Origin of the sequence: Prosthecobacter sp. (assembly GCF_049294395.1) — a bacterium.
In the GTDB taxonomy this organism is placed as follows: Bacteria; Verrucomicrobiota; Verrucomicrobiia; order Verrucomicrobiales; family Verrucomicrobiaceae; genus Prosthecobacter.
The window spans coordinates 56,102-112,691 of sequence record NZ_JBAQCR010000392.1; the positions used below are offsets into that span (position 1 = coordinate 56,102).

The 56,590-nt window shown below is 59.1% G+C and carries 52 protein-coding genes (2 of these 52 cut by a window edge); 32 read left to right on the plus strand and 20 right to left on the minus strand.

What is annotated here, in order from left to right:
- Nucleotides 1-79: the 3' end of a S1C family serine protease gene (locus WAW39_RS26485; RefSeq protein ID WP_422322168.1), read on the plus strand. It extends 1,130 nt beyond the left edge of the window; 79 of the gene's 1,209 nt are visible here — the last part of the coding sequence; its start codon lies beyond the left edge, outside the window; its stop codon occupies nucleotides 77-79.
- Between the two features lie 22 nt (nucleotides 80-101).
- Here WAW39_RS26485 and WAW39_RS26490 read toward each other — a convergent pair whose 3' ends face one another.
- The 6 genes from WAW39_RS26490 to WAW39_RS26515 all read right to left on the minus strand — a co-directional run bounded on the left by WAW39_RS26490 (nucleotide 102) and on the right by WAW39_RS26515 (nucleotide 10,902).
- The gene (locus WAW39_RS26490; protein ID WP_422322169.1) at nucleotides 102-2,450 is read right to left on the minus strand and encodes a ComEC/Rec2 family competence protein; all 2,349 of its coding nucleotides are present in this window, start codon (nucleotides 2,448-2,450) and stop codon (nucleotides 102-104) included.
- Nucleotides 2,451-2,471: 21 nt separating this feature from the next.
- Complete coding sequence (locus WAW39_RS26495) at nucleotides 2,472-3,122, minus strand: tetratricopeptide repeat protein (protein ID WP_422322170.1); 651 nt, start codon at nucleotides 3,120-3,122, stop codon at nucleotides 2,472-2,474.
- 70 nt (nucleotides 3,123-3,192) lie between these two features.
- Nucleotides 3,193-4,611: an efflux transporter outer membrane subunit gene (locus tag WAW39_RS26500; protein ID WP_422322171.1), complete on the minus strand. Its 1,419-nt coding sequence runs from the start codon at nucleotides 4,609-4,611 to the stop codon at nucleotides 3,193-3,195.
- Entirely contained in the window at nucleotides 4,604-7,741 is a 3,138-nt protein-coding gene (locus WAW39_RS26505) for an efflux RND transporter permease subunit (RefSeq protein ID WP_422322172.1), read from the minus strand. Before WAW39_RS26505 ends, WAW39_RS26500 begins: the two co-directional genes overlap by 8 nt.
- Before the next feature lie 111 nt (nucleotides 7,742-7,852).
- Entirely contained in the window at nucleotides 7,853-8,995 is a 1,143-nt protein-coding gene (locus WAW39_RS26510) for an efflux RND transporter periplasmic adaptor subunit (RefSeq protein WP_422322173.1), read from the minus strand.
- A gap of 425 nt (nucleotides 8,996-9,420) precedes the next feature.
- The gene (locus WAW39_RS26515) at nucleotides 9,421-10,902 is read right to left on the minus strand and encodes a PQQ-binding-like beta-propeller repeat protein (RefSeq protein WP_422322174.1); all 1,482 of its coding nucleotides are present in this window, start codon (nucleotides 10,900-10,902) and stop codon (nucleotides 9,421-9,423) included.
- Nucleotides 10,903-10,943: 41 nt separating this feature from the next.
- Between WAW39_RS26515 and WAW39_RS26520 the strand changes: the two genes are divergently transcribed.
- The 7 genes from WAW39_RS26520 (at nucleotide 10,944) to WAW39_RS26550 (ending at nucleotide 15,744) form a co-directional block, all read left to right on the plus strand.
- Nucleotides 10,944-11,414 (plus strand): hypothetical protein, encoded by a 471-nt coding sequence (locus WAW39_RS26520; RefSeq protein ID WP_422322175.1) that lies wholly within the window; start codon nucleotides 10,944-10,946, stop codon nucleotides 11,412-11,414.
- Between the two features lie 98 nt (nucleotides 11,415-11,512).
- On the plus strand, nucleotides 11,513-12,370 hold the full coding sequence (locus WAW39_RS26525) for a chlorite dismutase family protein (RefSeq protein ID WP_422322176.1): 858 nt from the start codon (nucleotides 11,513-11,515) through the stop codon (nucleotides 12,368-12,370).
- A gap of 30 nt (nucleotides 12,371-12,400) precedes the next feature.
- Nucleotides 12,401-12,649, plus strand: coding sequence for a hypothetical protein (locus tag WAW39_RS26530; protein ID WP_422322177.1), 249 nt, complete (start codon nucleotides 12,401-12,403; stop codon nucleotides 12,647-12,649).
- 109 nt (nucleotides 12,650-12,758) lie between these two features.
- A complete protein-coding gene (locus WAW39_RS26535) occupies nucleotides 12,759-13,541 on the plus strand; it encodes a thiazole synthase (RefSeq protein ID WP_422322178.1) in 783 nt (260 codons plus the stop codon).
- A gap of 196 nt (nucleotides 13,542-13,737) precedes the next feature.
- Complete coding sequence (gene rpsN / locus WAW39_RS26540) at nucleotides 13,738-14,007, plus strand: 30S ribosomal protein S14 (protein WP_395730845.1); 270 nt, start codon at nucleotides 13,738-13,740, stop codon at nucleotides 14,005-14,007.
- Nucleotides 14,008-14,074: 67 nt separating this feature from the next.
- Nucleotides 14,075-14,326 carry a zinc ribbon domain-containing protein gene (locus tag WAW39_RS26545; protein WP_422322179.1) on the plus strand — a complete coding sequence of 84 codons (252 nt, stop codon included), beginning with the start codon at nucleotides 14,075-14,077 and terminating at the stop codon, nucleotides 14,324-14,326.
- A gap of 20 nt (nucleotides 14,327-14,346) precedes the next feature.
- Nucleotides 14,347-15,744, plus strand: coding sequence for a hemolysin family protein (locus WAW39_RS26550; protein ID WP_422322180.1), 1,398 nt, complete (start codon nucleotides 14,347-14,349; stop codon nucleotides 15,742-15,744).
- A 6-nt stretch (nucleotides 15,745-15,750) separates the two neighbouring features.
- Here WAW39_RS26550 and WAW39_RS26555 read toward each other — a convergent pair whose 3' ends face one another.
- Genes WAW39_RS26555 through WAW39_RS26570 form a run of 4 tightly spaced genes read right to left on the minus strand, consistent with a single transcriptional unit; the run spans nucleotide 15,751 to nucleotide 18,920 of the window.
- Nucleotides 15,751-16,812: a threonine aldolase family protein gene (locus WAW39_RS26555; protein ID WP_422322181.1), complete on the minus strand. Its 1,062-nt coding sequence runs from the start codon at nucleotides 16,810-16,812 to the stop codon at nucleotides 15,751-15,753.
- A complete protein-coding gene (locus WAW39_RS26560; protein WP_422322182.1) occupies nucleotides 16,782-17,192 on the minus strand; it encodes a MauE/DoxX family redox-associated membrane protein in 411 nt (136 codons plus the stop codon). Before WAW39_RS26560 ends, WAW39_RS26555 begins: the two co-directional genes overlap by 31 nt.
- 13 nt (nucleotides 17,193-17,205) lie before the next feature.
- Nucleotides 17,206-18,234, minus strand: a complete 1,029-nt coding sequence (locus tag WAW39_RS26565; protein WP_422322183.1) for an alginate O-acetyltransferase AlgX-related protein — start codon at nucleotides 18,232-18,234, stop codon at nucleotides 17,206-17,208.
- Entirely contained in the window at nucleotides 18,231-18,920 is a 690-nt protein-coding gene (locus WAW39_RS26570) for a hypothetical protein (protein WP_422322184.1), read from the minus strand. The genes WAW39_RS26565 and WAW39_RS26570 overlap by 4 nt, the downstream gene beginning before the upstream one ends.
- 125 nt (nucleotides 18,921-19,045) lie before the next feature.
- Here WAW39_RS26570 and WAW39_RS26575 point away from each other — a divergent pair, with 125 nt between their 5' ends.
- From WAW39_RS26575 to WAW39_RS26590, 4 genes are all read left to right on the plus strand, one after another.
- Nucleotides 19,046-20,500: a DUF1501 domain-containing protein gene (locus WAW39_RS26575; RefSeq protein WP_422322185.1), complete on the plus strand. Its 1,455-nt coding sequence runs from the start codon at nucleotides 19,046-19,048 to the stop codon at nucleotides 20,498-20,500.
- Nucleotides 20,501-20,546: 46 nt separating this feature from the next.
- Nucleotides 20,547-21,494, plus strand: a complete 948-nt coding sequence (locus tag WAW39_RS26580; protein ID WP_422322186.1) for a TlpA family protein disulfide reductase — start codon at nucleotides 20,547-20,549, stop codon at nucleotides 21,492-21,494.
- A gap of 195 nt (nucleotides 21,495-21,689) precedes the next feature.
- Nucleotides 21,690-22,649, plus strand: coding sequence for a TlpA family protein disulfide reductase (locus WAW39_RS26585; protein WP_422322187.1), 960 nt, complete (start codon nucleotides 21,690-21,692; stop codon nucleotides 22,647-22,649).
- 4 nt (nucleotides 22,650-22,653) lie between these two features.
- A complete protein-coding gene (locus tag WAW39_RS26590; protein WP_422322188.1) occupies nucleotides 22,654-24,495 on the plus strand; it encodes a CocE/NonD family hydrolase in 1,842 nt (613 codons plus the stop codon).
- A 122-nt stretch (nucleotides 24,496-24,617) separates the two neighbouring features.
- Here the strand turns inward: WAW39_RS26590 and WAW39_RS26595 are convergent, their stop codons facing one another.
- Entirely contained in the window at nucleotides 24,618-25,571 is a 954-nt protein-coding gene (locus tag WAW39_RS26595; protein WP_422322287.1) for a threonine dehydratase, read from the minus strand.
- Between the two features lie 71 nt (nucleotides 25,572-25,642).
- Here WAW39_RS26595 and WAW39_RS26600 point away from each other — a divergent pair, with 71 nt between their 5' ends.
- The gene (locus tag WAW39_RS26600) at nucleotides 25,643-27,094 is read left to right on the plus strand and encodes a Gfo/Idh/MocA family protein (protein WP_422322189.1); all 1,452 of its coding nucleotides are present in this window, start codon (nucleotides 25,643-25,645) and stop codon (nucleotides 27,092-27,094) included.
- A gap of 3 nt (nucleotides 27,095-27,097) precedes the next feature.
- Here the strand turns inward: WAW39_RS26600 and WAW39_RS26605 are convergent, their stop codons facing one another.
- Entirely contained in the window at nucleotides 27,098-28,015 is a 918-nt protein-coding gene (locus WAW39_RS26605) for a helix-turn-helix domain-containing protein (protein ID WP_422322190.1), read from the minus strand.
- Between the two features lie 91 nt (nucleotides 28,016-28,106).
- Here WAW39_RS26605 and WAW39_RS26610 point away from each other — a divergent pair, with 91 nt between their 5' ends.
- The 5 genes from WAW39_RS26610 (at nucleotide 28,107) to WAW39_RS26630 (ending at nucleotide 34,440) form a co-directional block, all read left to right on the plus strand.
- The gene (locus WAW39_RS26610) at nucleotides 28,107-30,119 is read left to right on the plus strand and encodes a DUF1553 domain-containing protein (protein WP_422322191.1); all 2,013 of its coding nucleotides are present in this window, start codon (nucleotides 28,107-28,109) and stop codon (nucleotides 30,117-30,119) included.
- 9 nt (nucleotides 30,120-30,128) lie between these two features.
- Nucleotides 30,129-31,523, plus strand: a complete 1,395-nt coding sequence (locus WAW39_RS26615) for a DUF1501 domain-containing protein (RefSeq protein WP_422322192.1) — start codon at nucleotides 30,129-30,131, stop codon at nucleotides 31,521-31,523.
- Nucleotides 31,524-31,655: 132 nt separating this feature from the next.
- Nucleotides 31,656-32,606 (plus strand): alpha/beta hydrolase fold domain-containing protein, encoded by a 951-nt coding sequence (locus WAW39_RS26620; protein ID WP_422322193.1) that lies wholly within the window; start codon nucleotides 31,656-31,658, stop codon nucleotides 32,604-32,606.
- Between the two features lie 97 nt (nucleotides 32,607-32,703).
- Nucleotides 32,704-33,678 (plus strand): carboxylesterase family protein, encoded by a 975-nt coding sequence (locus WAW39_RS26625; RefSeq protein ID WP_422322194.1) that lies wholly within the window; start codon nucleotides 32,704-32,706, stop codon nucleotides 33,676-33,678.
- Between the two features lie 27 nt (nucleotides 33,679-33,705).
- Entirely contained in the window at nucleotides 33,706-34,440 is a 735-nt protein-coding gene (locus tag WAW39_RS26630; protein ID WP_422322195.1) for a 3-keto-disaccharide hydrolase, read from the plus strand.
- A 67-nt stretch (nucleotides 34,441-34,507) separates the two neighbouring features.
- Here the strand turns inward: WAW39_RS26630 and WAW39_RS26635 are convergent, their stop codons facing one another.
- Nucleotides 34,508-35,152 (minus strand): hypothetical protein, encoded by a 645-nt coding sequence (locus WAW39_RS26635; RefSeq protein WP_422322196.1) that lies wholly within the window; start codon nucleotides 35,150-35,152, stop codon nucleotides 34,508-34,510.
- A 127-nt stretch (nucleotides 35,153-35,279) separates the two neighbouring features.
- Here WAW39_RS26635 and glpK point away from each other — a divergent pair, with 127 nt between their 5' ends.
- The 6 genes from glpK to WAW39_RS26665 all read left to right on the plus strand — a co-directional run bounded on the left by glpK (nucleotide 35,280) and on the right by WAW39_RS26665 (nucleotide 42,558).
- On the plus strand, nucleotides 35,280-36,773 hold the full coding sequence (gene glpK / locus WAW39_RS26640; RefSeq protein ID WP_422322197.1) for a glycerol kinase GlpK: 1,494 nt from the start codon (nucleotides 35,280-35,282) through the stop codon (nucleotides 36,771-36,773).
- Nucleotides 36,774-36,798: 25 nt separating this feature from the next.
- Nucleotides 36,799-37,341: a Uma2 family endonuclease gene (locus WAW39_RS26645; protein WP_422322198.1), complete on the plus strand. Its 543-nt coding sequence runs from the start codon at nucleotides 36,799-36,801 to the stop codon at nucleotides 37,339-37,341.
- A 2-nt stretch (nucleotides 37,342-37,343) separates the two neighbouring features.
- Nucleotides 37,344-38,417, plus strand: coding sequence for a GNAT family N-acetyltransferase (locus tag WAW39_RS26650; protein ID WP_422322199.1), 1,074 nt, complete (start codon nucleotides 37,344-37,346; stop codon nucleotides 38,415-38,417).
- 48 nt (nucleotides 38,418-38,465) lie between these two features.
- Nucleotides 38,466-40,553: an ATP-dependent DNA helicase RecG gene (recG, locus tag WAW39_RS26655; RefSeq protein ID WP_422322200.1), complete on the plus strand. Its 2,088-nt coding sequence runs from the start codon at nucleotides 38,466-38,468 to the stop codon at nucleotides 40,551-40,553.
- A 124-nt stretch (nucleotides 40,554-40,677) separates the two neighbouring features.
- Complete coding sequence (locus WAW39_RS26660; protein WP_422322201.1) at nucleotides 40,678-41,472, plus strand: hypothetical protein; 795 nt, start codon at nucleotides 40,678-40,680, stop codon at nucleotides 41,470-41,472.
- A 63-nt stretch (nucleotides 41,473-41,535) separates the two neighbouring features.
- Nucleotides 41,536-42,558 (plus strand): PIN/TRAM domain-containing protein, encoded by a 1,023-nt coding sequence (locus WAW39_RS26665; protein ID WP_422322202.1) that lies wholly within the window; start codon nucleotides 41,536-41,538, stop codon nucleotides 42,556-42,558.
- Here the strand turns inward: WAW39_RS26665 and WAW39_RS26670 are convergent.
- A complete protein-coding gene (locus WAW39_RS26670; RefSeq protein WP_422322203.1) occupies nucleotides 42,542-43,447 on the minus strand; it encodes a hypothetical protein in 906 nt (301 codons plus the stop codon). The two genes, WAW39_RS26665 and WAW39_RS26670, sit on opposite strands and share 17 nt — an antisense overlap.
- A gap of 274 nt (nucleotides 43,448-43,721) precedes the next feature.
- Here WAW39_RS26670 and WAW39_RS26675 point away from each other — a divergent pair, with 274 nt between their 5' ends.
- On the plus strand, nucleotides 43,722-45,074 hold the full coding sequence (locus WAW39_RS26675) for a L,D-transpeptidase family protein (protein ID WP_422322204.1): 1,353 nt from the start codon (nucleotides 43,722-43,724) through the stop codon (nucleotides 45,072-45,074).
- 72 nt (nucleotides 45,075-45,146) lie between these two features.
- Here the strand turns inward: WAW39_RS26675 and mpl are convergent, their stop codons facing one another.
- Entirely contained in the window at nucleotides 45,147-46,529 is a 1,383-nt protein-coding gene (gene mpl, locus WAW39_RS26680; protein ID WP_422322205.1) for a UDP-N-acetylmuramate:L-alanyl-gamma-D-glutamyl-meso-diaminopimelate ligase, read from the minus strand.
- 186 nt (nucleotides 46,530-46,715) lie between these two features.
- Here mpl and WAW39_RS26685 point away from each other — a divergent pair, with 186 nt between their 5' ends.
- The 6 genes from WAW39_RS26685 to WAW39_RS26710 all read left to right on the plus strand — a co-directional run bounded on the left by WAW39_RS26685 (nucleotide 46,716) and on the right by WAW39_RS26710 (nucleotide 50,590).
- Nucleotides 46,716-46,973: a hypothetical protein gene (locus tag WAW39_RS26685; RefSeq protein ID WP_422322206.1), complete on the plus strand. Its 258-nt coding sequence runs from the start codon at nucleotides 46,716-46,718 to the stop codon at nucleotides 46,971-46,973.
- Nucleotides 46,974-47,056: 83 nt separating this feature from the next.
- The gene (locus tag WAW39_RS26690) at nucleotides 47,057-47,899 is read left to right on the plus strand and encodes a DUF692 domain-containing protein (RefSeq protein ID WP_422322207.1); all 843 of its coding nucleotides are present in this window, start codon (nucleotides 47,057-47,059) and stop codon (nucleotides 47,897-47,899) included.
- Nucleotides 47,886-48,752 (plus strand): putative DNA-binding domain-containing protein, encoded by an 867-nt coding sequence (locus tag WAW39_RS26695; RefSeq protein WP_422322208.1) that lies wholly within the window; start codon nucleotides 47,886-47,888, stop codon nucleotides 48,750-48,752. Before WAW39_RS26690 ends, WAW39_RS26695 begins: the two co-directional genes overlap by 14 nt.
- Nucleotides 48,749-49,207, plus strand: coding sequence for a DoxX family protein (locus WAW39_RS26700; RefSeq protein ID WP_422322209.1), 459 nt, complete (start codon nucleotides 48,749-48,751; stop codon nucleotides 49,205-49,207). The genes WAW39_RS26695 and WAW39_RS26700 overlap by 4 nt, the downstream gene beginning before the upstream one ends.
- A 58-nt stretch (nucleotides 49,208-49,265) precedes the next feature.
- Complete coding sequence (locus WAW39_RS26705; protein ID WP_422322210.1) at nucleotides 49,266-49,865, plus strand: RNA polymerase sigma factor; 600 nt, start codon at nucleotides 49,266-49,268, stop codon at nucleotides 49,863-49,865.
- Nucleotides 49,862-50,590 carry a hypothetical protein gene (locus WAW39_RS26710; RefSeq protein WP_422322211.1) on the plus strand — a complete coding sequence of 243 codons (729 nt, stop codon included), beginning with the start codon at nucleotides 49,862-49,864 and terminating at the stop codon, nucleotides 50,588-50,590. The genes WAW39_RS26705 and WAW39_RS26710 overlap by 4 nt, the downstream gene beginning before the upstream one ends.
- A gap of 87 nt (nucleotides 50,591-50,677) precedes the next feature.
- Here WAW39_RS26710 and WAW39_RS26715 read toward each other — a convergent pair whose 3' ends face one another.
- The 3 genes from WAW39_RS26715 to pgsA form a co-directional block, all read right to left on the minus strand.
- Nucleotides 50,678-51,676 (minus strand): cobalamin-independent methionine synthase II family protein, encoded by a 999-nt coding sequence (locus WAW39_RS26715; protein ID WP_422322212.1) that lies wholly within the window; start codon nucleotides 51,674-51,676, stop codon nucleotides 50,678-50,680.
- Between the two features lie 78 nt (nucleotides 51,677-51,754).
- Nucleotides 51,755-53,131 (minus strand): ribosome biogenesis GTPase Der, encoded by a 1,377-nt coding sequence (gene der, locus WAW39_RS26720; protein ID WP_422322213.1) that lies wholly within the window; start codon nucleotides 53,129-53,131, stop codon nucleotides 51,755-51,757.
- Between the two features lie 29 nt (nucleotides 53,132-53,160).
- Nucleotides 53,161-53,754 carry a CDP-diacylglycerol--glycerol-3-phosphate 3-phosphatidyltransferase gene (pgsA, locus tag WAW39_RS26725; protein ID WP_422322214.1) on the minus strand — a complete coding sequence of 198 codons (594 nt, stop codon included), beginning with the start codon at nucleotides 53,752-53,754 and terminating at the stop codon, nucleotides 53,161-53,163.
- 52 nt (nucleotides 53,755-53,806) lie between these two features.
- Between pgsA and aat the strand changes: the two genes are divergently transcribed.
- Nucleotides 53,807-54,382, plus strand: a complete 576-nt coding sequence (gene aat / locus WAW39_RS26730) for a leucyl/phenylalanyl-tRNA--protein transferase (protein ID WP_422322215.1) — start codon at nucleotides 53,807-53,809, stop codon at nucleotides 54,380-54,382.
- A 6-nt stretch (nucleotides 54,383-54,388) separates the two neighbouring features.
- Here the strand turns inward: aat and speA are convergent, their stop codons facing one another.
- A complete protein-coding gene (gene speA, locus WAW39_RS26735; protein WP_422322216.1) occupies nucleotides 54,389-56,326 on the minus strand; it encodes a biosynthetic arginine decarboxylase in 1,938 nt (645 codons plus the stop codon).
- Nucleotides 56,327-56,446: 120 nt separating this feature from the next.
- A protein-coding gene (locus tag WAW39_RS26740) for a TIGR02206 family membrane protein (RefSeq protein WP_422322217.1) crosses the window boundary here: on the minus strand, nucleotides 56,447-56,590 show its 3' end. Its footprint extends 534 nt past the window's final position; 144 of the gene's 678 nt are visible here — the last part of the coding sequence; the start codon falls outside the window, past its right edge — the gene reads right to left on this strand; the stop codon is at nucleotides 56,447-56,449.

Genomic DNA, 56,590 nt, shown 5'->3' on the forward strand with positions numbered 1-56,590 from the left:
GAAGCTGGAAGTCATCCGCAACAACAAGATGGGCGATATCATTGCGCGTCTTGGGGCCAGGCCGGATGCAGAACCGTAGCCTCGGACGGCGCGCTTTCATCTCAGCGCGGTTTCAATACAAACCGCTGTTTGCTGCGATTGGTGAGGATGCGAAGGTCATCTTGATGAAACTGCAGGTCGATGCTGCCAGTGCTCCAGGTGTCGAGCAGCGGGATGTTCTGTGCTTTGGCTCGTTGAACCAGTGATTCGGGCAGGGCTGTTTCGACTGCGCGCGCATCACTTCCGCAGAGAATGATCTGCGGGCTCGCCTTGAGCAGGAATTCAGAGCTCGTGGAGAGATCCACCTCATGCTGACTGCGGATTAACACATCGCAGCGCAAATCCTCGGAGCTGGAGCAGAGAGCTTTTTCGGCGTGCCAGCCGGTGTCGCTCAGCCATAGCACGCGCCAGGGACCGAGCTGAACCATCAGCACCATGGCACGATCATCTGCCCGGTCGTTTTGCACCTGCTGCGTCGGGTACAACACCGTGGCTTCAATCTGGAAATCCTTGGCATCGGAGAGAGTGACACGTTCATCGACATGCAGTTTGCGCAGCGATGGCGGGTGGGGTTCATCGAGCAGGCGCCGCAGTGCGGAGCGTGTGGAGTCACGCCGCCCCGGCTCCTGGGTGCTGCAAAAGAGCATGGGCGCGTCAAACGTCGTGATGACCTGCCCTGCGGCACCGATGTGGTCGACATCGTTATGACTCAGGAACACGCCCGCGAGAGCATCCACGCCGTTGGAATGCAGATAGGGACGCAGCACGCGGCGGAAGCTGGCTTCGCTGCCCGTGTCAAACAGCCAGTGGGTCTTGCCGATGCGCAGATGATTCGCCGCGCCGCCATGGGGAAGCTCCAGCACATGCCAGACGGCGGGGGCAGGGGTGAGAGACATGCCGGGTTGAAAATGAAAATTCGCGCCAGGCAGGCCGGCGAACCACATCGCGCTGGCGATCATCGCCTTTGCCAGCGCCCAATTGACGTTGTTGAAAATGATTTGAGCGCCCGTCAAATGCAGCGCGGCTGCGCCGAGGCTCAGGCAGGTGGCACCCAGACACAGGGACGACAGCGGAACGAGCACGCAGTTGGCGATCACCGCCACCGGAGTGATTGATTGAAAATGACCGAGGATGAACGGTAGACTGCCAATCCATGCGGCAAACGACACGCTCAAAGTGGTCGCGAACCACAGCCGGCATTGGCTCCAGGTGCGCTGCCGCCAACTGGCGAGTTGGGGTGGCAAAAAGGGATCGAGCCGGGTGAATGGCAGCAGTCGTTTCAGCAACGGGGCGGAGCCGATGGTGCTCAGCCACAGCACGCCGAAGGACAGTTGAAACCCCGGCATGAACAGCTGATGCGAGTCCGTGGCCAGCAGCAGCAGGGCTGCGGCGCCGAGGCTGTTTTGCAGGGACGATTCACGATCCATCAGCGTGGCACTCAAGTAAATGGCCACCATGAACGCCGCCCGTGCCGCCGAAGGCCGCCAGCCGGTGACGAACGCATAGGCAAACACGACGAAAATAACCATCCAAAGCGAGATGCCGCGTGGTGTTCCGATCTGCCGCAACAGCGCCAGCACGATGACTCCGAGGAGGCCCACATGCAGGCCGCTGACTGCAAACACATGCAGCGTGCCGCTGTTGCGAAAAGCATCTTCGATTTCATCATCCGCCTCGGCAGAGACTCCCAGCGCCATGGCCCGGAGCACGGCGACCGTTTGTGGATCTTCTTCGAGGTCCTGAATGAGCTGCCTGCTGATCCAGCGCCTGCAATCTTCCGCACGTTCCAAAAAGGCGCACCACCATTCCTCACCACTGCCGCCGATGCGCTGCATGTGGTCGATGTCAAAACGGGCCACGCGCCCCATGCGCAGGGAGTATACCTGCGCATCGAAGGTGCCTGGATTGGATGCAGTGCGGGGCAGGTAGATGCTGCCGCGGAGTTCAAAAACACCCGCACCTGGAAAGCGCACGCCTTTGGGCAGCCGCACCAGCAGCGTGGCGGTTTGTTCGATCACGATCCCTGCGGCTGGAATTTCGATCTTCTGTGTGGTGCACAGCGCATGGGTGCGCTTATCCGGCGAGGTGTCGAATTCCGGCAGCAGGCTGCCGCGAATCGTTGCTGGCACCGGCTTGTCCTGCTGCTGGAGTGCCAGGCGCAGCGGGTGGCGGAATGTTTCGTCTGTGCGTGTTGCATGGATGAAGGCAAAGACCAGCGCAGCACCAGGGATCAGCAGCCATGCGCGACCGCTGAAGAGCGCCACGCCTAGCAGCGCCGTGGTGACCGGCAGAAACCACCCGCCATGCGCGGGCAGCCATCCCATCTCTGCGGCGAGGATACCGCTGACGGCCGCAAGCGCCAGTGTCAGCAGCGGATTGGCCCGGGTCCAAAGCGGGAGCTTCTCGAGCATCGGCAGCTGGTGTTGAAACGATCAGGCCTTCTCTGCGCCGGCGGTTCCCGCCTTGGAGCGCTGCTCCATCAGCAGCTTGAACTGCATCTGTTCGAGTTCGCTGATGCGGTGGTGCGCATTGGCGCTGTGGCGGGTGTTTGGGAAGTTGCCGATGATCTGCTCCAGCATGTCGCGCGCTGCTTCAAAATCGTGCCGGTGTGTCAGATGTACGTCGGCGATGCGAAACATGATGAAGGCGGCATCATCCACCGGCCAGTCTTTGCTCTGCAGATGCTCTTCCAGCACTTTCAAAGCCGTCTGAGGATCACGCAGACGCTCAGCATGGATCTTGGCGATTTCGGCCACAGGGAAGGGATCGTCCGGCTTCTCTTCGAGCATTTTTTCATAGTGCTCGATGGCTCCCGAGTAGTCTCCCTGGGCGATGCGGGCTGCAGCTTTGGTCATGTGATCCTGCTCCACCTTCTCGCCGGAGGAGAACACCGCCTCTCCCATCAGATCGCCCAGCCAGGGGATTAAATACTTCACGGCCAGAAGCCCGCCGGACAGCCCCAGCAAAATCACAAAGACGAGCTTCATGCCGTCTCCGGCTTCTCTCACGAAACTCCAGATCAAAGCGATGACCAGAAGGACGAGCGTGATGACACAGATGCGGATGACAATGGCAGTGTTCATTTTCGGGATGTAAGACGAGGCTATCAAAACGCCTGTCTGCCGCCAAGCACGAAATTGGCGGCCATCCCGGTCAGCCTCCTCCCAAGGCGCGATACAGATTGGCCTGCACCTGAAACTGCCGCTTGGTCACACCGATCAGCTGCAGCCGGGCCTTCAGAGCGTTCTGCTGCGCGTTGAGCACCTCGATGTAGGTGGCCCGACGCGTGCGGAACAGGTCTGCTGCGGTGCCGACGGACTCAATCAGCAGGTGCACCTCCTTGGTCTTCAGCACCTGAAGATCCTTTAAAATGCGGATGAAGGCGAGCTGGTTGTGCACCTCGACGTAGCCGTTCACGATGGACTGCTGATAGGTGTTGAGTGCTTCCAATTGGGAGGCGTTGGCGTGATCAAACTCGGCTTGGATCGCCTTGCGGTTGATCAACGGAGCCACCAGTCCGCCCAGCGCCGAATAGGTGGCGGAATGAACGTTGAGCAGGAGGTTGCTCTGGAAAGCCTGAAGTCCCAGCACGCCATTGATGGAGACTGAGGGCAGAAATGCAGCCTTGGCCGCCTTCACGTCCGCTTTTGAAGCCGCCAGTTCAAATTCAGCCCGGCGGATGTCAGGGCGATTTTTGAGCATGTCGGCCGGCACACTGGATGACAGCTGCGGCAGCTGGGCATGCATCAGGGCCGTCCTGTTGCGGGCGATGGGACGCTGAGGATCGCCCAGCAGGGTGCAGATGATGCCTTCCTGCTCCACGATCCGCTGCTGCGTATCCAGTCGCATGCCCTGAAGGTTGAACAACAGCGCCTCAAACTGTTGTACAGCCAGTTCATTGGCGGCACCGGCCTGCTTCTGGGTCTGCACCGTCTCCAGCGCATCACGCTGGATTTTGATCGTCTCATCGATGTTGATGATCTCAGCATCCAGCGCCAGCAGCTCGTAGTAGGCTGTGGCCAGGTCGGCAATCAAATGCGTCTGCACCAGATTCCTTCCCTCCACACTGGCGAGCAGGCGCGCGGAGGCGGAGGCTTTTTTGCTCCGCAGTTTTCCCCAGAGATCAATTTCCCAGCTCGTCTGCAAACCGACTGTGTAGTCCTGGACATCCCGCGGGACAATGCGCCCGTCATAGATGGGCGTGGTGCTGTTGCCGGCACCGTCCATGGTGTAGAGGCCAAAGCGTTGGATGCCCGCGCCTGCCACGCCCGAGACCTTGGGGGACAGCATGCTGCGTGCGGCGGTGATTTGAGCCTTCGCCATCTCGATGCGCTGAAGCGCGATTTTCAGATCGCGGTTGTTGTTTAGCGCCTGCTCAGTGAGGGACTGCAACCGGGGATCGGTGAAGTGTTTCCGCCATTGGCTGACTCCGGTGAATGAGGCGGTTTTGTCCGGCGCCTGCTCCGTTTTTTTGCCATGGCGGCGAAGATCTTCGCAGCTGGTGAACATCAGCGTCATGAACGAAACGCAGGCGCTCAGGAATGGCCAGTTCAGATGCAGGGTCTCACGCATGTTCCGGTTCCTTGGATGGTTTTGGGCTTGAAGTGAATGAGGCAAAAATGACGTAGAGGCCCGGAATGATCAGCATGCCAAACACGGTGCCGAAGATCATGCCGCCCACCGCCGAGGCGCCGATGGTCCTGTTGCCAGCCGCGCCGACGCCCGATGCCATCATCAAGGGGCTCAAACCGGCGACGAAGGCAAGTGACGTCATCAGGATGGGGCGCAGGCGCGAGGTCGCGCTTTCCACCGCCGCCTGCAGCGGGGTGAGGCCCTCACGCTGCCGTTGGATGGCAAACTCGACCACGAGGATCGCGTTCTTTCCAAGCAGGCCGATGAGCATGATCATGGACACCTGGGCATAGATGTTGTTTTCAAGACCCATCCACAGCAGAAACACAAATGCGCCAAGCAGGCCTGTGGGCAGTGACAGGATGACCGGCATTGGCAGCAGAAAGCTTTCGTATTGGGCGGATAGCAGGAGATAAACAAATGCGAGGCAGATCAGGAAGATGAACACCGCCTGATTTCCTGCCAGAATCTGATCCCGGGTGATGCCGGCCCAGTCGATGCCAAAGCCTTTCGGCAGTTTTTCCCTGGCCGTTTCCTGAATGGCCTGGATGGCCGCGCCGCTGCTGAACCCGGCTGCAGGCTCCCCGTTGATCTCAGCCGAGGTGAACATGTTGTGGCGTGTGACCTGATCCACCCCGTACACTTTTTCCAGCTCCACAAACGTGCTGATCTGGACCATCTCCCCAAGGTCATTTTTGACGTGAAGTTTCAGGATGTCCTCCGGACGTGCGCGGTATTCCGGCAGCACCTGGACCATGACCTTGTAGAGCTGGCCAAAGCGGATGAAGTTGGTGGCGTATTTGCCACCCAGCATGGTCTGCAGAGTGCTCATCACATTGTTGGTCGTCACCCCTTTTTGCGCCGCGATGTCGCTGTCCACATGCAGCAGGTATTGCGGAAAGCTGGCGTCGAAACTGGTGAAGGAATTGGCGATCTCCGGCCGTGCCTCCAGATCGTCGATGAACTTTGCGGCCACGCTTTCCATGTTTTTGAAATCGCCGCTTCCAGTCCGGTCCAGAAGGCGGAGTTCGAAGCCGCTTGCGTTGCCGTATCCCGGCACGGCGGGTGGTGAGAACAGCTCAATCTCGGCATCTTTGATGTGATGGGTCCTGCGGAGAAGTTCGTCCATCACAGCCCTGACCGACTCGGTTCGCTCATGCCAGCCGGTGAGATTGATCAGACAGGAGCCATAAGTTGCGCCGCTGGCATCGGTGATGATGTTCACGCCTGCCAGAGTGGAGACTGATGAGATAGAGGTGATGCCTTTACAGCAGTTCTGGATCTCATCCACCACGGCCTTGGTTCGCTCCAGGGTGGAGCCGGCCGGAGTGGTGACACCCACGTAAAACGCGCCCTGATCCTCATTGGGAATGAATCCGGATGGCAGTCTGCCGCCCATGAAGACCATGACCACACAGAAGCCCAGGAGGATGCCCCAGCTCAGCGTGCGCCTGCCTGCCAGCGCCGAGATCCACCGCGTGTAAGTGGCCGAAATTTTGTCATAGCTGCGGTTGAAGTGGCCAAAGAAGCGGTTCAGCAGGCTGCTGCTCCTGGGCGCATGATGCATGTTTTTCAACATCAGGGCGCACAGCGCCGGGGTGAGCGTGAGCGCGACGCAGCCTGACAGCACGATCGCTATCGCCATCGTGAGGGAGAACTGCTGGTAGAAAATGCCCGAGGGGCCGGACATGAAGGACGCGGGAACAAAGACGGCGGCCATCACGAGCGTGATGGCGATGATGGCACCGCCGATTTCTCCCATGGCCTCCTCGGTGGCCTGGCGCGGGCCTGCGCCGGTGCTTTCCATCTTCGCATGGACCGCCTCCACCACCACGATGGCTCCGTCCACCACGATGCCGATTGCGAGCACCAGTGCCAGCAGCGTGATCAGGTTCAGCGAGAAGCCCAGCAGCTGCATGAAAAAGAAGGTGCCGACCAATGACACCGGGACCGCAATGACCGGGATCAGCGTGGAGCGCCAGTCCTGCAGGAAGACAAACGTCACCAAGGAAACCAGCAGGAAGGCCTCTGCGAGCGTGCGCACCACCTCATGCAGCGAGGCATCAAGGAAACGGGAGACATCGTAGCTGATGTCATAGTCCATGCCCTGGAGAAAAGTGTCCTCCTTGATTTCCGCCATGCGCTGTTTGATGCTGGCGATGACTTCGTTGGCATTGGAGCCGGGGAGCTGCTTGAGAAGAATGGCGGCCGTGGGCCTGCCATTGAACCGGGTCTCCACATCGAAGTAAAGGGTGCTGAATTCGACCTCGGCGACATCCTTGATGCGCAGCACCTGGCCCTCGTCATTGGAGCGGATGGGGATCTTTTCATAATCTTCCTGGTTCTGGTATTTGCCTGCATAACGCACCACGTACTGCAGGTGCGGCTCGGTCTTGTCCGAGCTTTCCCCCACCTTCCCTGGAGCGGCCTCCACATTCTGCTCTTTCAAGGCGAGCAGCACGTCCTCCGTCGAAATGTTGTAGGTCAGCATTTTGTCCGGTTTGAGCCAGATCCGCATGGAGTATTCCTTGACGCCGATGATCTTCGCAAAACCGACGCCCTCAATTCGCTTGAGCTCGGTGAGGATGTTGATGTCGGCAAAGTTGTACAAAAACATCTCATCGAGTTCAGGATTCGTGCTGGTGACGTCGAGGTACATCAGCATGGCCTTCTCCTCCTTGGCGATCTGGACCCCGGCCTTGATGACTTCCTCGGGCAGCTCGCCCATCATTTTGTTCACGCGGTTTTGCACATTCACCGCCGCCACATCAGGGTCAGTGCCTGCTTCAAAGACGATTGAAATGACGCCGACGCCGTCATTGGCCGCCCGCGAGGACATGTACTTCATGCCAGGTACGCCGTTGATCGACCGCTCCAGCGGGACGATGGCGGCCTTCGTCAGCGTCTCCGCATTGGCACCGATGTACTCCACCGTCACATTGACCTCCGGCGGAGCGATGCTGGGAAACTGGGTGATGGGCAGTTGATACAAAGCCAGCAGACCCAGGAAGGTGATGATGATGGAAATGACCATCGACAGCACGGGTCTGCGGATGAACTCGTTAATCATTCAGCGTTTGATTCATCGGTTGGGTGCATGGGGATAGAGGCCTGAGACCGTCAGGTCTGACGGCGGCATCCCCCACCAGTTTATTGTTGGCTGTCCGGTAGTCTGGCAGCATCAGAACGGGGCGACGTCTGCCAGGGCTTTGAAGTCAGGAGCTATCACATCGCCTTCTTTCACCACCTGGATGCCTTCAAAGATGATGCGGTCGGTCGGCAGGAGGCCGGAGTCGATCACATAGTGGTTTGGCAGGCGCAGCTTCGTGTCGATGCTTCTCAGCTGAATGCTGTTGTCTGCGTTGAGCATGTACACGCAGGTTTTATGCTGAACTTCAAAGGTGCATTTCTGCGGTATTACGAGGGCGTTCTTCAGCTCCGACTGCACAATCACCTTGCCGCTGGAACCATGCTTGAGGAGATGGTTGGGATTTGGGAAGCTGGCCCGGAAGGCGATGTTTCCGGTGCTTTTGGAAATCACGCTTTCCCAGGTTTCAATCCGGCCTTTGAAAGGATGGATTTCTCCGTTGGCCAGCTCCAGCGCCACACTGCCCTGCACACCGAGGTCCTTGCGCCTGGCCAGCTCCAGATACTCACGCTCGGACACATTGAAATAGGCGTAAACATCTCCGTCATTGGAAATGGATGTGAGCAGATCCCCTTCTGCCACGAGGCTGCCGGTTTTGTTGCGGATCCGGTTGATGATGCCGTCAAACGGCGCGCGCACTTCGGCATAAGAGAGTCTGCGCTCGGCATCGGCGACCGTGGTTTTCGCCTCGTCCACTTTGGCCATGGCCGAATCCAGCCTTGCCTGGGCCATTTCCAACTCTGAAGTGGCGATGATTTTCTTCTGCAGCAGCAGTTGATTGTTCTGCAGATCTATCTCCGCCATCTTGGCCTCCGCCTGGGCGCTTTTGAGCCGGGCATTGGCCCGCTTCACCTCCTCTTGATAGGAATGACTGCTGATGGTGAATAGCAGCTGTCCTGCAGTGACCCGCTGGCCTTCGTCGACAGAGATTTTTTCGAGGCGGCCGCTTACCCGTGCTTCCAGTTCAATGAAGTTGGAGTTCTGAATGCTTGCGACGTACTCCTGGCCATTCGGCACATCCATCACCACGGCGGAAGTGACAGGAAAGGTTCTTTTAACCTCATGACCGGTTGCGGTGGCACTTTCGTTGCAGGAATTCAATAACAGAAGTAGCGAAAGGCAGATGACTGCTTTCGATCCGGCACATCTTGCGATGATGTATGCATATGAGCTCATGGGGATTTCATTAGGTTTCATCGGACTTTTGTCATCAGCATTTGATGACTTTGGAATCTGATGTGATGTTTGTAACAGGTATCCAAGAGCACTAGCATTTGACGTGCCATTTCTCAATATGCGCTGGCTAGGGCACAACCGGTCTCCGCAGCAACAGATGTCTCCATCATTGATGGGGTGCTGTTTTTAGAGTGCCCGATCATCACCTGACGCGCTTTGACATGCGCGTTTCAAGTTGCTCATTTGCAGGAATTTAAAGATGATGAAAAACATCGGGTGCATGGCACTCAAATGTTTTCAACAAGGCCGGCTGAAACCGGAGTAGTGTCAGCCTCTACTTATTTTGTTAGAGTTCGCTACAGAAGCCCGGCTTTCCTCAGTAAGCGGTGCCTTGCCTCTGACTCATGTCCATGTATGGACACGGTTTACTTACCTCTCAAATCCAGGGCCATTACCCGTTGGCCTGACTTATGCAGCAGATCCTGCGACTGTTGGCGTATATAGAGCAGGCCGTGACTCAGCGCGGGCAGGCTCCAGGTGTTGAGCGCATAAAACGGCTGGGTTTGAGCCAGCACTTTGGCCCCGGCCGGACTCAGATCGAGCCAGTGCAGCGAACCAGTTTCGCCGAGGCAAAGGAAGGCACCATCGGCTTTCAGCAAACTCGCACGCAGGATGCTGAGGCGGGTGGGATTGGCACGTCCGGTCAGCTTGCTAAACTCAGCATCTTCCCACTCGATGTGCTGTTCCCATACTTCCGCACCGGTATCCGCATTTACGCAGACAAGGCGCGACTTGGGCTCTGTCTCGCCGTCAATCGCATAGAGATGACCGTCGTGATACACCGGGTTCATCCAGTGGACGCCGAGCTTTTTCGACTGCCAGACCTCCTTCACTTGGAACTCCGCGTCATACTCCACCATCGCACCGCCGAGCGGCCGGCCCTTCGGGTACGCGGTGGTGATGAAGGCGCGGTTTTTCTCCGGAATGACGACGGGGGAAGTCCCAATGGCCTGGATGTAGTCCTCACTGCGCCATGGAAATTTCGAATGCAGTTTGCCGCTTGCGGGATCAATGCACATGAGGCCGCCCGTGGCCGGGTCGCTCTCGCCACCGGCATAGATGAGCACCTTCGTCTGTCCATGCAGCTTGACGGGAACGGGAGACGCATAGCTCGCGCCCCAGGAGTCCTCGACAATCCACACGACCTTGCCGCTCTGCAAATCGAAGGCCGCCACACTCACGCCTGCTTCCGCGAGCTTCGTTTTACGGTCGCGCATTCCTTCGTTGTCTTCGATCAGGGCTTTTTTGCCGCCGACATTCACGATCACGCGCCCGTCGAGAATCAGCGGCGTGCCGCCCGCTCCGAAGAAATCCTGAGGCACGTTGTATTCTTTGCGCAGATCATGCTGCCACAATGCCTTGCCGGTTTTTAAATCGAACGCGCGCAACTCGGCAGTCACGCCGAAAGTCACGACGATGCCATTGGCAATCACCGGGCTGCCACGCGGTCCATTGCCGAAGCCATAGCGATCCTGGTACGAGATCGGGTAATCCTGCGACCAGAACCGCTTCCCTGTTTCACGATGCAGGCACTCGATGGTTTCCTTGCCTTCCAGGGCATGGAAGATCACACAGAAGTCGCCGCTGATGGCGGGTGAGTTGTAGGCCTCACCCATCTGAACTTCCCACACTGGCTTCGGGTCGTTCTGGCCCCAGGTCTTGAGCAGATGGGTTTCAGGAGAGTGGGCATCATTCGTGGGGCCGAGCACGCGCGGCCAGTCGCTCGTCTTCGCTTCTGCCGCCAGCGGCTTCGGCGCCGCATGAAAGGTCAGCCGGTCAAACGCCTCCTGCGCAGAGCAGACGTTCAGGGCAAAAAGTAGCAGAAACAGTCTCGACGAATTTTTCATGTCATGCCAAGCTAGCCACAGCTGTGAAGAACGCCACTCTCATGAATCCCATGCGTGAACTTGCCTGGCATGAGCGCCAATTTGTGGCGCTCGTGGTGGGAGGTATTCCCGCCTGCCTCATTGGGTTTCTTCTTGGACTCTGGGGAAATGGGATGGGAGGACGGGAGCTCGATCTCGCCACGGTTTTACTGAGGGGCGGCTACTGCTCTGTGTTTCCGGTCATTTTAGCCTGCCTCATGCCGCGTTCCTGGATTCCTCCGGTATTGACCTATTTAGTTGGATTCGGCATGGGATTCGGCAGCTCGGATGGGTTTGCGATGTTTTCAAAAATCATCGTGGCACCTGTTCATTGGTTTGAGGGCAGGCACACGATTATTCAACCACCTCCTTCACATCCTGATCTGCCTTGGATTCTCGGGCTGGCGCTCTGGCTGGCTGGACTGGCGTCCATCCTGCGCGGAAGCCCCCGGTTCGCGGCCATGCTCCGGAGGCTGGAGATCCATCCTGATTGAAGCTGTGGAAGAACCGATAAAGCACAGCAAAAGCCAATGATCGTCCGTTGAGCCGCCCGAATTCCGGCGTATGTGACTGACAACCTCCAATCAACCCCATGCTCATTCCGACCTCTTTCCCCACGTCCAACGGCCCTGCTGAATCCAAACCGCTGATTTCCGAGGAGGGCTGGGTCGTGCAGCACCTGTTTTTTACCATTGATCACGGCTACTGGGCGGCGCTGATGCCGGAAGAGCGCCAGGAGCGGCGTGAGAACTTCACACGCACGATTGAGGCCATTCGCAAGCATCCCGGCACGCAGTTGCTCGCGTTTGCCATGGTGTCGCCCAAGTCGGAGCTGGGCTTCATGCTGATCACGCCGGATTTGCACGACTCACAGCGCTTTGAAAAGCAGATCACTCTGGCTCTGGGCCCTGATGTGCTGACGCCTGCCTACAGCTATCTTTCCATGACGGAGTGGACCGAGTACTCACAGAGCGAAGAAGAGTTCAAGGCGCAGATCGAGAAGGCGGAAAACCTGACTCCCGGCACGGAGGCCTTCGACAAGCGTGTGGCGGAATGGAAGGGCCACATGACGAAGTACTTCAACGACCGCCTCTACCCGAACATGCCCGACTGGCAGGTCTTCTGTTTCTACCCGATGAGCAAGCGCCGCAGCGTGGGCGCAAACTGGTATGCCAACGATTTTGCCAAGCGTCGTGAACTCATGGGCGGCCACGCCAAGACGGGCCGCAAATACGCCGGCAAGGTGCGCCAGCTCATCTCCGGCTCCACCGGCCTCGACAGCCACGAGTGGGGTGTGACGCTCTTCGCGCACGACATGTTCCAGATCAAAAGCATCGTCTATGAAATGCGCTTTGATGAAGTCACCACCCAATACGGCGAATTTGGCGACTTCTACATCGGCATCCAGACACCGACTGGTGAGCTGCTGCAGCGGGTGATGCTGAGTTGATTTTAGCGATTCAGAAACTATCCTCCCTGCATGACAGCCACGCTTCCAGCCCCGGTCGCCGAGATCAAAGGCCGCATCGACGAGCTCTCGAGGGAGGATCGCTTGCTGCTGGACGAGGTTCTTCGTGTAGAAGGCGAAAGCGGCCAATGGGAGGCCATCCCTTGGCCGTGGGAGCTGCTTGAAAAACGCAAAGCAGCTCTGGAACGAGGCGAAAGCAGCGCCATACCCTTGGAGGAAGTCGCAAGCCGACTCCGGGCCCGCAGAGCCGCCCGGCCATGAGAGTCACGGTTGATCTCGCAAATAAGACTGAAATTGAACCTGCGACAGGTGAGCTGCTGCAGCGGGTGATGCTTGCGTGAGGCGAGATTGGGTGCATCTCTCACTTCCTGTGCCAAATCTGCCCCTCACCATCGCCAATCGTCAGTTCAACTCCCGCCTCATGATGGGGACGGGCAAATTCGCCAGCGGTGAGCTGATGCGGGATGCCATCGTGGCCTCGGAGACGGAAATCGTCACCGTGGCGCTGCGCCGGGCGGATTTGACCGGCAAGGGGGATCCCTTTGCCAACATCCTCGATTTCATCCCCAAGAACGTCCTGCTGTTGCCAAACACCAGCGGGGCGATGAATGCGGAGGAGGCTGTGCGCCTGGCCCGCCTGGCCGTGGCCGCGGGGCTGCCCAACTGGGTGAAGCTGGAGATCCATCCGGACCCACGCTACCTGCTGCCAGATCCGATCGAAACGCTCAAGGCGGCTGAAATTCTCGTGAAGGAAGGGTTCATTGTCCTCCCCTACATCAATGCCGACCCCGTTTTGGCCCGCCGCTTGCAGGATGTGGGCACGGCCACGGTCATGCCACTGGGTTCGCCCATCGGTTCGCATCAGGGCATCGTGACGCGTCGTATGATCGAAATCATCATCACCCAGGCCACGGTGCCGGTGGTGGTGGATGCCGGAATTGGGGCTCCCAGCCACGCCGCCGAGGCCTTTGAAATGGGGGCGGATGCCGTTCTGGTGAACACTGCCATTGCCGTGGCTGCTGACCCCGTTCGGATGGCACAAGCCTTCAAAATGGCTGTGGAAGCCGGGCGCAGCGCCTTTGAAATCGGCCTGAGCGAAGGCGCGGGAGAGGCTTCAGCCACCAGTCCGCTGACGACTTTTCTCTACCAGTAACAGGCTTCGAAAAGGGCTGGTTTCAGCCCTTCACCAGGTAGGTGAAAGCGATAACGCCGCAGAAAAGCAGACCGGCTGCAAGACACATTCCAGTAAAGATGACCATAGTGATTGGGCATTTAGCGTGAAATAGAGCGTTCGCTAGTAGAAATTTTTTCTTGCGAATGGAGCGCTTTGGGGCAGACTCCGCGCCCCTATGGCAAAAACATGCTGGCTCGAGCGCGACAAGCGCAAACGTAAAACCGTCGAAAAGTACGCTAAACTCCGTGCAGAACTCAAGGAGAAAGGCGACTTCGTCGGCCTCTCCATGCTTCCACGTGATGCAAGCCCGACACGTCTCATCAACCGCTGCCGCGTTTCCGGTCGTCGTCGCGCGTTCATTCGCCGCTTCCAGATGTCCCGTATGACCTTCCGCGAACTCGCTTCCCAAGGGATGATCCCCGGGGTGACGAAGTCCAGCTGGTAGAATTCCGTCCGAACTTGCAGCCGGAAATTTTTCTGGCTGCATGGGGGAGGCGGTGCGTTCTTCTCTGATGCCTACCTACTCCTACATCGCTGACGACCCTGAAAAGGGATGCCCTGCTTGCCGCAGAGGCTTTGACCTGCGCCGTCCGCTCAGCAGGCCTGCGCTGGACGCGTGCCCTCTTTGCAGGCAGCCGGTCAAAAAACTCATTTCCGGTTTTAACACGCCGAAGATCACCAAAACCCTCTCCGTTTCCGACGCCAAGGCCGCCGGCTTCACCATCCTCGAAAAACGATGCGATGGAAATTACGAGAAGCTGTGAACGCCTGATCGCGCCGCTCCATGACTCCTTTGCTCGCCAATGCTTCTGCCGAACTCGTTCGCGAGTGGAGTTTCACTGCGGGTGAAGTCTTCTGGCAGGCTGTGATTGTGCTGATCATCGTACTGCTCAACGCTTTCTTTGTCGCGGCTGAGTTTGCCATCGTCAAAGTCAGGGACAGCCAGCTCACGGCCGCCATCGAAGACGGCATGCGCGGTGCCAAATTCGCGCAGACCGTGACGCGCAACCTGGACGCCTACCTCTCCGCCGGGCAGCTGGGCATCACACTGACCAGCATCGCGCTGGGGATTTTTGGCGAGCCGTTTGTCGCTGTCGTCGTGCAGCCGATGCTGTTTAAAATGGGCATCGTCAACGAGACGGTGATCCGCTGGACGTCCATCGGCATCGCCTATGCCATCGTCACCTTCCTGCACGTCGTGCTTGGCGAGCAGACGCCGAAGGTGGTCGCCATCCGCAAATCAATGCAAACCGCGCTGCTGATCGCGCGCCCGCTGCACCTGTTTTACATCCTGCTGAAGCCGGCCATCTGGATTCTCAGCGCCAGCACCAACCTCGTCCTCCGCTTCCTGGGCATCACGGCCGTTTCCGAGCACGAGATCGCCCACTCTGAAGAAGAGCTGCGCCACATTGTGGCCGAAAGCCAGAAATCCAAGGAAGTGACCGAAACCGAGAAGGACATCCTTCTCAATGCCCTCGCCCTCAATGACCGCTGCGTGCGTGATGTGATGACGCCGCGCAATCAGGTCGTCTCGCTCGATGCGGATGAAACCTTTGAGGCCAATCTCAAGATCGCCATCGATTCCAAGCACACGCGCTATCCGCTTGTGGAAGGGCATCTCGACCACGCCATCGGCACCATTCATATCAAAGATCTGCTCAGTCTTATCGGCAAACCGCAGCCGGATCTGCGCAAGATCAAACGCGAGCTGCAGATGGTGCCGGAGATGATGCCCATCGACAAGCTGCTGCGCTTCTTCCTCGACAAACACGTTCACGTGGCCCTTGCCGTGGATGAATTCGGCGGTGCCGTCGGCATTGTGACGCTGGACAACGTGCTGGAGGAAATCGTGGGCGATATTCAGGACGAATTCGACCATGAAGTCAGCGAGTTTCGCCGCATCAACGACAACGAATTCACCGTCGAAGGCACCTACAACCTCTACGAATTGGCCGATCAGACCGGCATTGATCTCGACAGCGACGAAGTCACCACCATCGGCGGATACGTCACGCACCTCCTCGGCCATCTCCCCAAGGTGGGCGAAAAAGTGGTCATTGAAGAGTATGAGGTGACCACCACCAAGGCGGACCTCAGGCGTGTTTTGCAGCTGCACTTCAAGCGCCTTTCCACCGTGGCGGAAGAAGCTGCGGCGGCTGATGCTGCACCAGAAGGCGTGTAAGACGGCTCACACGAAAGCCGCCGCATCCGCGACGAAGGCATCCACATCCGCCTCCGTGGTACGCCATGAGCACATCAGGCGTGATCCTCCACCGATGAAGCTGTAGAAAACCCAGCCCCGCTCCTTGAGGCCCTCCTTCATCCGGTCCGGCAGCTTGGCAAACACGGCATTGGCATCCACCGGGTAGAGAATCTGTACACCCGGCAGATGGCCGAGTGCATCTGAGAGGCGTCTGGCCAGGGTGTTGCCGTTTTGCGCATGCCTGCGCCAGGTTTCATCACTCAAAATGCGCAGCCACTGCGCCGAGATGAAGCGCATCTTGGAGCAAAGCTGCCCCGCCTGCTTGCAGCGGTAGGCAAACTCCTGGGACAGCTCCTTGTTGAAAAACACCACGGCTTCCGTCACCGCCATGCCAAGCTTCGTGCCGCCGCAGCACAGCACGTCCACCCCGGCTCGCCAGGTGATGTCAGCGGGCGCGCAATTCAATCCGGTCAGCGCATTGAAAAACCGCGCACCATCCATGTGAATCGACAGGCCATGCTGTTTCGCGACTGCGCCCAGGCCCTTGACCTCACCGGGACGGTACACCGTGCCCAGTTCCGTGCTCTGGCTGATGCTCAGGGCCCGTGGCTTCGGAAAATGCACGTCGCTGCGGCTTGTCGCCAGACGAACGACATCAGCGGGGTCGAGCTTACCCAAAGGGCTGCGGGCCAGCAGGATCTTCGAGCCGTGGCTGAAAAACTCCGGGGCACCGCATTCGTCCGTCTCCACATGAGCCTCCTGCGCGGTGATGATGCTGTGGTAGCTCTGGCACAGCGTGGCGAGCGAGAGCGAGTTCGCCGCCGTGCCGTTGAAGACAAAGTACACATCGCAGTCCGTTTCGAAAAAGCGCCGGAACATTTCGCAGGCCTCCGCAGTGGTCGAGTCGGCCCCATAACTGGGTTGATAGCCTGCGTTGGCCTCTTCCAGCCCCTGCCAGGCTTCGGGGCAAATGCCGGACGTGTTGTCCGAGGCGAAGTGGTATTTCAATTCAGCGCTCATGCTTTTGCTTTCGGCTTCCCATGCCATGCGAGTACGATCCCTGCGAGCAGCAGCAGCACATCGCGCAGGATGAGGTCGCGGTAATTGGAGGTGGCGTCCGCGTGGCCGAAGCAGCCGCAGCGGATGTCGATGCCGCGCCACCATGAGATGCTGATGGCCGCCAGAAAAATCACCAGTGATTCATTCAAGATCAGCAGCCCGCCGGAACGCAGCAGTCCGCTCATGACCGCCAGTCCCGCAAAGATTTCCAGCCACGGCAGCCCCATGGCCAGCCATGCGGCCCAGGGATCTCCCAGCAGATCGAAGCTGCGGATGTCATCGAGAAAGGACATCGGATCCGCCACCTTCAGAATCCCCGCATAAACAAAGACGCCGCCGAAAAAGAAATGAAGGAGAAGTCGCAGCATGGGTTCGCCAAACTTACGGCACCAGTTCCGCCATCGGCAACAAAATGATGACCAGCTTCTTGTCTTCGTAGCTTTCTCCCGGCACCAGCATACCCCGGACGTCCAGTGGGCGCCCCAGCAAAGTGGCAAGCTGAGTGGCAAAACCAGCCTCCGGCGCCTGACCGCCCCCGCCAAAGCTGAGCTGCGCATCATCGTACACACGCATCAATTCACCGCCGTGCAGCACGATGGGGGATTTGTCGCTCGGTGGGAAGCCTTGGATGGAAACCAGGTTCGCCTCTTCTTCACCCAGCAGCTTGGCGGCATGCAGCGGATCGAGTCGGCGCGCCAGATCACCGGGGTCGGTGCGATCAAGAATTTTGGCATTGATCACGGGCGTCTCCGGGCTGCTCAGACGTGGCAGCTTTTCATGCACATGCTTGTACACCGCCAGGGCCACCGCCTTCATGGCCTCCGGGGTCCAGTGACTGTCATGCGAAAAGAACACCGGCTGCCTGTCACGAAATTCCCAAAGAGGCTCGGTCATGTCCAGCACATTGACGCCCGCCGCTTTCAAATCAGCCAGTCGGCCCGCCTCACCTTTCAACCGTACCACGTCCAGATAACGACCTGGCCGGATTTGTTCCGGGTACATCGTGGCACGGTCTGGAATCGTGATCACCAGCAGTGTCGTATCCTGAGCCTTCAGCTGTGACGCCAGCTTGATCAAACCGGACTGCAGGTCGTTGGCAGGGCGTCTGGCATGTGCCAGGCGGTCGAGTTCACTCTGGTCAAAGAGCCAGCCTTCGCGTCCGAGATACACGTTTTTGTTACCTTCATTCAGACCATGCATCAGCAGCCATTGCAATCCGCTGCGCACCGTGGCCGCCGCCAGATTGGTTTTGGAAGACGTGAACCATGACGCAGCTTCAAACAGCAGCGGCACCGCCAGCAGCAAGGCAAACACACGGATGATGTTTCGCGCCGCCTTGGGGCTCAGTTCCGGCTCGGGCGGCACCACGGTCCGCTTCGCAGGGTCAATTCGGGGAAGCGTCGGTTTCATGACATGGGGGCGGCATGCGTCCAAAGCATCGCCACGGCAAAGGTGAAAATGAGAAGACAGATCGTCGCCTTCCATGGCGCCGGCTCACGCAGAAAATCGCGTGAATGCGGCAGGCCGATGAGGCAGACCAGCGCCGCAAAAATCGTGAGCACATGAAAATCCGTCCGCACACGCGCCTGCTGAATCAATGTGGGGATCGTCCGCGTCGGAGGTGCGAACAGAGCCTTCAGGTGCAGCCAGGTGTCGCCTAACGAAGCCGTTTGCACCAGCGCCCCGATCACGGTGATGACCAGCAGGAGCACAATCAGCCGCAGCCAGTTTCCCTGCGTGAATCGTCGCAGCGTCAGCACCTCCTGCACCGGCTCCGCCACCTTGAATCCAAACATGCCGCCCAGTCCCGCTATCACATCACCAGCGGCGGTGCAGGCAAAATGCAGGCTGAGCAGCAGCCCCAGAAATCCCATCCACGCCACGCTGGTGCCCAGGCTTTCCGGTCCGCCCCGGAATGTCATCGTCGCGAGATGCCACAGCGGATCGACCAGCAGCACCCACTTGCCGATTCCCAGGCAGAAGCGCGCGATTCCATTCGCCACGTCATGCGCGGCCGGTCGTGGTTTGACGTACAGGCGCACCGCCATAGCGACGGGCAGAAGCACAAACAGCAGATGGTGGAGACTGATCAGCACAAGTATGGAGATGGCGATAGCTAGACGCCCGTCAATCATGGAATCTTGGGGGCATTGTTCCGAGATGGCAGAGGAGGCAGAAAATTACGTCAGCGAAGCGCTTGTCGCAGCGTTTGAGTACTGTCATGCACGACATTGATCCCACCCTCCCCGAGCACCTCATACGCCGCGATTTCCTCAAGAAACTCGCGGCTGCCAGCACCGCGGCATGGATGACCGGCGCACCGAAGGCCATCTGGGCAAAAACCGGCGAGAAGGTGACTCACCCTCCGGCAAAGGCCGACGCCTGCATCCTCCTCTGGATGGCCGGCGGCATGGCAGCTCCAGACACGTTCGATCCGAAAGGCTACCTGCCCTTTGAGAAGGGCCTGGAGGTCAAGCGTATGCTCAGCACCTTCCCCGCGATCAACACCAACGTGGATGGCATCAAAATTTGCCAGGGGCTGGAAAACATCGCGCAGGTGATGGACCGCGCCACGCTGATTCGCAGTGCGGTGCAGCCCGACCTCGGCAGCATTTTGCACTCGCGGCACCAGTATCACTGGCACACCGGCTATGTGCCGCCGCAGACAGTGGCATGCCCGCACATCGGCTCCTGGATGGCCAAGGTGCTCGGCCCGCGCAATGCCGTGATGCCCGCGTTCATCAACATCGGCCAGCGGCTCGAGGGCGTGGGCGAAAGCGAAGAGCTGAAGGCCTTCACCACCGCCGGATTTTTCGGCAGCGAGTTTGGCCCCATGAACCTGCCCTTTCCTGAAGAGGCCGCGCAGTCCGTGAAGCCACCGAAGGGCATGGACGCGAATCGTTTTGCCAATCGCGACCGCCTTTTCCGCAAACTGGTCGATCAAAGCCCGCAGCGTGAGTTCATGAGCGACTATCAGCAGGAGTCCATGCTGCGCAGCATGGACAATGCCTACCGCCTGCTCAGCGCCAAGGAGCGCGAAGCCTTCGATATCACCCTGGAGCCCAAGGAGAGCTACGCCAAGTATGACACCGGTCGCTTTGGCCGTGGCTGCCTGCTCGCTCGCCGATTGGTCGAGGCGGGCACACGCTTCGTCGAGGTGACCACCGAGTACGTGCCCTTCTTCCAATGGGACACGCATAAAGACGGTCACACCACAGTGGAGGCCATGCACAAGGAAATCGACCTGCCCATCTCGCAGCTTGTGCGTGATCTGGAGGCGAAGGGCCTGCTGGATCGCACGCTTATCGTCATCGCCAGCGAGTTCAGCCGCGATGCGCTCATGGAAGGCAAGCCCGGTTCCACGGCAAACGACCAGACCACCTTCAAAGTCGATACTCTCAGCGAGATGAAGCACTACGGCCTGCACCGCCATTTTACCGGCGGCACCAGCGTGGTGATGTTTGGCGGCGGCGTGAAGAAAGGCCATCTTTATGGCGAAACCGCCGATGAACGCCCTCTCATTGCCACCAAAAATCCGGTCAGTGTCATGGACCTGCATGCCACTATCATGACGGCCATGGGCATCAGTCCGAAGACGGAATTCGAAATCGAAGGCCGCCCCTTCTACGTGACGGAAGATGGTAAAGGAAAAGCCGTGACGGAAATCTTCGCTTAAAAAGATTGGTGGCGCGGATTTCGTCCGTTTAGGCTCTCCCTTCTTCATGAACGCTCTCCGCCTTTTCTGCCTCGGTGTCACGACTCTCGTCCTGGCTGTTTCCTCATCCATTCGTGCCGCCGATGGCGATGACGAGTGGAAGAAGGTCAACGACATCATTGAAGGCATCCGGAACCCCAAGGAGAATCCCCAGACGAGCGAAACGGCGCGCATGATGCTGAAGCACAGCCTGACGGAGTTTGATGCGACTTATGCCGCCGCCATGAAGTCTGCACCCACCAATCCTGCCCGCTGGGATGTGGCGCTCTTTGCCGCGATGCTCGGGCATGTGCGTGAGCTTGCCGGCGTCCCTGCGCCTGAGAAGGAAGCCATCAGCCTGGACGACATCGTCAAAGCAGCGGATGCAAAGCCCGAGACGAGATCACAGGCCAGCCTGACGCAGGTCATGCTCGCGTCTGACTCAGCGGTCGCTCCCGGGGGCGATGCTGCTGCCTGGGTCGCCTTGGCGGAGAAGCACCTGAAGGCTTTCCCGGGGGAAAAGCTCAACAAGATGGTGGAGGTCAAGCTGCAGGAGGTGAATCTCAAGACTCAGCCTCTGGGACTGAAGTTCACAGCCGTGGATGGTCGTGTGGTGGATGTGAGCAAGCTTCAGGGCAAGGTCGTCCTCATTGACTTCTGGGCCACCTGGTGCGGGCCCTGCGTCGAAGAACTGCCGACAGTTCTGAAGATCTACAAAGAACAGCATGCGAAGGGATTTGAGGTCATCGGTGTTTCGCTTGATGCCGACAAAGCGGAACTGGAGGCCTTCCTGAAGGACAAAGGCGTCGAATGGCCTCAGTACTTCGATGGCAAAGGCCCGGAGAACGAACTTTTCCTCAAGTTCAATCTCGAATCCATCCCCACGATGTGGCTGCTGAACAAGAAGGGCGTGGTCGTGAGCATGACCGCCTTTGAGGGGCTGGAGGAGAAGGTGAAGAAACTGCTGGCTGAATAACATGATGATGGCACGTGCCGCATTCATCGGAGTCATTCGCCTTGCCACCTTCTGAATCTTGCCTTGGAGGCAGTCGTTCAGATTGAGAGAAGTGTTATCCTGGCGATGCGTGACAGGAGTTGAGAGGGGAAGCCGTGATGGAAATCTTCGCGTGAAAAGATTGGTGAGGCGGCGGTCTCCCGTTTAGGTTTAGATATGAACGCGCATCGCCTTCTCTGCATCGGGGTCACGACTTTGGTCCTGGCCGTTTCTTCATTCCTTCATGCTGCCAATGGCGATGCTGAATGGCAAAAGGTGGATGATATTGTCGAAAATCTCAAAAATCCGAAGGACAAACCGCAATCGCGGGATGAAGCGATCGCACTGTTGAAAAAGGGACTGACAGAGTTCGATTCCGCTCATGCGGCGGCCATGAAGGTCGCGCCGGAAAATCCCTCCCGCTGGGATGCCGCCTTGTTTGAGATGATGGTCGGTCGTGCACGTGAAGTCGCAGGGGTCCCGGCTCCTGAAAAGAAAGCCGTCAGTCTTGAAGACATTCTCAACGCCGCAGATGCCAAACCTGCAACCAAATCACAGGCCAGCTTGATGAGCGTCATGGAGGCAGCCGACGCCGCCGAAAGCTCTGAAGGGGACTCAGGCGCATGGCTGGCGAAAGCGGAGAAGCATCTGAAAGATTATCCCGCTGAAAAGATGAACAAGGTGGTGGAAGGCAAGATCAAGAGTGTCAAGGCGGCCGCCGACCTGAAGACCAATCCGCTTGAATTGAAATTCACCGCCGTGGACGGCCGTGAAGTGGATGTGTCAAAACTTCAGGGCAAGGTGGTGCTCATCGACTTCTGGGCCACCTGGTGCGGACCTTGCGTGGCCGAACTGCCGAACGTGCTCAAGGCCTACAAGGAACTGCACCCGAAGGGCTTTGAAATTGTGGGCATCTCGCTCGACAGCGATAAGGCCGAACTGGAGGCCTTTGTGAAGGAGAAAGGCATGGAATGGCCGCAGTACTTTGACGGCAAAGGCTGGCAGAACGAGATCTCCTCCAAATACGGCATCAATTCGATCCCTGCCATGTGGCTGCTCAATAAGAAGGGCATGGTGGTGAGCACCAATGCACGCGGCGGTCTGGAAGCACAGGTGACCAAACTTCTCGCGGAGTAAGATCATGATCCATCGTCCTGTATTCATGGCGGTCCTGCTGGCTGCTTCGTTGCTCCATGCCCAGGAAGCGGGCGTTAAGGTCGAAAAGAACGTCATGGTGGCGATGCGCGATGGCGTGAAGCTCGCCACGGATGTTTACCTGCCTGCGGGCAGCGCCGAAAAGCTGCCTGTCATCCTCACGCGTCTGCCTTACAACAAGGACGGCGCGAAAAGTTTCGGTGAGTACTTTGCGGCGCACGGCTATGCGTTTGTGGCACAGGATACTCGTGGGCGCTATGCCAGCGAGGGCGTCTGGCACTGGATGACCGATGATGGCGTGGATGGTGCCGACTGCGCCGCATGGATCGCCGCACAGCCTTGGGCAAATGGCAAGATCGGCATGGTGGGCACCTCGTATGTCGGCGGTACTCAACACGCGATGGCCATGGAAAAAGTGCCGCAGCTCACCACCGTCATCCCGGTGGATGCTGTGTCAAACATGGGACGGCAGAGCATGCGCAATGCGGGTGCGTTTGAGATGCGCTTCTGGAACTGGATCATGCTCAATGCCGGCAAGGGCAGCAATGCGGCGCTTGATCCTGCGACTCAGAACGAGCTCAAGGAAATGGCGGACCATCGCTGGGATTACCTCTCCCTGCTGCCGTTGCGCCCCGGCTCAACGCCTCTGAAGCTCGCCCCTGAATATGAGGACTGGCTCATCCAGGCCATGCGCCACGGCAAGGATGATGCCTTCTGGCGGCAAAACAATATTTTGGCTGATCCCTCGCGCTACAAAGACATGCCGGTCTATTTGGTCGGCGGCTGGTATGACTCATGGGCCGGCAACACCTCGGCGAATTTTCAGGCGCTGTCGAAGACGCTCAAGAGCGATGTCTATCTCATCATGGGCCCATGGATTCACGGCGCGCAAAACAAATCAGCGCATGGGCAGGTGGAGTTCGGCAAAGACGCCGCCATTGAGGATCAGCTTGCTTGGCGCAAGGAGTGGTTTGATCACTGGATGAAGGGCATCGACAACAGCGTCGGCAAGGCCGCTCCCTTCGCCAAAAAAGTGCGCATCTTCGTCATGGGCACCGGAGATGGCAGCAAGACCAAGGACGGTCTGCTCAATCACGGCGGACAATGGCGTGATGAAAACGAATGGCCTCTGGCGCGAATGAAACCCACCCCGTTCTATCTGCATGCCGAAGGCCTGCTGAACGATGCAAAACCCAAGGATGAGCGCGCATCCGTGACCTATGCTTTTGACCCCAAGAACCCGGTGCCCACGCTCGGCGGCAACATTTCTTCCGGAGACGGCATCATGCAGCAGGGTGCGTGGGATCAGCGTGGCAGCGACAAATTCTGGAACTGGACCAAGCCCATCCCGCTGTCCGCCCGCAGTGATGTGCTGGTGTTCCAAACAGCACCGCTGGCCGAAGACACCGAAATCACGGGCGAGATCGAGGTGAAGCTTTGGGCCTCCTCCGATGCCCTGGACACGGACTTCACCGCCAAGTTGATCGATGTCTATCCATCCAGCGCCGACTGGCCGCATGGCTTTGATCTCAATCTCGCCGACGGCATCGTCCGCGCCCGCTTTCGTGATTCACTGGAGGAAGAAAAGCTCATGCAGCCTGGCAAGGTTTATCCCTTCACCATCAAGCTCTACCCCACGAGCAACGTCTTCAAAAAAGGCCACCGCATCCGCGTGGACATCAGCAGCAGCAACTTCCCGCGCTTCGACGTGAACCCCAACACCGGCGAGCCTCTCCAGCAGCATCGCCGCACGGTCATCGCCACGAACACCATTCACTTCGACCGCGAGCACCCCTCCCACATCGTGCTGCCATTGGTGAAGCCGTAGGTCTGGGTAATCGAGTGCGCGCCAGCGTCCTGGAGTGTTCCAGTCCTCTGGAGCTTTTCGCAGGCCATGGAACGTTCGAAAGCGCCGGAGGACCGGCGCACTCCAAGACGCTCCGCGCTGCATCACACTCCCAGCGCCTCGCGCAGGATGCTCATGCTCGCATTCCCGCCCGTGAGCACACACGCCACACGTTTGCCCTGCCATGTGTCGCGTTGCTTCTTCAGCGCAGCATACGCCAGAGCGCCCGCGCCTTCGGCGATGTTATGCGTTCCCTGAATGATCTCACGCATCGCAGTGACGGTCTCATCATCACTTACTGTGACGATATCATGGGCATAACGCATCACATGCTCCAGCGCATCCCGGTTCGGCGTTTTGCAGGCCACTCCCTCCGCCACTCGCGTCATGCTCGTTTGTTCGACAAACTGCCGCTGCTGAAACGACAAGGCATACGCCGGGGCATGTTCGGATACGACGCCGATGATCTTCGTCTTCAATCCCAGCGCTTCACGCGCTGCGGTCACGCCGCAGAATCCGGAACCCAGGCCGATGGGCACAAACACCACATCCAGATCTTTCACCGCGCGAAACAGCTCCAGCCCATACGTTGCCACACCCCGTACCAGCCAAGGGTGGAATGACGGCACCGCATGCAGCCCTTCCTTCACGGCGAGCTCACGAGAGTATTCCAGCGCCTCCTGAAACTCCCGCCCATGCTCCACCAGTTCCGCACTTAGCGAGCGCATGGCGGCGTTCTTCTCCGGGTTGTTGCCATGCGGCACCACAATCACCGCCCGCAGACCATTCCGTCTGGCTGCGAAAGCAATGGACTGCCCGTGATTGCCGGTCGAGGCGGCGATCACCCCGCGCACCTCCGGCTGCTGACGTTTCAGCTCGTCCATATAGACCAGCCCGCCGCGAATTTTGAAGGCCCCAACGGGCGTGTGGTTTTCATGCTTCAACCACAGATCGCAGCTTTGGCCCGCTTCGAGCAGAGGCCAGCGGTACGCCGGTGTTTCGTGAATGTGGGGGCGAATGAGCGCCTTGGCGGCTTCGATTTCGCTGAGGGTCGGCAGTGGCTCCATCTTTCATGGCTAGGCACGAACTCCGAAAAGGCAAGCCCGCAGCCGACGTTATGAGCGGCACCATGAACACGCCTGCCACTTCCCGTCGTCGTTTCCTTCAGACCTCCCTTGCCGGAGCCATTTCCATGCCCGCCTGGGCAGCGCCGCTGGGGGCAAACGGAGATGTGCGTGTCGCGGTGATCGGTTTTCGAGGTCGTGGCGGCGGTCACATCAAGGAACTGCTCAAAGTTCCCGGCGTGCGCTTGGTGGCGCTGTGTGATGTCGATTCCGCCGTCGTGGACAAGAAAGTGGACGAACTCGCGAAGCAGAACATCACCGTCAAAACTTACCGCGACTTCCGCGAGTGCTGCGCGGACAAGGACATCGATGCCGTGACCATCGCCACGCCAAACCACAGCCATGTGCTCATCGCGCTCACGGCCTTGCAGCATGGCAAGCACGTCTATGTGGAAAAACCCGTCTGCCACAATCTCATTGAAGGCCGCAAGCTCATGGCCGCTGCCACCAAAGCAGCGGCAAAGGGCATCATCGTGCAGCACGGCATGCAACGCCGCTCCGACCTCGGCTGGGCTGCGGCCATGGCTTGGGTAAATGAAGGGCACATCGGAAAGAAAAAGCTCTCCCATGCGCTCGTCCACGGCCTGCGCCTCAGCATTGACAAGGTGGATGCCGCCCAGCTGCCGCCTGCCACGGTGGATTACAAGCTGTGGTCTTCTCCGCGTCCTGAGATGCCCATCATGCGCAAGCAGTTCCACTACGACTGGCATTGGCAGTGGCCCTATGGCAACGGCGACATCGGCAATCAGGGGCCGCATCAGTATGACGTGGCCCGCTGGGCGCTCAACGATCCCGCCACGCTGCCGCAGCGTGTGATGAGCCTCGGCCATCGCTGGGGCTATGTGGATGACGGCCAGACGGCGAACTGCCAGCTTGCCTTCCACCCTTATGAGCCCGCGCCTCTGCTCATGGACATGTTTGGCCTGCCCACAAAGAACATGGACAAAAAAACCGGCGAGCCGCCTTACAAGGGCATCCGCACCGGAAACATCATCCACTGTGAAGGCGGCTACGTCGCGGAGTCCAAGGCGTACGACAACGAGGGCAAGACCATCACGAAATTTGAGAACTTTCTCACCGGCCCGGATCACATGAAAAACTTCATCGATTCCGTGCGCGCCGGCAAATACACCAAGGACGTGCTGCACATCCGCCACGGCCAGCAGGCCGCCGCACTGGCGCACCTTGCAAACACTTCCTACCGCCTCGGCAAGGCGATGAAGAACGAGGAGATCAAAGAGCGCCTGCAGGGAGATAAGTTCGGCCAGGCCATTTTTGCAGACATGCTCGCCACGCTTGTCGCGAATCAAATCAACACGGAAGTCGAGCAGGTGGTCGTCGGACCATGGCTCGATTTCGATCCGGTCAAAGAGGTTTTCATCGGTGAGTTTGCGGCCGAGGCCAACAAGCTTGCGCAGGAGGAATACGCCGCCGGATTTGAACTGCCGGAGGTGTGATCCTCACCTCAGCGTGTGCTGCCGTCGAAAATCCTTCGGCGACATCCCCACCACCTGCTTGAAGCGCCGCGAGAAATGGAACGCGTCATGAAAGCCGAGATCACCCGCGATCTGGGCCAGCGTGTGGCTGCTCTCCAGCAGCCTGGAACACGCACGCAGCACAATCGCGTCCGCACGAAATTCGCCAGGACTTTTGCCAGTCAACTGCACAAAGCGTTTCCGAAAAGCACTGTAGGACATGCCCAGAGAAGCCGCGATTTCTTCCAGCGATGGCGCTCCCAGTTTGCCGTCTGCCAGCATGCGCTCTGCTGTCTCCCGCCACTGCAGGGTCTCCGTCGTCTGGTGCTGTGAGGCATCAAATTGAAGAGCATCGGCCAGCCACTGCTGGAAGTGGCAGAGGCGTGACAGAGCCGTCTCATAGGGCGCATCCGGTGGTGGTTCGAGGATACGGCGCAGCCGGTTCGTCCAGTAGAGCAGGGGGCTGAGCTCCAGCACGCGGCTGCGATCTCCGGGGTATCCGGCAGACTGCCAGGCATCGAAGATGCTGCCATTGAACCACAGGAACAGCTCACTCCAGCGCTCGCCCTCTTGAGGGCCGTAGCTTTGATTGATGCCAGGCTTTGACCACACCAGCGTGCCGGGCTGCAGCGCACAGCGCACGCCCGTGTCGTCCATGTAATCCGCCATGCCCTCAAGTGTCAAAACCAGCAGGTAGTGCGGCGTGGGGCGCAGGTAATGCGGTGGCGGTGCATGCGCATAAGTGGCCTGGCTGTTCCACTTGGTTCCCGCGTAAACGATTTGCCCCAGATCGCAGTGCATGGGCCGCGTCGCGTTCATGTTCCAGGGACCTGGAATGTTGAAGTAGAGATTGGGATCGCGCTCCTCGGCCATGTCAAAATCTACATGCATGAGGTCAAACATTCAATTTAGAGAACGGTGGAATGCCCGTATGGGTATGTCAGACAGTCTATGCCACACCATGCGCCCGCCTGAACTTCATCGCTGCATTCCCATGCCATCTGCGTTCCTCGCAGTGCTGGGCGCGTATGCATTCGTGTTGCCCGTCATGGCGGCGGACTATGTGAAAGACATCAAGCCCTTGCTCAAGGAGCGCTGCATTTCCTGCCATGGCACCGTGAAGCAAAAAGGTGATCTGCGGCTCGATGCCGGCGCTTTGATTCAAAAAGAGGTTCACCATGATTTGCTCGAACGCATCGCTTCCACGGATGAAGACGAGCGCATGCCGCCGGAAGGCAAACGTTTGAGCGCAGAGCAGATCGTACTGCTGCGGCAGTGGATCGCGGACGGTGCGCCCTTTCCAAAGGATGAAGTGATTCCAAAGAAGCCTTCCGAGCACTGGTCATTCCAACCCGTGCAGAGTCCACCACTGCCTGCGTCTGCCTTTGCTCATCCGATTGACGCCTTCGTATTCGGCAAACGCGAGGCTGCGCCTCATGCGAATCCGCTGGCGCTGCTCCGCCGCGTGCACCTTGATCTCACCGGTCTACCTCCGACGATTCAAGAGCAGGAGCGTTTCGCCAAATCCGGTGATCTCAACGCCGTTATCGATGACCTGCTCACACGCCCTGAATACGGTGAACGTTGGGCTCGCCACTGGCTGGATGTGGTGCGCTACGCCGACAGCAACGGCTACGAGCGCGATGCGGAGAAGCCCTTCGTCTGGCGCTATCGTGATTACGTCATCGAGTCACTCAATCAGGACAAGCCCTTCAATCGCTTCGTTTTGGAGCAGCTCGCGGGTGACGAACTGCCGGATCGCTCCCTCGCGTCCGTCATTGCCACCGGCTTTCTGCGCCTCGGGCATTGGGACGACGAGCCCGCAGATCCTGCGGCGGATCGCTATGATCAGCTCGACGACATTGTCAGCACCACCGGGCAGGCCTTCCTCGGTCTCACCATCGGCTGCGCACGCTGCCATGATCACAAGTTCGAGCCTCTGGCCACACGCGACTACTACAGCCTCGTGGCTGTGTTTAATCCGCTCAAGCGTCCCGCCAAAGGTCGCACCGAGCTGACCGTGCCTGTTGATGGAGCGGAGGTTTACGCCTGGAGTGAACCATCAGCGAAAGCACCGGAGACACATGTGCTCGTGCGTGGTTCACCCACTCGCTTTGGTGATCTCGTCGAACCTGCTGTCCCTGCCATTCTCGTCAAACAGCAGCCGCAGTTTCCATCGGGTGAAAAGACCACGCAACGCCGCCTCGGCCTCGCGCAATGGATCGCCAGTGAGCAAAATCCACTCACCGCTCGCGTGATCGTGAACCGCGTCTGGCAGCAGCACTTTGGCCAGGGATTCGTGACCACCGCGAACGATTTCGGTCTTATGGGTGCCGTGCCTTCGCAGCCTGAGCTGCTCGACTGGCTCTCCCACTGGTTCATGCATGACGCTGGCTGGTCGTTGAAAAAGCTGCATCGTCTCATTCTCACCAGCCGCGCATGGCAGATGAGCAAATCGTCGGACTCGCTCATGCGCTACCGCCGCCTCGAAGTTGAAGTCATCCGCGACTCCATGCTCGCCGTCAGCGGCCAGCTCAATCCAAAGCGTTTCGGTCCCGCGATGAAACCCGGCATCCCCAAGGCCGCGCTCGAAGCCAATACCGACAAGGAGAAAGTCTGGCAGCCCTCCGAAGAACGGGAAGCCTCGCGCCGCAGCATCTATGCCTTCATCAAGCGCGGCCTCGTCATCCCCATGCTCGAAACTCTCGACCTCGCCGACACCGTCAGCAGCTGCCCGCAGCGTCAGGTCACCACGGTCGCGCCGCAGGCGCTGAGCCTCTTCAACGGGGAATTCGTCAACCAGCAGGCACAGCACTTCGCCAAACGACTGAAGCGCGAGGCTGGGAATGATCCCGAAAAGCAGATCACCCTCGCCTGGAAGCTCGCACTCTGTCGCAATCCCTCACCTGATGAACTGGCGAAGATGCGCACCTTTCTGCAAGACCAGCCGCTGGAGCAGGCCTGCCGCGTGATTTTGAATCTGAACGAGTTTGTTTATCCCGGGTAAGACAAGACGATGAACCGCCCTCTCACACGACGCGAATACTTGATGCGTGCCACCGGCGGCTTTGCCGGATTGGCGCTGGCTGATTTGATGGCGGAATCGCCGCTATCAGAAAAGCGCCCGCATTTTCCAGTGAAGGCGAAGCATTGCGTCTTCCTCTTCATGAATGGCGGGCCGAGCCAGGTGGACACGTTTGATCCGAAACCGACGCTCAAGAAATACCACGGCATGCCTTATCATGGCGATGCGAAGGTGGGCTCCAACGGCCGTGCGGTAGGTCACCTGATGCAGTCGCCGTTTGAGTTCAAGAAGCACGGTCAGAGCGGCCTTGAGATCAGCAGCCTCTTTCCACACACCGCCATGCACGCGGATGACCTCTGCGTCATCCGCTCGATGCATGCGGACACGGCGGCGCATGCCTCCGGCTGCTTGCAAATGAACACGGGCAGCATTTTCATCGGCAAGCCCTGCCTCGGCTCCTGGCTTAATTATGGTCTAGGCACGGCCAATCAAGACCTGCCAGGCTTCGTGGTGATGACGGATCCCCGCGGCGGCCCCATCGGCAGTGCATCGAACTGGACCGCAGGCTACATGCCCGCTGCGTATCAGGGCACCTTGTTTCGCAGCGGCGGCTCGCCCCTGCTGGATCTCGCCACGCCGGAAGGCACAAGCGACCGCACCCAGCGGCGCAGTCTCGATCTCCTCAAGTCCTTGAATGAAGAACATCTCAAGCGGCATCCCGAGGAGACGGAATTGATGGCGCGCATCGAGTCCTACGAGCTGGCCTATCGCATGCAGACGGAGGCGATGAGCGTGGTTGATCTCGACAGTGAAGACGCCGCCACGCGTGAAATGTACGGTCTCAACAACAAGCTCACCGCAGACTTTGGGCGCAAGTGCCTCATCACGCGCAAGCTCATCGAAAAAGGCGTGCGCTTCATCCAGCTCTACTCCGGCGGCGGCCACATCGAGGACACCTGGGACGGCCACAACGACTGCATCACCAATCACACTTTGCACGCCGGTGAAACCGACCAGCCCATCGCGGCGCTGATCGCGGATCTCAAACGCACCGGCCTGTGGGACGAAACACTGCTCGTCTGGGGCGGTGAGTTCGGCCGCACCCCGACCAGCGAAGGCGTGGGCAAGCCGGGCCGTGACCACGACTGGCATGGCTTCTCCATGTGGATGGCAGGAGCAGGTGTTAAAGGTGGCCAGGCCATCGGTGCCACAGACGAACTCGGCTTCAAAGCCGTTGAAGACCGCTGCCATGTGAGCGACCTGCATGCGACGATCCTGCATCTCATGGGCATCGACCACTCACGTCTCAGCTACCTGCATCAGGGACTCAACCAGCGCCTCACGGGCGTCGAGGATCGTCGGGTGATCACGCAGGCGCTGGCGTAACCAGCCAACTGTGTCGCGGTTTTTTTGTTTGATCAAATGGCCTGTGCGGCACGTTTGGATTGGTCTTGCCGACCTTTCATAAAGTTGCCTTTTCCCGCTTTATGAAACTCCAAATTATTTAACTCTCCAACCATGAAATCGCTCGTCATCCTCACCTTGCTTCTTGCTGCGTCTCTGCATGCGCAGACGCCTGCTCCCGCCGTCAAACCTGCTCCGGTTCCGAAACGCGCGCCCACCGTCGCGAATGTGCCTTATGGCAAGCATGAGCGGCAGGTGCTTGATTTTTACAAAGCCGATTCGCTGAAGCCCACGCCGCTGCTGTTTTTCATTCACGGTGGTGGCTGGGTTGCAGGTGACAAATCTGGCGTGGGAGAACTCGAAGCCTGCCTGAAGGCCGGCATCTCCGTCGTTTCCATCAACTACCGCTACTCCTGGCAGGCGCAGCTTGCGGGTGTGATGCCGCCCGTGCAGTGGCCGCTGGAGGATGCTGCCCGCGCCTTGCAGTTTGTGCGCAGCCGCGCGGTGGAATGGAATATCGACAAGCAGCGTATTGGTGCCAGCGGTGGCTCCGCAGGTGCCTGCTCCAGCCTCTACCTCGCCTTTCATGATGACATGGCCGATCCCAAGAGCAGTGATCCCATCGCCCGCGAATCCACGCGTCTTTGGTGCGCCGCGGTCAGCGGGGCGCAGACCTCGCTCGATCCCAAGCAGCTCAAGGAATGGACGCCGAACAGCCGCTACGGTGGCCATGCCTTCGGCTTCATGGACCCGAACGAACGCAAAACCCGCGACACCCGTTTCGCTGAGTTTTTGGAAAAGCGTGAGTCCGTGCTGAAGTGGATCAAGATGTACTCGCCCTATGAGCTCGTGAGCAAGGACGACCCGCCGGTTTATCTCTTCTACACCAGCACCCCGGGCATCGGGCAGGAACAAAAAGATCCCACCCATACTTCGAACTACGGCGTCAAACTTCAGGAACACTGCCGCGAAATTGGTGACGAATGCGAGCTCGTTTATCCCGGTGCACCAGACGTGAAGCACAAGTCGATCGCGGAGTTTTTGATCGATACACTGAAGAAGTAAAATGCCATGCTGACCCGCAGCCAGACTGGTACGGCTGCGGAGGAAGACTCATGATTGCAGCCAGATAAGCTGATTTGAGAGCGTTCTACCTGCTCTCATGAAACTCGCTCTCTCCCTCCTTTTACTCACCTCCATCGCCTTCGCGGCCGACACACCGGCGAAGAAGGAAGCTCCCGCAAAAAAAGCTGCAGCTCCTGCGGCCAAGGCTCCGGCCAAGAAAGTCTATCCGAAGAATCCGCCGCCGACGGTGGCGAATCTGAAGTATGGGCCGGCTGAGAGAAATGTGCTCGATTTCTGGCAGGCGAAGTCGGACAAGCCGACGCCGCTGCTGTTTTTCATCCATGGCGGCGGCTGGATGGGCGGAGACAAGGCGGGCATCGCCGTGGAGCCGTTTTTGAAGGAAGGTATTTCGGTGGTGTCGATCAACTACCGCTACATTTCGCAGGCGCAGGACGTGCCGCCGCCGGTGAAGGCACCGCTGACGGATGCGGCGCTGGCACTGCAGACTGTGCGCAGCAAGGCGGCGGAGTGGAACATCGACAAGACCCGCATTGGCGCCAGTGGCGGTTCCGCAGGTGCATGCAGCAGCCTGTGGCTGGCTTTCCATGATGACATGGCCGACCCGAAGAGCAGCGATCCTATCAAACGTGAATCGACCCGTCTGTACACCGCCGCGGTGAACGGACCACAGACCACGCTGGATCCCAAGCAGATGCGCGAATGGACGCCGAACAGCAAGTATGGCGGCCATGCGTTCAGCAAGGCAGGTGAGTTCAAGAACTTCGATGACTTCGTGGCAGCGCGGGAGCGCATCCTGCCTTGGATCAATGAATACTCGCCCTACGCGCTCGTGACATCGGATGATCCGCCTGTGTATTGCTTGTTCGGCGCTCCTCCGGCCATCGGCCAGGAGCAGAAAGACCCGACGCACACCGCCAACTTTGGCGTGAAACTGCAGGAGCATTGCAAAGAAAAAGGAGTGGCCTGCGAGGTTGTTTATCCCGGTGCCACCGATGTGAAGCACAAGACGATCAACGAATTCCTCATCGCCAAGCTCAAGGAAGCAAAGTGATAGCACCTGACATTCACCATCATAATTATGAAACTCAATTCACTCACTCTCGGCAGCCTCTTACTGGCTGTTTGCCTGGTCTCCCGTGCTGAAGACTCCGCCTTTCGGCCAATCTTCAACGGCAAGGATCTCACCGGCTGGTACGGCCTGAACCCACATTCCGTCGTCAAACTCGAAGGCGAGAAGAAAGCCGAAGCGCTCAAGAAGATGCGCGACGAATTCGCCAAAGACTGGAAGGTGGAGAACGGCGAACTGGTCAACGACGGTCACGGCCCCTATGCCACCACTGAAGAGGAATTTGGCGACATCGAATTCCTCATCGAATACAAAACCGTGGCAGGTGCTGACAGCGGCATCTACCTGCGTGGCGCACCCCAGGTGCAGATCTGGGACAAGTCCCAGGTCTTCGATCCGGCCAAACCGACGCGCAGGCCGCACCTCGGCTCCGGCGGTCTGTTCAACAACACCCCGGACACCCCCGGCCGCGATCCTCTCGTGGTGGCGGACAAGCCCATGGGTGAGTGGAACAGCTTCCGCATCCGCCAGATCGGGGCGCGCACCTGGGTGTGGCTGAACGACAAGCTCGTCGTCGACGGGAATGTGATGGAAAACTACTACGACCGCACCAAGCCGCTGCCTGCCAAGGGACCGATCATGCTGCAGACTCACGGCGGCGAGATCCGCTGGCGCAATCTGAAGGTGCGCGAAATCGGTGCTGAGGAAGCCAAGAAGATCCTTGCCGAAGCCGACGCGAAGAAGTGATCCGATCAGCCTAAATGAAAAAAGCCGCAGAGGGATCACCTCTGCGGCTTTTTATTGGCCGAATCTGTTACTTGTTCAGCACGAGGCGCAGTGTGCCGTTGTGGACCTCCAGCGACTGGATGCCAGCGAGGAATTTTTGCAGCGCAGGATCAGTCTCCACGTTTTCAGCCACTAGATCCACGCCCTTGAGGTCACCGATCCAGCTGTTTGGCAGGGAAATGCCGCCGAGGCTGAGGTCGTCGAGTTTCAGCGACAGCTTGTGCTCAGCCGAGAGGCTGGTGCCGAAGGTGAAGCGGAGGCGAATCTTTTGGTTTGGTACGATCGGGAAATCTTCCGGGGCGGTGAAAATGACCACAGCGGAGACCTGGCCTTCGCCAAACTTCACCTGCACGGTCTCGCCGAGCTGCTGCTGGGCGAGGTAGGCGTTCACTTCACGCTCGTTGACGACGATCGTGCGGTTTGCCTCATCGGGCGGAATGGCGGCAGGATTGTTCAGGGCCTGCAGCTTGTTGTCGAACTCCGCTTTTTCTGTGGCGGTCAGGCTCACGGGAGTCATTGCGGAGGGGTAGAAGGTTTGCTTGACCCAGTAAGCGCCGGTGGCGGCAGCGATGCCCGCGCAGCCGAGAATGACGGCGAGGGTGATGAGCACGACTTTCTTGGTGGAACGCGCACGCGGTGCGGCGGGCGCTGCGGTTTCAGGGACGGTTTGCATGGTGGTGAGTTTGGATGCTTTCCAGGCAAGAGTATTCATTCTGACTGAAAAATGCCATCTACATGTTCCCCGGCAGTTTGTAAGGCATTGACTCGGCAGGCTGGCCTTGGGAACATCTGAAATAACCATGAAATACATACTCGCACTAGACCAGGGCACCACCAGCTCACGCGCGATTCTCTTCAACCACGACGGCGGCATCGTGGCGACGGCCCAGAAAGAATTTCGGCAGATCTTCCCTAAACCGGGCTGGGTGGAGCATGATGCGCAGGAAATCTGGGCCACGCAGGCCGGGGTGGCCTCTGAAGTGCTGCACAAAGCGAGGGCGAAGGCTGCGGACGTGGCCGCCATCGGCATCACGAACCAGCGGGAGACGACCGTGGTTTGGGATCGCAAAACCGGGAAGCCAATCTGCAACGCCATCGTCTGGCAGGACCGCCGCACGGCCTCGATTTGCGACAAGCTGCGCGCGCAGAAGCTCGACAAGCTCATTCAGCGCAAGACCGGCCTCATCGTGGACGCCTACTTCTCCGCCACTAAAGTGCAGTGGATTTTGCAAAACGTGAAAGGAGCCAAAGCCCGTGCGGCGAAAGGTGAGCTCGCCTTTGGCACCATCGACTCCTGGCTGCTGTGGAATCTCACCGGCGGCAAGGTGCATGCCACGGATGTCAGCAATGCCTCGCGCACGATGCTCTATGACATTCGCAAAGGCATCTGGGATGAGGAACTGTTGAAAATCTTCGGCGTGCCGCGATCCATGTTGCCGGAGGTGCGGGATTCGAGCGGGGAGTTTGGCGTGACATCGCTGCTTGGCGGTTCGATTCCTATTGCGGGCATTGCGGGAGATCAGCAGTCGGCTTTGTTTGGCCAGATTTGCACGAAGCCCGGCATGGTGAAGAACACCTATGGCACGGGCTGTTTCATGCTGATGAACACCGGTACCAAACCGATCAATTCCAAAAACAAACTGCTCACCACCGTGGCCTGGCGCATCAACGGGCGCACCGAATACGCGCTGGAAGGCAGCGTGTTCATTGCCGGCGCGGCGATTCAATGGCTGCGCGATGGGCTGGGCATCATCCGTCAGTCGACGGATGTTGAAGCGCTGGCCGCGAGTGTGCCTGACACCGGGGGCGTTTACCTTGTGCCTGCGTTTGCCGGTCTCGGGGCACCGCATTGGGATGCCTATGCGCGCGGCACGCTGGTGGGAATGACGCGCGGCACCACGGCGGCGCACATTGCGCGTGCGGCGCTGGAGGGCATCGCCCTGCAAGTCATGGACATCTTGAAGGCCATGGAAGCTGATGCGGGCATCAAGCTGAAGGAGCTGCGTGTCGATGGCGGTGCCAGCGTGAACAATCTGCTCATGCAGTTGCAGTGCGATCTGCTGGGTGTTCCAGTCGTTCGCCCCAAAGTGAATGAAACCACCGCGCTCGGCGCGGCCTGCCTCGCGGGACTTGCCGTGGGCTATTGGAAAAACTTGGCCGATATCGCCAAGCACTGGCAGGTGGACCGCAAATTCAAGCCGGGCATGAAAGCCTCCGCCCGCACCCAGATCACGCAGGGCTGGAACCGGGCGCTGGGCCGTGCCAAGGGATGGGAGTTGAAGCAGCCGGATTAATGTGGCAAACTTAAAACCAGAAGCCATGAGCGCCCTGCTTTCCATCCCCGAGATTAAAAACCAGACGGTCTTCAATATTGACCGCTGGGAGGAGATCGGGCGTGATCCGCTGGTGCGCAGCTGGCCAGGGAGGGTGGAAACCGACCGGTACGGGAATCCGATTATGATGTGCTACGCCGAATTTTCCCATGGAGGCAAACAAGCTGATATTGCCTTGTTGCTTCAAAAGCACGCGCCTGCTGGCAAAATCACTGTCGAATGTCCCATCTCGACAAGTGAAGGCATCAAGGTCGCGGATGTGGCCTGGGTGTCGAAAAAACGGTTGGTTCAAGTCGGCGGCCGTGTGGCGCTCAAGGGTGCTCCCGAAATTTGCGTGGAAGTTGTGTCTCCTGGCAACAAACGCGGCGAGATCGAGGAGAAGCGCCGTCTGTATTTTGAAGCAGGAGCAAAGGAAGTGTGGGTGTGCGACCGGCGTGGTCGCTTGAAGTTCTTCCTCAAAGATGACCCGGAAACGGCTGCTGGCTCATTGCTCTGCCCAAAAGTGCCACGTTCCGTGAGCGTTGACTGATCATGCGACACACCGCATGGATCAATCCGCCCTGCCCGCTGCTGCCGGAGGAGAACCGGCACTACGATCACACGGACATTGAGGCGCTGAATCATGAGCGTGGGCCGCTGTTTTATGAGACGGCGCTGCACTATGCCCAGAGCCTGTGGCGTGAAGGTTTTCCGGCCAAAAGCATCCTCATCATCAACCGTGCGCTGTCACTGCCACTGAGCGCTGATGAGCCCGTTCTCGCCAAATGGCCGCTGCCGTATCTGGCGCTGGTGTGGATCATGCAGCACCGGGTTGAGGGCCAGTTCATCGGCAATCCCCGCCGTCACTGGCAGCACCTGGCCACGCGCATGGTGGAGCCGAACAAGGAGCTGCGCACCTGGCGTGCCTGGGCCTGCTGGTATCTTGCGCAGTTGATCCTGCCGAAGGCTGAGTTCCCATCGGATCAGAAGCAAATCCGCGAGGAGCAGATCGTGGAACCCACGCAGGGACAGATCGCCGAGCATTTGCACCGCCTCTCACCAGCGCGGGATGAGGATGTCTGGCGGCATGCACTGAGCACGATACAAACGCACCGCGAACCGCTCAGCGCCCGCATCCGCCGGATTGGCGCCCACGAGTTGCCCACGGTGCAGCGGCTGGGACATGAAATCTGGCATGCCTATTATCCCGGCATCATCAGCGTGGAGCAGATTCGCTACATGCTTTCCATCTGGTATCAACCCGGCTCCATGGCGCATGAGATGCAGGCGCGGGACGTGTGGTATGCACTCGTGGAGACAGCCGGGCCGAAGCCGGTCGGCTACATTTCCTTTGAGAAGCTTCTTTTCGAGCCCGTGCTCTTCATCAACAAGCTCTACCTGCTGCCTGAAGTGCACGGCCATGGGCTTGGGGGAATCACTCTTCGATGGACCGAGGACCGCGCCCGCGAGATGCGCTGCAAAGTTGTGCGCCTCCGTGTGAACAAACGCAACGCCCCGGCCATCCGCTCTTACCTGCGGGCGGGCTTCCGATTCACCGAAGACATCGTCAGTGACATCGGCAGCGGTTTTGTGATGGATGATTATGTGATGGAGAAGGCGGTGTGAATGGGAGATCGTCTTTGACACTCATCAACACGCATTCCATCTCACCCAGTGATCCCACTCGACCTTTCTCTCGCTGAAGTTCCCCGCATGCCCGCGAATGCCGCGCGGTTGCTGGGCAAGGAAGGGGTGGCGACGGTGGCGGATGTGATTGCTCTGATGCCATCCCGGCACGAGGACCGGCGGCAGATGCAGGCGCTGGCGTTTCAGGCGGGACTGCTGCCGTCGTGTCATCACGTGTTGATCACGAAGACGGGGAACAAGTTTTTCGGCAGGGCGGGCGTGTTTGAGGCGGTGGTGCGGCATGCGACGGGGCTGCTGGGGCAGCAGCTCACGCTGAAGTGGTGGAACATGCCCTTCATGAGCCGGGTGCTGGCGGAGGGGCAGGAGCTGATTGTCTACGGCATCATCAAGGACACGAAAGGCCGCCTAAGCATGGCGCATCCGGAGTATGAGATCGTCAAAGGCGGCGCGGATGATGATGCGGGTCAGATTCACACGGGGCGCATCACACCGATCTACCGGCTGAAAGGGGCGATGACGCAGAAAGCCCTGCGCGTGGCGGTGTGGCATGTGATGCAGGCGCTGCCAGAGTCGTTTATTGAAGATTTGCTACCCGCACCGAGCGGGGAAGGGGAGTTTGCGGGCATGTCGCGCTCCAATGCGCTGCGGGAGGTGCATTTCCCATCCAGCATGGAAAAACTGGAGCAGGCGCGGCGCTACCTGGCGCTGCAGGAGTTCTATGGTTACCAATTGCGCGTGGCGCGGCGGAAACGGCGCGTGATCGAGTCGGGCGGACGCAGGCAGGTCGGCACGGGCGAGCTCCTGCGGGATTTTTTCAACGAGCTGCCGTTTCAGCTCACCCCGGCGCAGCAGCGTTGTCTGGATGAGATTCATCGAGACATGGCCTCGGGCAATCCGATGAACCGCCTGCTGCACGGCGATGTGGGCAGCGGCAAAACGGTGGTGGCCTTTGCTGCAATGCTGCGTGCGGTCGAGTCAGGCCGGCAGGCGGTGCTGATGGCGCCGACGCAGATTTTGGCCGAGCAGCATGCGCGCAACGCACGCAAGTGGCTGGAACCGCTGGGACTGCGTGTGGCGCTACGGACAGGATCGAAGCGTGAGGATGGGGATGGCGTGGAGCTGATGCGCGGAAAGAGCAGCTCTGCGAAACCCGAGATCGTCATTGGCACGCATGCACTGCTGCATGACGCAGAGCTGATGCACAACACGGGGATCGTTGTCATTGATGAGCAGCACAAGTTTGGCGTGGCGCAGCGGGCGAAGTTGATCCGCAAAGGGGATACGCCGGATGTGCTGGTGATGACGGCCACGCCGATCCCGCGCACACTGACGCTGACGATTTACGGTGATCTGGAGGTGTCCACGATCGACCAGAAGCCACGCGATCGGGTGAAGATCATCACCAAGGTGCGCCCGAAAACGAAGCTGAAGGATGCGGCCAAATTCCTGCGTGAGCAGATCGAGGAGGGTCGGCAGGGCTACATTGTCTATGCGCTGATCGATGAATCGGAAAAGCTCGATGCGGGTGCGGCGACGAAGGGACATGAGGAGTGGTCCAAGCTGCTGGCCCCATGCGAGGTGGGTCTGCTGCATGGCCGGATGAGCGCGGAGGAGAAGGAGGAGGTGATGAAACGCTTCCGTGCGGGCAAGCTGGACGCACTGGTTTCGACCACGGTGATCGAAGTGGGGATCGACGTGCCCAATGCGACGGTGATGTTTATTCATGATGCGGGCCGCTTTGGGCTGGCGCAGCTGCATCAGTTGCGTGGCCGCATCGGCCGCGGAGCGCACACGAGCTACTGCGTGCTGTTTGTGGATGACAAGGACGAGGAAAACCGTCAGCGGCTGGCAATCATGGAGGAGACGAGCGACGGCTTCCAGATCGCCGAGGAGGACCTGCGGCGGCGTGGGCCAGGGGATGTGCTGGGCCATGCGCAGAGCGGGCAGGCACCGCTGCTGTTTGGGGAACTACTGGCAGATACGCGGCTGGTGCGCCTGGCGCGGCAGCTTGCCGAGCGGACACTGGACGAAGATCCGCAATTGCTGCGTCCGGCGCTGGCGGTGTTTCGGGATGAGCCGGTGGTGGCTGAAAAGGCTCAGGCAATGATGCAGTGATTCGGGTTAATTAAATTTGTTTAAAGGAAGGTTTAGTCAAGGTGGCTTGACGATTGAGGCTTTTACCCGGTCAGTACCAATAGTCATGCATCCTCTTGCTCCCAGCTGCGCGCCTATGCCGCAGATGAACCAAACCGAAACCGTTCGCAAACGGCATCGGCGTGGGAAGCCGAGCATGATCACGATGCTGCGTTTGGCTGTTGTTTCTGCAGCCGCCTTGGGTGTCACGGCGTTTGTGCTGTGGTTAAAAAAGGAGACGCCGCACCCCAGTGCCGCAATTGCTGTTCGTGAATCTCCGTTCGTCCAGGCGCGGACTTTGAAGTCACCCTTGCAGACAGTGCAGTCCTCCGGGCTGGCGGCCTATGGACTGAAGAAAGATCCCGTGCCGACACCCGCGTCCGCAGTGGTGCAGGCTCCACCCCAGGTCCAAGAGCCGGTCGTGAAAAAAATGCCCCCGGTGTGGCTGCTGGCGGACGTCCCCGAGTTTGCTGATGCCAAGAATGCCGGGTTGTCTGCTGCGCAAACGATCGATCAGCTGCGGCAAAGCCTGCGTGAGTCGGGTGCCCGGCAGATGGGGCAGGCGGTGCGTTTTGGAATGCTGAACCTGTCCGAGCTGATGGCCATGGATTCCAGAGCGTGGACGGCAAGCCTGAATACGCCCGTCGCGACTGAGAACCGTGCCTCGGCCATGCTGCTGACGTTCTATCTTACCTACCTTGATCGTGCGGGAAACGGCGCTGGTGTGAAAGCACTGCTGCAAGCCATGGAGCAGGGCATGTCTGAGGAGAACGCCGTGCGGGAGTTTATCCTGGCGGGGCGCAGTGTGGCAGAACTGGAACGTGAGATGGGACGGGTGTTTGCGGATGCCGGCGTGGAGCTTCAGTTTACGCGGCGTGGTGGGCTGGCCATGAGGCCGTGACGAATTCCGGGGGAGAATCCTTTTGCCCCGTCTGGTTTTTGCCTTTAATCCGTGGGCATCTCCATGAAAACTTCCTGGCCCATCCGCCTTGTGCGTGCGCTGTTCTTTGCGTTCTCCGTTTTCATTGGCATCGCGATCGCCCTGGGCTTGGACCAGGACGCCTGGGTGGGGGCGCTTAGCGGCGCGGTGTTCATGGGCATGCTGGTGGTGCTGGATGTACTGCTGGCGCACTTCACCCTGCGGGATTTTTCCCACGCTACGCTTGGGCTGGCAGTGGGCCTTTTCTGCGCGTGGCTGATCACGCGCATCGGCGTGTTCCAGCTCGCCTATTTTCAAAATCACGAGGAAGGGGTGGCGCTGCAAAACGTCGCAGAAATCTGCATCTATGGGACTCTGGCTTTTTTTGGAGTCACGTTTGCGCTGCGCAGTGACCGGGACCAGTTTGCCTTTCTGATCCCCTACATCCGGTTCCGCCGAGACGGCTCAGAAGGTGAACCGCTGCTGCTGGATACGAACGTCGTCATGGATGCCCGGCTGCCAGGTGTTTTTGCCACCGGATTTCTCAGCGGTGCCGTCGTGGTGCCGCGTTGCGTTTTAGACGGGCTCCAGCATCTGGCAGACTCCCCTGACGCTGCGCAGTCCCTGCGGGGCAAGCGAGGGCTGGAGATGATGGAAAAGCTGCGGGCAAGGCCGGAGATGAAGGTTTCCATTCATGAAGACGGCTCTTCAGATGCCTCAGTGGAAGTGCGGCTGGTGACGCTGGCACGTGAACTGAATGCCCGCCTGCTGACAAACGATGACAATCTCGCCAAGGTGGCCCGCTTGCGTGGCATCACAGTGCTCAGCCTGCGCGAGCTGGTAGCAGCCTTGAATCCAGAACTCAGCGTGGGCGATGAACTGCGGCTGCCGCTGACCAAACCTGGCAAGGACAAGAACCAGGCGGTGGGCTATCTGCCAGACGGTGCCATGATCGTCGTCAACAACGCCGCTGCGCAGATCGGGCAGACGGTGGATGTGGTGGTTTCGGGCACCCTTCCGACTAGTGCCGGAAGGCTGATCTTTGCTGAGATCAAACCGGACGCGTGACGCGCCTGCGCTGCAGCAAACCTGCTGAGAGGGCCAGCATCACCAGCAATGCCGACTGCGGCTCTGGAACCATGGTGATGGACATGATGGAGGCCGCGCTGGTGGAGATGCGCGAGGCGTACATGCTGGAGGGATTGTCCAAAGGAAGATCGGGAATGTAGGTCCAGCCAAAGGAGTCAGAGCCCTGATATAGGCCGCCTCGATCAAACAGCGCTGCATTGAAATCGCTGCCATCTCCGGTGACGTTGTTGGTGTCGAACATGCCATCAATGCTGTAGTTCACGCCAGCCAGTTTCCAGATGCCACCGTCATTGACGAACACGCCGCCGCCGGAATCACCGTTGGAAAGGGTGGCCTCTTCGGCGGTGCCACTGGCACTGAATGAGGCGGTGAGCAGATCGCCAATGGCGCTCGAATAAATGCCGCTGACGGTGTTGGTGCCCCAGCGCGCTTTGCCGTCAGGATTGGTGTCCTGCCACCCATGCAGAATCCCACCGACCATCACATCCGTCCCGCGTGGACCACCTCTGCCGTTGACCTGCATGGTCAGACCTGTTTCAGAGGAACCCGTGTAGAGCGGCGCGTAGGTGGCAAAAGTTTCCTGGATTTTGAAGATGCGCAGGTCGGTGCCAGCGATGTCCCAGTAGCCGACGCCACCATTGGCCGCAGTGTCGATGTTGTAGGTCACATCTGCTCCGCCGCTGAATATGCCGTTTTGTGTGAAGGTGAAGCCCTGAGTGCCGAAATGCTGCGCGGTGATGAAGTACTGGGGTGCAATCATGGTGCCAAGATAGGCGCCGTAAGTGCCTTCATACTGCCAGCCTGAATTGGCAAAAATGCCGGTGGGGGCTGTGGTGTTGTGATTCGGATCGGCGGTGGCTTCAAACACAATCGCGCGACACGGTGCGACGTCCAGGCATAACAAGGCAACCACTGTGCACATGATGCGCGAACACATGGAGTCTGATGCATTGGCGGCCACAAACATCGAGTAATGTCCCATCATGTTTTTGAATTACCATAAAACTCTGCTGAATTGCCTTAATTTTCTCCCCACAAGCAGCCTCAAAACCTGATTTGTAAATGGTATGACCTTCACTCGGTGAAAACCCGCTCGACACACTGATCATTTTTGTTATGGATGGCAGGCTTGTGACGCAAAAATGAAAAAAGGTTCATTCATCAACATGCTGGGTGCCTGCATTCTTCCGCCGATCGTCGGCGTGGGAATTTGCTGGGGTATCATCCAGCTTTTGAAGAACCATGAAATGTTTCGTGTGGATGCGGTTACACCACCCGTGGCCGCAGTCAGCAAAGTGCGCCAAGGCAAGCTGAGCGAGAACAGTGCGGAGATCCGTGCCGCGCTGCCTGTTGATGCAACATTTGACCCGGTGCGTCCGCTGCCAGTGTCGCCGAATGCGGAAAAAGCCGCCCTGAGACGTGCGGCTGAGGACGCCAAGGTTAAACCGGCCGTTCCAACGAAGCCGTCGAACGGTGACTCCATGGTAGCCGCTGCCAGAAAATCTGACAAACCCGCTCCTGCCATCGCCTTCAAAATGCCTGTCTGGCGTCCGATCCTTGATCCCATCGAAGATCACTGGACTCGTCTGATGCCGCGCACCGAGGCGCTGCCCCAGGCGTATCAGGCCGTGCTCAACGATGACGCCGCCCACCTTGCCAAAATCATCGCCATGGGCATTTCCCCCAACGAAATGACCTTGGGCGGAGATACGCCGCTGTGCGCCGCCGTGCGCATGGGACGTGCGGATTGTGTGCATGTGCTGGCGCTCTCGGGAGTGAATCTGAACCAGCCGGCGCATGAAAAACAGCCACCGATAGCGATCGCCTCCCTGCGCCGGAATGTTCCCGTGTTGCAGGCGCTGCTGGATTTTGGTGTCGATCCCAACACACGCTTTAACACACCTATTCTGAAGCAGGTCATTGATCGCTGCACGATCAAAGATCTGCGAAACGCCATGGAAAGCGATCGTGGCATCACCCCGATGATCTGCTGTGCTGCACGAGGCGATGTGGAAGGCGCGGTCACACTGATGCGCGCGGGAGGCCGGCCAGGAATGGGCACCACACGCTTTCACCGCTACCCGATCAATTTTGCCGCCACGCAGGGGTATCTGTTCCTCATGCGTGTCCTGCTGGGCCGCGATCCTGAGTCGGAACCGGACACGCTCGTGACTGTCGATCTTTCAAGTCAACGTGCCTGGGTAACCAAGCAGGGGCGCATCATCAACCACACCATGGTCTCCACCGGACGTGAAGGGTACGGCACACCGGCAGGTCGCTATGTCATCACTGACAAGCACACCTCCCATGTCTCCACGCTCTACCATGTGGCCATGCCCTGGTTCATGCGCTTGAACTGCGGGGCGATCGGCCTGCACAGCGGTTATGTTACAGGTCAGCCAGCGTCTCACGGCTGCATCCGTCTTCCCTACGAGAAGGCGAAGCAGTTCTTCAACCAGGTGCGAGTGGGCGACGAGGTGGAGATTGTGTACTGAGCGGGGCAGTTGTTCCCAAGCCGATGAAGCGGCTCCGCTATTGCGCTGAAAGCAACCGTAAACAGCCCGGCCCTACAGCGTTTTCAGGAGCTTGTCGTGGATGCCGTCGAAGCCGCCGTTGCTGAAGACCACGATCACATCGCCTGTGCGAGTTTCCTGTTTCAGGCGATTCACGATGGCGTCGGTGTCTGCTTCAAACCAGCAGGGTTTGCCGCGTGCGGTGACTGCCTGAGCCACCTTGGCGGTGTCGAGTCGTTGATCTGCCGCGACCTTTTCGGGATTGGCCACTGCAGCGATGACGGAGCCGTCGGCTTCAGTCAGCGCCTCGATCAGTTCATTCTGCAGCACGTTGCGGCGGCTGGTGTTTGAGCGGGGCTCGAACAACGCCCACAGGCGGCGTCCTTCATAGCGCTGGCGCAGGCCGCGCAGTGTCTCCCGAATAGCGGTCGGGTGATGACCGAAGTCGTCAATGATTGTGATGCCATGCGCCGTGCCACGCTCCTGCTGGCGGCGGCGGATGCCGCGGAAACTGCTCAGGCCGGCGCGAATTTCGTCATCGCTCAATCCGGCAAAACGGGCTGCGCAGACGCACATCGCTGCATTGCGTGCATTGAACTCTCCGACCATGGGCACGTCGAACGTCGCTCCATTGATTTCAAAATGGGTGCTTTCGGGCGTCACGCGGGTGATCGTGATGCGGAAGTCGCAAGTGTCGCCCAAGCCCACGGTCTTGAACGGTGCCGGGCACTTGGCACGCAGGCTGAGGCAGTTCGGGTCGTCCCCGTTGACGAGGACAAGGCCGTTGCGAGGCACCGTGTTGAGGAAGCGCTGAAACGAGAGCAGGATCTCGTCGAGGTCGCGGAAGATGTCCGCGTGATCGAACTCAATGTTGTTCACTATGGCGCACTCGGGCAGGTAGTGGAGGAATTTGCTGCGCTTGTCGAAGTAGGCGGTGTCATATTCGTCGCCTTCGATCACAAACAGGTCCGAGTGAGTGAAGCGTGCGCCTGATTCGAAATTCTCCGGCACGCCGCCGATCATGAAGCCGGGGTTTTTGCCTGCGTGCTCATAGATCCACGCAAGCATCGTTGTGGTCGTCGTCTTGCCGTGCGTGCCGCTCACCACAAAGCTGCGTTTGCCCTGGATGACTTCGCGCTTCAGCATCTCCGCCATGGAGACGTAGGGCAGCTTTTTCTCCAGCAGTGCCTCCAGTTCGGGATTGCCGCGGGAGATCGCGTTGCCCACCACATACACATCCGCCTGAAGCGGCAGGTTGTCCGGATTGTAGCCTTCGGTCACAGTGATGCCGGCATCCCGCAGCACATCGCTCATGGGCGGATAAACTTGATTGTCGGATCCGCTGATGGTGTGACCGAGGGCGCGCAGAGCGACTGCGGTGGAGCCCATTGCGGTGCCGCAGATGCCGATGAAATGAATGTGCTTGGGAGATGCCATGGAAAAGAAGCGCACGGTTCAAATCCAGGCGCAGACGTGAACTAAAGCAGGACTTTTTGCCCCCTGCTAAAAGAAAGTTCAGTTCGGCGGGAATAATCGCACAGGCGGAGGCTCCAACGTTGCGATGGCTCGAATCCCCGCAGCCAGCCAGAACTAACAAACAAATCAAAATACATCACACCCACCATGAGCACCAAGCACATCATCGCCGCCGCCGCCTTCACCGGTCTCCTTTCCGGTGCCTACGCCGCCCAGACCACCAGCACCCAGAAGGCCGCCAGCCTCGGCGTCTCCATCGAAAAGATGGCTGAAAAAGGCCAGCACGTTTGCAAGGGACACAATACCTGCAAAGGACAGGGTGGCTGCAAGTCCGGCGACAACGGCTGCAAAGGCAAGAACTCCTGCAAGGGCAAAGGCGGCTGCAACACCATGCCGAAGAAGTAAGCCGAATCGATTTCCGCAGCCACACGACACCCCCGCGTGTGGCTGCGGCCAATCTTTAAATATTACACTTGGAACTTCAGAAAATGCCCGCCAACCCTCACAATGGTCACACCGATCTCGGCATCGGTCTCGGCCTCCGAGTGCCGCACTACCGGCATATTCTGGAGAAGAAGCCTGTCTGTGACTGGTTTGAGATCATCTCCGAAAATTTCATGGTCGATGGCGGCCGGCCGCTGGAGGTGCTGGACAGCATTTTGGAGCAGTACCGCGTCGTTCAGCACGGGGTGTCGATGTACTTCGGTAATGCCGATCCCTTGAATCGAGACCACCTGAAAAAACTCAAGCGTCTGGTGAAGCGGACCAATACACCCTGGCTCTCCGATCACCTCTGCTGGGGCAGTGTGGATGGCCGCTGCTCCCACGACCTTCTGCCCATGCCCTACACCATGAGCGTAGCCAGACACACCGCCGAGAAAATCAGGCAGGCGCGCGATTTTCTCGAAGTGCCCATCTGCGTGGAAAATGTGAGCAGCTACGCCGAATTCACGCAGAACGAGATGACCGAGTGGGAATTCCTCAATGAAGTCGTTGAGCGCGCTGACTGCGGCATCCTCCTGGATGTGAACAACATCTACGTCTCCTCTCAGAACCACGGCTTCGATCCCTTCGAATACCTCCGTGCAGTGCCGCATCAACGTGTTGGCCAGATTCACATCGCCGGGCACACCCGGCTGGATCACGTAATCCTCGACACCCACGATCATCCCGTGCCCGATCCTGTTTGGGATCTCTACGCCGCCGCCATCCAAAACACCGGGAGCACCGCCACACTCCTCGAATGGGACGACAAAATTCCCAGCTTCGATGATGTGCATGCCGAAGCGCTCAAAGCCAACCGCTACCTTCATGAGCATGCCCACGCCTAGCCGTCTCCGCACCAATGCCGACCTGCGCCAACTGCAACGCACCATGGCTGCGGCGCTGATGCAGCCGCTCACGCGCCAGGACGGCATGCCCGTCAGCACGCAGGTCGATTTCATCACACCGAACGACCGCATGAGCGGCTTCGAGAGGCTCGAAATCTACGCCCGCCAGTACTGGTTCCGCCTGCTCGACTGCCTCTACGATGATTATCCCGCACTGCGCGTTTTCCTGGGCGAGCGCCGCTTTCACCAGCTCTGCCGCGACTACCTCGCGCAGCATCCCAGCACTTCCTGGACCTTGCGCAATCTCGGTTCCGCGCTTCCCTCTTTCATTGCTGATCTTAAAGCCCGTGATGTCGCCTGCGTGGAATGGGCGCAGACGCTCGCTTTTGACGAAGCGCTGAAAAAGCCTCTGCGAATTGATGATCTCCTCGGCGCTGACCCCTCCACGCTGCATCTGGGACTTCAGCCCTGCGTCGTGCTTCTGCGGATCGACCACGCCGTCGATCACTTCATCACCGCGATGAAAAAAGCCGACGCCGATGTGCGCGGTTCAGCCAGCCAGGCCATGTCCGAGGCACCCACACGTGCCAAAGTCGCCAAGGCACCGAAGTTAAAACGCGAGTGTGTGCATCTGGCCGTTCACCGACATGACAACCAGCTGTACTTCAAGCGCCTTGCCCCGGAGTCCTTCGCCATGCTCACGGCATTGAGGGATGGCCTCACGCTGGCTGATGCCATCGAATTCGCTCTCTCCCAAGCCAGTCCCGAGACTGACTGGCCCGCGCAGATTCGTGTTTGGTTCGCCGAATTCTCCCAGCTCGGCTGGTTCATCCAATTTCCCCGCAAATCATGAAGCCCTGGACCCTCGCCAACACACTCCTCGACCGCGCCGCCAGTTGCCTGGTAGATCCCTTTTTGTTCGGCATCCGCCTCTATTGGGGCTGGCAGTTTTTTCAGACCGGAAAAGGCAAGCTCAGCGACATCAGCGTGCCCACAGCTTTCTTCACCGAACTCGGCATTCCTTTTCCAGAGCTGAATGCGTACATGGCGGGCTGCACGGAGTGCTTCGGAGGCTTGCTGCTTCTGGCGGGCCTCTTTTCCCGAGTCACCTGCCTGCCACTGATCTTCACCATGCTCGTCGCCTACGGCACGGCGCATCTCGATGTGGTCAAAACGATCTGGTCAGATGCCGACTCCTTCGTCAGCGCCCCGCCGTTTCTCTTTCTGCTGGCCAGCGTGACCGTCTTCATTTTTGGTCCTGGCAGGTTGTCGGCCGATGAACTCCTGCGTCGGCGAAAAAAAGCGTGAATTGTGGGAATAAACGCTGCGGTCACGTCTCCCACCTGCATACCCGACCCATGAACTCATGGAATCTGCCTTCCAATTCGGCATTGAACTGCCTGCAACCCGCACGATACCTCGACGCGTGACCGACACCGTGCCCAGCTTTGAGCAGATCGTGGACTCCCACTATCAGGGGCTTTACCGCTTTGCCATGAGCATGTGCCGGCGTGAGGCCACTGCGCAGGATCTTGTGCAGCAAACCTTTCTGCAATGGGCAAAGAAAGGGCACACGCTGCGGGATGCCTCGAAGGTGAAGACCTGGCTGTTCACCACGATCTACCGCGAATGGCTCGGCATCGCCCGCCGCGAGAAAAAATATGAAGAGGTCGAATTTGAACCCGAGCAGCATGGTGCCACGCAGCACCATGATGACGGCGAAAATCCGCGCGTGGACAGCGCCACGCTGGAAACGGCGCTTGAAGAACTGGAACCCAATTACCGCGCACCGCTGGTGCTTTTTTACCTCAAGGAGCTATCCTACCGGGACATCGCCGAGACGCTGGGCGTTCCCATCGGCACAGTGATGTCACGCCTTTCCCGCGCCAAAGACAGCCTGCGCACCATTTTGCGCCGCCTCGAAGACTCCGCCCCCTCCAACATCATCCCCCTATCCGCCTCGTGAACCGCGAAGAAGCCAGACTCGAACTCGATGCCACGACGCTCCGCCCTCAGGATGCATCGCAAGAGGCGCGTGGGATGGCTGATAGCGATCCCGAACTGGGCGCATGGCTCAAAAAGCGCACTGAGTTTGATGAACAAGTCGCCGGGGCTTTTGCTGCGACCATTCCAGCAGGGCTGCGTGAGAGCATTCTGCAAAATGCCAGACGGCCCGCCAAACGCTCCACCCGCTGGGTGCTACCCACACTGGTGGCCGCTGCTGCCGCAGTAGTGATCGGCTGGGCGATGCTCTGGCCGGTGAGCAACAGCATGCCCGGCTGGCAGGCTGATTCGCTCGCCGCCGTGACGAAAGTCGAGTACGGCATTTCCAAGGTCGATCACATGTCGCGTGACTTCGAAGCCATCAAAAAGATGCTTGTGGCTGATGAGTCCCCGACGCCGGATCGTCTGCCTGGCAAAGTGGGGACCATGTCTGTGCTGGCCTGCAAGCGCATCCAGATCGGCGGTCGTGCAGCATCCATCATCTGCTTTGAAATTCAGCCTGGCAAAGAGGCGCACCTCGTCGTGATGGACAACACCGGACTCACCGACCTGCCGCCACAGCTCCGGCCCCAGTTTAAGAGCAACAAGAACTGGAACATGGCCAGCTGGAGCGATGGCAGCCAGACTTTCCTCCTCGCCACCACGGCGGATGAAGCGGTGTTGAAGAAATTGTTTGGGCTGGCGTGAGGTTACGGAATCTCACTCACCTGCACCTTGGTGGTCAGGGAGAACAGCGCGGCAAAGACAAAGATCCTTTTCATGGGGGCGAGTGAATCACCGCCCTTCGAATCTGTCACGTCCTTTCGCCAGCGCCTCGATCTTGCGGTCGGCGATGCTGCGTTTGAGCATCCAGAAGCCGCAGTCGGGATGGATAAACTTCACCCGGCCGCAGCCGAGTTTTTTCTCCGCAGCTTCGATGCGGCGGGCGATTTCGTCGGCAGTTTCGATGTGATTCACCTTGATGTCCACGACACCGAGGCCGACCCCGATTTTGGGATCGAGTTCCTTGAGAGCGTCGAGATCAGCGGCGGGCCGATGAGCGAGCTCCAGCACGAGGTGGTCTGCGCGCAGTGAGTTTAAGAAGGTGATGAGCGTGGCCCACTCGCCTTTTTGAATTGTCTGGCCACCATAGTTGCCGAAGCAGAAGTGCACGGCTTTTGTGCCTTTCACCGCATCCAGCACTCGATTGATGCCTGCGGCGGCGACGGGTGCGTCCGTCGGGTTGCCGGGAATGTTGGCTTCATCGACTTGTACGCAGTCGCATTGCAGATCGGCGGCCTGCGCAGCCAGCGCATCGGCAATGGCCATGTTGAGCGAGGCGAAGTCGTTGTAGTGCGTATCCAGCAGCGTGCGGGCCAGCATGTAGGGGCTGGTCAGTGTGAACTTGAACGGGCCACCGGCTACTTTACCTGCGCGGGCGCAGTCCTCTGCCAGATTGAGGACGCCTTCGGTGATGGGGCCGCGCACGACGGCGGCGGGTTTGCTGCGGAAGGCCATCTCATGCTTGGCACGAAACGCCGCGGCATCCGCATGACCCACGCGGCTGTCGATGCCGCCCAGTTTGTGGACGAAGTACTCGATCATGCCGTTCGTGTCGGGATGATTCACATCGAAGCGATACAGCTCGCCATCCGTCGGCAGATCAATGCCGGCCTGACGTTGCGTGTCGAACACCACGCGAGTGGCGTCAATGACGGCGGCTTCGCTGGGCAGTGCGCTGAGCCATTCGGGGACAGGATAGGAGCCGACGGTGGTGGTCTGGATGGTGGCCATGGAACAGCCTAGTCAGCATCCTCCGGCCTTGGAAGGCAGGAGTGCCAAATTCCAAAGGCAGGCAGGTATCCAACAAGCTTACCTCGCGGACTTCGGACCTTTGCCACGCACGCTCATTTTGAAGGGCACGCCGGGCGCGGCCCATTCGTCGCGGATGACTTTCTCCAGATAGCGCATGTAGCTGTCCGTGAGCTTTGAGGCACGATTCGCGAAGAGAACAAAGTGCGGCACGGGAATGGCGAAACCTTCAGCTTCATTGACCTGGGTGGCATAGAGCAGCTTGAAGCTGTGCGTGCTGCGGCCCAGGGCGCCGGGGGTGTTCTCGATGGCGTTGGCGAGCAGGCGGTTCAAGGCACCGGTGCCAATGCGGTTCTGTGAGCCGCTACGCACTTTTTCAATCTGCACGAAGAGCTTGCCGATATGGTCCTTGTTCTTCGCCGAGATGGCGACGAGCGGGGCATAGTTCAGGAAGAAGAACTCGCGGCGCATCAGTTCGTCCAGATGTTCGATGCGGTCCTTCTGGTTGCCATCCGGATGAAAGAGATCCCACTTGTTCATGACGAGGATGCAGGGCTTGCGTTCCTCCAAAATGAACTGGGCGATCTTGCGGTCCTGCATCTTCGCTCCGGCGGCACAGTCGATGACGAGCAGGCAAAGGTCAGCACGCTTGATGCTCTGCAGGCTGCGATCGACGCTGGAGATTTCGACGACCGTATCCAGATTCGCACGGCGGCGGATGCCGGCGGTGTCGATGAGTTGGTACTGCTTGCCGTTCCAGGTGGCCTTGATGTCGAGGGCATCACGCGTGGTGCCGGGGACATCGCTGACGATGGCACGGTCCGAGCCCAGAATGGCATTCACGAGCGAGGATTTGCCCGCGTTCGGGCGGCCCACGATGGCGAGCTTCAACGGACGCGTGTTTTGATGCGAGATGGCATCCTCCGTTTCGCTGGATTCCTTCAGGTCGAGGCGCTCGGAGATGAGTGCGACGAGTTCGTCGATGCCAAGGCCATGGGCGGCGCTGACTTCCAGGGTGTCGGGGAAGCCGAATTTGCTGAACTCGCTGGCGTTGAGCTTGCGCTTCGGGGAATCGGCCTTGTTGCAGACGAGAATGACGGGCTTGTTGGTGCGGCGCAGTTCGCGGGCGAGGCTCTGATCGATCGTGGTGATGCCATCGACGACATCGACAACGAACAGCAGCAGATCCGCCACGTCCAAGGCGATGGAGGCCTCGATCTGCACCTGATCGGTCAAAACGTCGTCGGTGCTGGCGCCGATGCCGCCCGTGTCCATGATCTCAAACCATGCCGGACCCCGGCGGCACTGCGCCGTGATGCGGTCCCGTGTCACACCGGCCTGATCATGGACGATGGAGATGGTTTTCCCGGCAAGGCGATTAAAGAGTGCGGATTTCCCCACATTGGGGCGTCCGACGATGGCAACGGTTTTGAGCATTGTTCAGAGAGCACGGTGAGCCCCCCGAGTCAATCATGTCCAGCGGCCTGCAACTGCTTGACACCGTCGGCCAGATTGAGAAAACCCGACAGAGCAGTGAAAGTGGCGGCAAAGATCGTGGGCCAGATGAGCCACTCGGGCTTGAGATCGAGCAGGATCCACAAAATGGCCGCCATCTGGGCAAAAGTGGCTGTTTTGCCGGTCCAGTGGGTGTGGATTTGGAATTTGCCGGCAAAGTGGTCGATCAGGAAAGCCCCGCCGATGGAAAGCAGGTCGCGGCCGATAACGAGAATCGGGAACCACAGGGGGAAATGCTGCCGCCAGGAGGTGAAACTCAGCAGAATGATGGCGGCGAGCATGAGCAGCTTGTCCGCAAGGGGGTCCATGATGGCCCCGAATCGGGTGCGTTGATTGAACCGGCGGGCGATCCAGCCGTCAATCGCGTCACTGATTGAGGCGATGCCGAAGACGGCCGCCGCCCACTGGCGCAGGGCTTCATTGGGGTGCTCCCCGCGGGCGCTGTCGCCATAGTAGATCACCAGCCCGATGAAGACGGGAATCAGCAGGATGCGGAAAATGGTGATCTGATTGGCGAGGTTCACGCTGCTACGTTCGCGTTTCACGGTTCACGGTTCAAGAGTTGAATCATGAAGTTTGATCGCTTTAGAGTGTGCCATGTCGCAAATCGAGCCAGTGGATCTCTTGAACGCCTACTGTGAGGGAGCCTTCCCCATGGGGGAGGACGATGGCTCCATTTCATGGTACCGGCCCAAGATGCGGGGCATCCTGCCGGTGGCGGAGTTTCATGTGCCGCGCCGGTTTGAGCGCTACCTGAAGCAGCACCCGTTTGAGGTGCGCTGGAACACCTCCTTTGGAGATGTGATCCGGGGCTGCGCCGACCGTGAGAGCACCTGGATCACGGATGCCATCATGGACACCTACGAGGAGCTTCATCGCATTGGTTTTGCGCATTGCGTTGAGGTCTGGCGGGATGGCAAGCTGCGTGGCGGCGTCTATGGCGTGAGCATCGGCGGGGCGTTTTTCGGGGAATCGATGTTCAGCCGTGAGCCGCAGGCCTCGAAGGTGGCGCTGACGCATCTGCAATGGCGCCTACACGAGCGCGGCTACCTGCTGCACGACACGCAGTGGACAACGCCACATCTCGCGATGTTTGGCGGGCACGAAATCCCCTGCGCGCAGTATTTGGAACTGCTGCAGCGGGCGATTTCGCGCAAGGCGACGTTTATGTGAGCTGAATCAGCTCTCGAAATACGTGTAGCCGCGCAGACCTGCCTCGAAGCTTTCCATGATCTCGCGGCGTTCGGTGGCGGTGATGCGCTTGGACACAACGGCGCTTTCAGCGAGGTTGCGGAAACGGGTGAGCATGTCCTTGGGATCGTATTCCACATAGGTGAGCACTTCCGCGACGCTGTCACCTTCGAGTTCGCGGCTGTATTTCACCTTGCCGTTTTCCACGCGGACGCTGACGACATTGGTGTCGCCGAGGAGATTGTGGAGGTCACCGAGGGTTTCCTGATACGCGCCGACGAGGAAGATGCCGAGCATGTACTCGTGGCCCTTCTCGATCTGCGGATCATGCAGCGGGAGGGTGGAGTTGATGCCGTGGGAGTGGGCAAATTTGTCGATTTTGCCGTCGCTGTCGCAGGTGATGTCGGAGAGCACGGCATTGCGCGTGGGTTTCTCCTTGAGGCGGTGGATCGGCATGACCGGGAAGATCTGGTCGATGGCCCAAAGGTCAGGCAGGCTCTGGAAGACGCTGAAGTTGCCGTAGTAGAAATCGGTCATGATCGTGTCGAGACGATCCATCTGGCTCCCATCGTGATCGCAGCTTTCCTTCATGCTGGCCACCCAGGTGAGGATGTCCCAGTAGAGCTCCTCGCCGTGAGCACGCTCACGCAGGTTGACCTTGCCGTAATTGAACTCACTGCGGAGCTTGTCGCGGTAGTAGATGGCGTCGTTGTAGATCTCCTGCAGGCGGTCACGGGAGGTCTTGGAGGCATGCTTTTCGGCATCCAGGCGCAGCTCATAAAGATTGCGCAGGAGGGGCGGGGCATCCTTGTCGAGATCGAAATCGGCGACGCCCTTGCGCGGCTCAAAACGGTTGATATCGAGGATGTTGATGATCAACACGGAGTAGTAGGCCACGATGGCGCGGCCGGATTCGGTGATGAGATCCGGATGCGGCACGCCAGCTTCGGCGGTGACTTCGGTGATCGCCTCGATGATGTCGGCGCAGTATTCCTTGGTGCCGTAGTTGCTGCTGGCTTCGCTGGCACCCTTGAGGCCGTCGTAGCTGATGGCTAGACCGCCGCCGAGATCGAGAATGCCCATGCGCGCACCTTCTTGAACCAGACCCACGTAAACACGCGCTGCTTCGGTGACCGCCTGGCGGATGGCACGGATGTTTGGAATCTGCGAGCCCTGGTGGTAGTGCAGCATGCGCAGGCAGTCGAGCATGCCCTTTTCACGGAGGCTGTCCACGACGTGCATGAGCTGAGAGATGTTCAGGCCAAACATGCTGGCATCCCCGCCGGAGCCGCTCCAGTGGCCGGCGCTTTCGGCGCTGAGGCGGAAGCGCACGCCGAGAGTCGGGCGCACGCCCATTTTCTCACAACGATCCAGAATCAAGTCCAGTTCCGTCGGCATTTCCAGGACCAGGATGACCTGCAGGCCCATTTTCTGCGCGTAGAGCGCGAGGTCGATGAACTCCTCGTCCTTGTAGCCGTTGCAGACGATGTAGGCTTCCGGATCGTGCATGTAGCTCAGCGCGGCGATGAGCTCCGGCTTGCTGCCGGCTTCGAGGCCGTAGTGATACTTGCGACCGTAGCGGGTGATTTCCTCGATGACTTCCTGCTGCTGGTTCACCTTGATGGGGTAAACGCCGCGATAGACGCCCTGGTATTTACCTTCCTTGATCGCGGAGGCGAAACCTTCGTTCAGTTCGTCGATGCGCCAGCGCAGCAGATCGCCGAAACGGATCAGCAGTGGCAGCTGGGTGCCGCGCTCGCGCAGACCTCTGACGATGGATGCGAGGGAGACGGACTTGGTTTTCTTGCCGTCCTTGAGTTTGACCACGACCTCGCCGGTTTTCGCGATGTCGAAATACTCATGCCCCCATTCGCGGATGCCATAAAGCTCGGCGCTGTCGTCGGTGGTCCATGTGGGGTTTTTCATTTTCGTGGGCTGGGTTGGAGGGGCTTTCAAGGGCCGCGATTATGGGGGCAAATTTGGAAATGCAAAGCGACATCTCGGAGAGGTGCGGCGCGGCCAAAACGCACGGGGAGGGCCGGGGCGTCAGTCTCTGGCCCTGCGGAAGGCAAAAGGGATGTAAAGCAGAGAGTAAAAGACGAGGCCAAGACCGATGCTGGTGAGATTGTACCACGGCCACGGTCCGAGCTGGTCAAACAGGCTGGCCTGCACGGGTTTGGAGCACTGGAA

What these genes read in the sequence shown, in the direction of transcription:
- WAW39_RS26705 (WP_422322210.1), top strand. Translation starts at nt 49,266, where the DNA reads ATGGAATCTGCCTTCCAATTCGGCATTGAACTGCCTGCAACCCGCACG.
- WAW39_RS26715 (WP_422322212.1), bottom strand. Translation starts at nt 51,676, where the DNA reads ATGGCCACCATCCAGACCACCACCGTCGGCTCCTATCCTGTCCCCGAA.
- WAW39_RS26585 (WP_422322187.1), top strand. Translation starts at nt 21,690, where the DNA reads ATGAACGCGCATCGCCTTCTCTGCATCGGGGTCACGACTTTGGTCCTG.
- WAW39_RS26695 (WP_422322208.1), top strand. Translation starts at nt 47,886, where the DNA reads ATGCCCACGCCTAGCCGTCTCCGCACCAATGCCGACCTGCGCCAACTG.
- WAW39_RS26615 (WP_422322192.1), top strand. Translation starts at nt 30,129, where the DNA reads ATGAACCGCCCTCTCACACGACGCGAATACTTGATGCGTGCCACCGGC.
- WAW39_RS26620 (WP_422322193.1), top strand. Translation starts at nt 31,656, where the DNA reads ATGAAATCGCTCGTCATCCTCACCTTGCTTCTTGCTGCGTCTCTGCAT.
- WAW39_RS26700 (WP_422322209.1), top strand. Translation starts at nt 48,749, where the DNA reads ATGAAGCCCTGGACCCTCGCCAACACACTCCTCGACCGCGCCGCCAGT.
- WAW39_RS26635 (WP_422322196.1), bottom strand. Translation starts at nt 35,152, where the DNA reads ATGCAAACCGTCCCTGAAACCGCAGCGCCCGCCGCACCGCGTGCGCGT.
- WAW39_RS26625 (WP_422322194.1), top strand. Translation starts at nt 32,704, where the DNA reads ATGAAACTCGCTCTCTCCCTCCTTTTACTCACCTCCATCGCCTTCGCG.
- WAW39_RS26560 (WP_422322182.1), bottom strand. Translation starts at nt 17,192, where the DNA reads ATGCTGCGACTTCTCCTTCATTTCTTTTTCGGCGGCGTCTTTGTTTAT.
- WAW39_RS26505 (WP_422322172.1), bottom strand. Translation starts at nt 7,741, where the DNA reads ATGATTAACGAGTTCATCCGCAGACCCGTGCTGTCGATGGTCATTTCC.
- WAW39_RS26650 (WP_422322199.1), top strand. Translation starts at nt 37,344, where the DNA reads ATGCGACACACCGCATGGATCAATCCGCCCTGCCCGCTGCTGCCGGAG.
- WAW39_RS26510 (WP_422322173.1), bottom strand. Translation starts at nt 8,995, where the DNA reads ATGAGCTCATATGCATACATCATCGCAAGATGTGCCGGATCGAAAGCA.
- WAW39_RS26490 (WP_422322169.1), bottom strand. Translation starts at nt 2,450, where the DNA reads ATGCTCGAGAAGCTCCCGCTTTGGACCCGGGCCAATCCGCTGCTGACA.
- WAW39_RS26600 (WP_422322189.1), top strand. Translation starts at nt 25,643, where the DNA reads ATGAACACGCCTGCCACTTCCCGTCGTCGTTTCCTTCAGACCTCCCTT.
- der (WP_422322213.1), bottom strand. Translation starts at nt 53,131, where the DNA reads ATGCTCAAAACCGTTGCCATCGTCGGACGCCCCAATGTGGGGAAATCC.
- WAW39_RS26630 (WP_422322195.1), top strand. Translation starts at nt 33,706, where the DNA reads ATGAAACTCAATTCACTCACTCTCGGCAGCCTCTTACTGGCTGTTTGC.
- WAW39_RS26550 (WP_422322180.1), top strand. Translation starts at nt 14,347, where the DNA reads ATGACTCCTTTGCTCGCCAATGCTTCTGCCGAACTCGTTCGCGAGTGG.
- WAW39_RS26500 (WP_422322171.1), bottom strand. Translation starts at nt 4,611, where the DNA reads ATGCGTGAGACCCTGCATCTGAACTGGCCATTCCTGAGCGCCTGCGTT.
- mpl (WP_422322205.1), bottom strand. Translation starts at nt 46,529, where the DNA reads ATGGCATCTCCCAAGCACATTCATTTCATCGGCATCTGCGGCACCGCA.
- WAW39_RS26565 (WP_422322183.1), bottom strand. Translation starts at nt 18,234, where the DNA reads ATGAAACCGACGCTTCCCCGAATTGACCCTGCGAAGCGGACCGTGGTG.
- WAW39_RS26520 (WP_422322175.1), top strand. Translation starts at nt 10,944, where the DNA reads ATGAATCCCATGCGTGAACTTGCCTGGCATGAGCGCCAATTTGTGGCG.
- WAW39_RS26555 (WP_422322181.1), bottom strand. Translation starts at nt 16,812, where the DNA reads ATGGCATGGGAAGCCGAAAGCAAAAGCATGAGCGCTGAATTGAAATAC.
- rpsN (WP_395730845.1), top strand. Translation starts at nt 13,738, where the DNA reads ATGGCAAAAACATGCTGGCTCGAGCGCGACAAGCGCAAACGTAAAACC.
- WAW39_RS26580 (WP_422322186.1), top strand. Translation starts at nt 20,547, where the DNA reads ATGAACGCTCTCCGCCTTTTCTGCCTCGGTGTCACGACTCTCGTCCTG.
- WAW39_RS26610 (WP_422322191.1), top strand. Translation starts at nt 28,107, where the DNA reads ATGCCATCTGCGTTCCTCGCAGTGCTGGGCGCGTATGCATTCGTGTTG.
- WAW39_RS26515 (WP_422322174.1), bottom strand. Translation starts at nt 10,902, where the DNA reads ATGAAAAATTCGTCGAGACTGTTTCTGCTACTTTTTGCCCTGAACGTC.
- speA (WP_422322216.1), bottom strand. Translation starts at nt 56,326, where the DNA reads ATGAAAAACCCCACATGGACCACCGACGACAGCGCCGAGCTTTATGGC.
- WAW39_RS26495 (WP_422322170.1), bottom strand. Translation starts at nt 3,122, where the DNA reads ATGAACACTGCCATTGTCATCCGCATCTGTGTCATCACGCTCGTCCTT.
- WAW39_RS26590 (WP_422322188.1), top strand. Translation starts at nt 22,654, where the DNA reads ATGATCCATCGTCCTGTATTCATGGCGGTCCTGCTGGCTGCTTCGTTG.
- WAW39_RS26575 (WP_422322185.1), top strand. Translation starts at nt 19,046, where the DNA reads ATGCACGACATTGATCCCACCCTCCCCGAGCACCTCATACGCCGCGAT.
- glpK (WP_422322197.1), top strand. Translation starts at nt 35,280, where the DNA reads ATGAAATACATACTCGCACTAGACCAGGGCACCACCAGCTCACGCGCG.
- WAW39_RS26525 (WP_422322176.1), top strand. Translation starts at nt 11,513, where the DNA reads ATGCTCATTCCGACCTCTTTCCCCACGTCCAACGGCCCTGCTGAATCC.
- WAW39_RS26690 (WP_422322207.1), top strand. Translation starts at nt 47,057, where the DNA reads ATGCCCGCCAACCCTCACAATGGTCACACCGATCTCGGCATCGGTCTC.
- WAW39_RS26645 (WP_422322198.1), top strand. Translation starts at nt 36,799, where the DNA reads ATGAGCGCCCTGCTTTCCATCCCCGAGATTAAAAACCAGACGGTCTTC.
- WAW39_RS26675 (WP_422322204.1), top strand. Translation starts at nt 43,722, where the DNA reads ATGAAAAAAGGTTCATTCATCAACATGCTGGGTGCCTGCATTCTTCCG.
- WAW39_RS26685 (WP_422322206.1), top strand. Translation starts at nt 46,716, where the DNA reads ATGAGCACCAAGCACATCATCGCCGCCGCCGCCTTCACCGGTCTCCTT.
- WAW39_RS26530 (WP_422322177.1), top strand. Translation starts at nt 12,401, where the DNA reads ATGACAGCCACGCTTCCAGCCCCGGTCGCCGAGATCAAAGGCCGCATC.
- aat (WP_422322215.1), top strand. Translation starts at nt 53,807, where the DNA reads ATGTCGCAAATCGAGCCAGTGGATCTCTTGAACGCCTACTGTGAGGGA.
- WAW39_RS26660 (WP_422322201.1), top strand. Translation starts at nt 40,678, where the DNA reads ATGAACCAAACCGAAACCGTTCGCAAACGGCATCGGCGTGGGAAGCCG.
- WAW39_RS26545 (WP_422322179.1), top strand. Translation starts at nt 14,075, where the DNA reads ATGCCTACCTACTCCTACATCGCTGACGACCCTGAAAAGGGATGCCCT.
- WAW39_RS26605 (WP_422322190.1), bottom strand. Translation starts at nt 28,015, where the DNA reads ATGTTTGACCTCATGCATGTAGATTTTGACATGGCCGAGGAGCGCGAT.
- WAW39_RS26665 (WP_422322202.1), top strand. Translation starts at nt 41,536, where the DNA reads ATGAAAACTTCCTGGCCCATCCGCCTTGTGCGTGCGCTGTTCTTTGCG.